40 protein-coding genes, 1 rRNA gene, 1 pseudogene and 1 riboswitch are annotated in these 46,215 nt (G+C 59.4%); of the genes and pseudogenes, 17 read left to right on the top strand and 25 right to left on the bottom strand.

The window, feature by feature from the left end:
• Positions 1 to 481 precede the first annotated feature (481 nt).
• From BN1129_RS21715 to arcB, 5 genes are all read right to left on the bottom strand, one after another.
• Positions 482 to 1,693, bottom strand: coding sequence for an EAL domain-containing response regulator (locus BN1129_RS21715; protein WP_042039393.1), 1,212 nt, complete (start codon positions 1,691 to 1,693; stop codon positions 482 to 484).
• The gene (locus tag BN1129_RS21710) at positions 1,674 to 5,954 is read right to left on the bottom strand and encodes an ATP-binding protein (protein WP_042039392.1); all 4,281 of its coding nucleotides are present in this window, start codon (positions 5,952 to 5,954) and stop codon (positions 1,674 to 1,676) included. The genes BN1129_RS21715 and BN1129_RS21710 overlap by 20 nt, the downstream gene beginning before the upstream one ends.
• Positions 5,955 to 6,315: 361 nt before the next feature.
• On the bottom strand, positions 6,316 to 6,519 hold the full coding sequence (locus BN1129_RS21705) for a hypothetical protein (protein WP_042039391.1): 204 nt from the start codon (positions 6,517 to 6,519) through the stop codon (positions 6,316 to 6,318).
• Between the two features lie 368 nt (positions 6,520 to 6,887).
• Positions 6,888 to 8,243: a dGTPase gene (dgt, locus tag BN1129_RS21700; RefSeq protein WP_042039390.1), complete on the bottom strand. Its 1,356-nt coding sequence runs from the start codon at positions 8,241 to 8,243 to the stop codon at positions 6,888 to 6,890.
• Positions 8,244 to 8,284: 41 nt separating this feature from the next.
• A complete protein-coding gene (arcB, locus tag BN1129_RS21695) occupies positions 8,285 to 10,597 on the bottom strand; it encodes an aerobic respiration two-component sensor histidine kinase ArcB (RefSeq protein WP_042039389.1) in 2,313 nt (770 codons plus the stop codon).
• A 162-nt stretch (positions 10,598 to 10,759) separates the two neighbouring features.
• Here arcB and BN1129_RS23705 point away from each other — a divergent pair, with 162 nt between their 5' ends.
• The gene (locus BN1129_RS23705; protein WP_157013521.1) at positions 10,760 to 10,999 is read left to right on the top strand and encodes a hypothetical protein; all 240 of its coding nucleotides are present in this window, start codon (positions 10,760 to 10,762) and stop codon (positions 10,997 to 10,999) included.
• 66 nt (positions 11,000 to 11,065) lie between these two features.
• Here BN1129_RS23705 and BN1129_RS21685 read toward each other — a convergent pair whose 3' ends face one another.
• The 4 genes from BN1129_RS21685 to BN1129_RS21670 form a co-directional block, all read right to left on the bottom strand.
• Complete coding sequence (locus BN1129_RS21685) at positions 11,066 to 11,764, bottom strand: DUF3334 family protein (protein ID WP_042039387.1); 699 nt, start codon at positions 11,762 to 11,764, stop codon at positions 11,066 to 11,068.
• A 98-nt stretch (positions 11,765 to 11,862) separates the two neighbouring features.
• The gene (locus BN1129_RS21680; protein WP_042039386.1) at positions 11,863 to 12,300 is read right to left on the bottom strand and encodes an HIT domain-containing protein; all 438 of its coding nucleotides are present in this window, start codon (positions 12,298 to 12,300) and stop codon (positions 11,863 to 11,865) included.
• A 71-nt stretch (positions 12,301 to 12,371) separates the two neighbouring features.
• Complete coding sequence (locus BN1129_RS21675) at positions 12,372 to 13,013, bottom strand: DUF2057 domain-containing protein (RefSeq protein ID WP_042039384.1); 642 nt, start codon at positions 13,011 to 13,013, stop codon at positions 12,372 to 12,374.
• 71 nt (positions 13,014 to 13,084) lie between these two features.
• Positions 13,085 to 13,984: a LysR family transcriptional regulator gene (locus BN1129_RS21670; protein ID WP_042039383.1), complete on the bottom strand. Its 900-nt coding sequence runs from the start codon at positions 13,982 to 13,984 to the stop codon at positions 13,085 to 13,087.
• Positions 13,985 to 14,081: 97 nt separating this feature from the next.
• On the opposite strand from BN1129_RS21670, the gene BN1129_RS21665 reads away from it, so the two are divergent.
• The gene (locus BN1129_RS21665) at positions 14,082 to 14,684 is read left to right on the top strand and encodes a short chain dehydrogenase (protein WP_042039382.1); all 603 of its coding nucleotides are present in this window, start codon (positions 14,082 to 14,084) and stop codon (positions 14,682 to 14,684) included.
• 127 nt (positions 14,685 to 14,811) lie between these two features.
• Here BN1129_RS21665 and BN1129_RS21660 read toward each other — a convergent pair whose 3' ends face one another.
• From BN1129_RS21660 to dapA, 3 genes are all read right to left on the bottom strand, one after another.
• Entirely contained in the window at positions 14,812 to 15,915 is a 1,104-nt protein-coding gene (locus tag BN1129_RS21660) for a phosphoribosylaminoimidazolesuccinocarboxamide synthase (protein WP_042039380.1), read from the bottom strand.
• A 142-nt stretch (positions 15,916 to 16,057) separates the two neighbouring features.
• Complete coding sequence (gene bamC, locus BN1129_RS21655) at positions 16,058 to 17,182, bottom strand: outer membrane protein assembly factor BamC (protein ID WP_157013520.1); 1,125 nt, start codon at positions 17,180 to 17,182, stop codon at positions 16,058 to 16,060.
• On the bottom strand, positions 17,175 to 18,062 hold the full coding sequence (gene dapA, locus BN1129_RS21650) for a 4-hydroxy-tetrahydrodipicolinate synthase (protein WP_042039378.1): 888 nt from the start codon (positions 18,060 to 18,062) through the stop codon (positions 17,175 to 17,177). The genes bamC and dapA overlap by 8 nt, the downstream gene beginning before the upstream one ends.
• Positions 18,063 to 18,349: 287 nt before the next feature.
• On the opposite strand from dapA, the gene BN1129_RS21645 reads away from it, so the two are divergent.
• The 3 genes from BN1129_RS21645 to BN1129_RS21635 all read left to right on the top strand — a co-directional run bounded on the left by BN1129_RS21645 (position 18,350) and on the right by BN1129_RS21635 (position 20,314).
• Entirely contained in the window at positions 18,350 to 18,883 is a 534-nt protein-coding gene (locus BN1129_RS21645) for a glycine cleavage system transcriptional repressor (protein ID WP_042039377.1), read from the top strand.
• Between the two features lie 23 nt (positions 18,884 to 18,906).
• Positions 18,907 to 19,371: a thioredoxin-dependent thiol peroxidase gene (bcp, locus tag BN1129_RS21640; RefSeq protein WP_042039376.1), complete on the top strand. Its 465-nt coding sequence runs from the start codon at positions 18,907 to 18,909 to the stop codon at positions 19,369 to 19,371.
• Between the two features lie 442 nt (positions 19,372 to 19,813).
• Positions 19,814 to 20,314: a YfbU family protein gene (locus BN1129_RS21635; protein ID WP_042039375.1), complete on the top strand. Its 501-nt coding sequence runs from the start codon at positions 19,814 to 19,816 to the stop codon at positions 20,312 to 20,314.
• Between the two features lie 60 nt (positions 20,315 to 20,374).
• Here the strand turns inward: BN1129_RS21635 and yfbV are convergent, their stop codons facing one another.
• Complete coding sequence (yfbV, locus tag BN1129_RS21630; RefSeq protein ID WP_042039373.1) at positions 20,375 to 20,815, bottom strand: terminus macrodomain insulation protein YfbV; 441 nt, start codon at positions 20,813 to 20,815, stop codon at positions 20,375 to 20,377.
• Between the two features lie 302 nt (positions 20,816 to 21,117).
• On the opposite strand from yfbV, the gene BN1129_RS21625 reads away from it, so the two are divergent.
• Positions 21,118 to 22,320, top strand: coding sequence for an acetate kinase (locus BN1129_RS21625; protein WP_042039372.1), 1,203 nt, complete (start codon positions 21,118 to 21,120; stop codon positions 22,318 to 22,320).
• Between the two features lie 70 nt (positions 22,321 to 22,390).
• Positions 22,391 to 24,544, top strand: a complete 2,154-nt coding sequence (pta, locus tag BN1129_RS21620; RefSeq protein ID WP_042039371.1) for a phosphate acetyltransferase — start codon at positions 22,391 to 22,393, stop codon at positions 24,542 to 24,544.
• A 521-nt stretch (positions 24,545 to 25,065) separates the two neighbouring features.
• Here pta and ilvN read toward each other — a convergent pair.
• The 6 genes from ilvN to BN1129_RS21595 all read right to left on the bottom strand — a co-directional run bounded on the left by ilvN (position 25,066) and on the right by BN1129_RS21595 (position 30,215).
• Complete coding sequence (gene ilvN, locus BN1129_RS21615; RefSeq protein ID WP_042039370.1) at positions 25,066 to 25,560, bottom strand: acetolactate synthase small subunit; 495 nt, start codon at positions 25,558 to 25,560, stop codon at positions 25,066 to 25,068.
• Positions 25,560 to 27,278, bottom strand: coding sequence for an acetolactate synthase 3 large subunit (locus tag BN1129_RS21610; RefSeq protein WP_042039369.1), 1,719 nt, complete (start codon positions 27,276 to 27,278; stop codon positions 25,560 to 25,562). Before BN1129_RS21610 ends, ilvN begins: the two co-directional genes overlap by 1 nt.
• A gap of 388 nt (positions 27,279 to 27,666) precedes the next feature.
• Positions 27,667 to 27,819: a hypothetical protein gene (locus tag BN1129_RS23700; protein ID WP_108537489.1), complete on the bottom strand. Its 153-nt coding sequence runs from the start codon at positions 27,817 to 27,819 to the stop codon at positions 27,667 to 27,669.
• A 36-nt stretch (positions 27,820 to 27,855) separates the two neighbouring features.
• Complete coding sequence (locus BN1129_RS21605; RefSeq protein WP_042039368.1) at positions 27,856 to 28,965, bottom strand: MJ1255/VC2487 family glycosyltransferase; 1,110 nt, start codon at positions 28,963 to 28,965, stop codon at positions 27,856 to 27,858.
• The gene (locus tag BN1129_RS21600) at positions 28,962 to 29,465 is read right to left on the bottom strand and encodes a phosphatase PAP2 family protein (RefSeq protein ID WP_042039366.1); all 504 of its coding nucleotides are present in this window, start codon (positions 29,463 to 29,465) and stop codon (positions 28,962 to 28,964) included. Before BN1129_RS21600 ends, BN1129_RS21605 begins: the two co-directional genes overlap by 4 nt.
• 126 nt (positions 29,466 to 29,591) lie before the next feature.
• Positions 29,592 to 30,215 (bottom strand): TetR/AcrR family transcriptional regulator, encoded by a 624-nt coding sequence (locus tag BN1129_RS21595; protein WP_042039364.1) that lies wholly within the window; start codon positions 30,213 to 30,215, stop codon positions 29,592 to 29,594.
• A gap of 407 nt (positions 30,216 to 30,622) precedes the next feature.
• On the opposite strand from BN1129_RS21595, the gene leuA reads away from it, so the two are divergent.
• The 5 genes from leuA (at position 30,623) to BN1129_RS21570 (ending at position 36,376) form a co-directional block, all read left to right on the top strand.
• Entirely contained in the window at positions 30,623 to 32,197 is a 1,575-nt protein-coding gene (leuA, locus tag BN1129_RS21590) for a 2-isopropylmalate synthase (protein WP_042039362.1), read from the top strand.
• Between the two features lie 2 nt (positions 32,198 to 32,199).
• Entirely contained in the window at positions 32,200 to 33,285 is a 1,086-nt protein-coding gene (leuB, locus tag BN1129_RS21585) for a 3-isopropylmalate dehydrogenase (protein ID WP_042039361.1), read from the top strand.
• Between the two features lie 33 nt (positions 33,286 to 33,318).
• Positions 33,319 to 34,716, top strand: a complete 1,398-nt coding sequence (gene leuC / locus BN1129_RS21580) for a 3-isopropylmalate dehydratase large subunit (protein WP_042039360.1) — start codon at positions 33,319 to 33,321, stop codon at positions 34,714 to 34,716.
• Positions 34,717 to 34,728: 12 nt separating this feature from the next.
• Positions 34,729 to 35,328 (top strand): 3-isopropylmalate dehydratase small subunit, encoded by a 600-nt coding sequence (gene leuD / locus BN1129_RS21575; protein ID WP_042039359.1) that lies wholly within the window; start codon positions 34,729 to 34,731, stop codon positions 35,326 to 35,328.
• A 118-nt stretch (positions 35,329 to 35,446) separates the two neighbouring features.
• On the top strand, positions 35,447 to 36,376 hold the full coding sequence (locus tag BN1129_RS21570; RefSeq protein ID WP_042039358.1) for a hypothetical protein: 930 nt from the start codon (positions 35,447 to 35,449) through the stop codon (positions 36,374 to 36,376).
• Positions 36,377 to 36,435: 59 nt separating this feature from the next.
• On the opposite strand, the gene BN1129_RS21565 is transcribed toward BN1129_RS21570, so the two are convergent.
• Positions 36,436 to 36,726, bottom strand: coding sequence for a PilZ domain-containing protein (locus BN1129_RS21565; RefSeq protein WP_042039357.1), 291 nt, complete (start codon positions 36,724 to 36,726; stop codon positions 36,436 to 36,438).
• Between the two features lie 92 nt (positions 36,727 to 36,818).
• A riboswitch (TPP riboswitch) is annotated at positions 36,819 to 36,909 on the top strand.
• A gap of 54 nt (positions 36,910 to 36,963) precedes the next feature.
• On the opposite strand from BN1129_RS21565, the gene thiB reads away from it, so the two are divergent.
• From thiB to BN1129_RS23690, 5 genes and pseudogenes are all read left to right on the top strand, one after another.
• Positions 36,964 to 37,944, top strand: a complete 981-nt coding sequence (thiB, locus tag BN1129_RS21560; protein ID WP_042039396.1) for a thiamine ABC transporter substrate binding subunit — start codon at positions 36,964 to 36,966, stop codon at positions 37,942 to 37,944.
• On the top strand, positions 37,941 to 39,560 hold the full coding sequence (gene thiP, locus BN1129_RS21555) for a thiamine/thiamine pyrophosphate ABC transporter permease (protein WP_042039356.1): 1,620 nt from the start codon (positions 37,941 to 37,943) through the stop codon (positions 39,558 to 39,560). Before thiB ends, thiP begins: the two co-directional genes overlap by 4 nt.
• On the top strand, positions 39,547 to 40,248 hold the full coding sequence (thiQ, locus tag BN1129_RS21550) for a thiamine ABC transporter ATP-binding protein (RefSeq protein WP_042039355.1): 702 nt from the start codon (positions 39,547 to 39,549) through the stop codon (positions 40,246 to 40,248). The genes thiP and thiQ overlap by 14 nt, the downstream gene beginning before the upstream one ends.
• Before the next feature lie 23 nt (positions 40,249 to 40,271).
• The gene (locus tag BN1129_RS23695) at positions 40,272 to 40,409 is read left to right on the top strand and encodes a hypothetical protein (protein ID WP_157013519.1); all 138 of its coding nucleotides are present in this window, start codon (positions 40,272 to 40,274) and stop codon (positions 40,407 to 40,409) included.
• Positions 40,410 to 40,435: 26 nt separating this feature from the next.
• Positions 40,436 to 40,564, top strand: a pseudogene (locus tag BN1129_RS23690) (thiamine ABC transporter ATP-binding protein); the annotation flags it as partial.
• A gap of 83 nt (positions 40,565 to 40,647) precedes the next feature.
• On the opposite strand, the gene BN1129_RS21545 reads toward BN1129_RS23690, so the two are convergent.
• The 5 genes from BN1129_RS21545 to rrf form a co-directional block, all read right to left on the bottom strand.
• Positions 40,648 to 42,018, bottom strand: a complete 1,371-nt coding sequence (locus BN1129_RS21545) for a PhoH family protein (RefSeq protein WP_042039354.1) — start codon at positions 42,016 to 42,018, stop codon at positions 40,648 to 40,650.
• 210 nt (positions 42,019 to 42,228) lie between these two features.
• Positions 42,229 to 42,912: a TSCPD domain-containing protein gene (locus BN1129_RS21540; RefSeq protein ID WP_042039353.1), complete on the bottom strand. Its 684-nt coding sequence runs from the start codon at positions 42,910 to 42,912 to the stop codon at positions 42,229 to 42,231.
• A 10-nt stretch (positions 42,913 to 42,922) separates the two neighbouring features.
• Positions 42,923 to 45,070 (bottom strand): adenosylcobalamin-dependent ribonucleoside-diphosphate reductase, encoded by a 2,148-nt coding sequence (locus BN1129_RS21535; RefSeq protein ID WP_042039351.1) that lies wholly within the window; start codon positions 45,068 to 45,070, stop codon positions 42,923 to 42,925.
• 211 nt (positions 45,071 to 45,281) lie between these two features.
• Entirely contained in the window at positions 45,282 to 45,734 is a 453-nt protein-coding gene (locus tag BN1129_RS21530; protein WP_042039350.1) for an early set domain-containing protein, read from the bottom strand.
• A gap of 298 nt (positions 45,735 to 46,032) precedes the next feature.
• Positions 46,033 to 46,147 (bottom strand): 5S ribosomal RNA (gene rrf, locus BN1129_RS21525).
• Between the last annotated feature and the right edge of the window lie 68 nt (positions 46,148 to 46,215).

Below are 46,215 nucleotides of genomic sequence, written 5' to 3'. Positions count from 1 at the left end.
CGCCGTCTGGACTAACCCTCATCTGGCGTCCATGGCGAGCAACGCCTCACTCCTGCTGGTCAGTCTGCTGAACCAGGAGACATCCAGCAGTTTCGACAATCAAGCATTCCGCCGTCTGGACTGATAAGCAAACGGGCCCATAGGCCCGTCTCAGTTTATCTGTTTCCTCCTCACTATCCGGCCATCAGGCATCCAGCTCGAAGCGGCTGATGACAGACGTCAGCCGTCCGGTATCCTGCGCCAGTCGGGCCACTATCTCCTCCCCCTGCCGACTGCGCTGGCTGGCTCGCTTCATCCCGCTGCAGGGCCGGTAGCGCCAGTTCCAGTAGATTCGTTTCGGCCTGCCCGATCCGGCCGAGCTGGTGATAGACCAAGGCCGAGGAGAGGAACACCAACAGGTTGATAAAACAGAAGCTAAGCAACAACTTGCTTGAAATTTTCATGAACGTCCTTGTTCAACTACCGGCATGCACCCCGACACTCAGTCTCCGATCAGACCCGGTAACCGTTCGCGCCAGGAGTCATGCCATCTCATCAATTCATCACGCGGCATGGGTCTGGCGGAGAAGAAACCCTGACACACATCGCACCCCAACTTGGCCAGCAGTCGCCAGGTCAGCTCATCCTCAACCCCCTCGGCGACAGACTTGAGCCCCAGTTTGCGGGCCAGCTCGATACTTGACTCTATTATGGCCAAACGTGAGGGATCCTCATAGCAGCGATCAACGAAGGAGCGATCCAGCTTGAGCTCGGTGAAAGGCAGCAGAGCCAGCTGCTGCATGGAGGAGTAGCCGGTCCCGAAGTCATCGATGGAAAGCCCAAAGCCATGCATGCGCAGACGAGTCAGCACCTCCAGCGACTTGCCCAGATCCTTCACGAACGAGCTCTCCGTCACCTCCAGGGTGATGAGCTCGGGGTTGATGCTCCAGCGCTGACACTGGTTGATCAGGGTGTTACAGAGATCCCCTTCGATGAGGGAGGTGGTGGAGAGGTTCATCGACAGGTTGAGGGAAAGACCGGTCCGCTCCCACAGGTGGCCATCGCGCAGGGACTTGCTGATGATCACCTCGGTCAGCTGGTCGATGAGACCATTGTGCTCCGCCAGCGGAATGAAGCGAGCCGGCGAGATGAGGCCGTAGTCCGGATGTTGCCAGCGGGCGAGCGCCTCCATGCCGACCCACTGCCCCGAGCCAAAGCTCACCTTGGGCTGATACCAAGGCAGCAACTGATCCTGCTCCAGCGCCCGACTCAGCACATCCAGGGTCAGGCTGTGGCCGTCCTCCTCCTGGGCCCGCTCCTGTTGTGGCCGCCAGGCGCCAATCAGCTGGCTGATCTGCTGCTGGCTGGAGGGCTTCTCGATGCGCCCCAGCACCTGCAGACCATAGGCAGCGCTCATCCGCAGCACGGCTTCGACCACGTCATCTTCCAGCGCGCTGGAGAGGATGATACCGCCACGAAAACCGCCGAGGGAGAGACGGCGCAGCAACGCCATGCCATCCATGCCGGGCATGCGCAGATCGCAAAACAGGATGTCGACCTGATGACGCTGACACATGGCCAGCGCCTCCAATCCGTCCTGGGCCTCCAGCAAGGAGGAATAACCGAGCCCACGGATCTGGTGCATCAGTGCCTTGCGCTGGAACGCGTGGTCTTCCACCACCATGATCACCAACTCATGCTGTGTTTTGTTCATCGAGCCATAGTCCAATTTCGCGTGTAATAGAATTCATCAGCGCCAGTACTCTCTGGCTCAACTCGGTGAGTTCTTCCAGTTGCTTCAGACGGGCCGCCGCTTCGAGTCGGGCAGCTTCCTCTGCCAATGCCAACTGTCCTACCATGCGGGCAGCGCCCTTGATGCGGTGCGCCGTCTCCACCAGGGCATGGGTATCTTGGCAAGCCACCGCCTGCATCATGTCATCGCCATCCTGTCGGTTGGAATCCAGGTACTCTTGCGCCATGCTGCGGGCCACCTCATCATCCCCGAACAACGAGATCCAGCGCTCTCCCTGCTGCCTGGCCGGTTCAGTAGACTGTGGCGCCGCCTCGTCCGCCGGCACGACCGCCGGCAACCAGCGGGCCAGCATCTGGCGCAGGGTATTCAGGGTGTAGGGCTTGAACAGCATGTCGTTCATGCCGGCCTGCTGCATCTGCAGGCCGGCCCCTTCCGACGTATCGGCAGTGACACCTATGATGGGAGCCTGTTCCCCCTGTGCCCGCAGGGTCCGGGTCAAGGTGTAGCCATCCATCACCGGCATGTGACAGTCGGTCAGCAGCAGGGAAAAGTCCTGCCCCTGCCAGGTACGCAGCGCTTTCTCGCCATCGTCCACCACCTCGGCGTCCACCCCGAGAATGCCAAGCTGGCGCGCCAACAGGGCGCGATTGATGGGATGATCGTCGGCCACCAGCACCCGCCCCTGCAATTGAGCGGCATGGGCCTGCACCGGATTGATCGCTTTTTCCCCCAGCAACTGGTGGCAGGTCTCCAGCAACAGATCGGGGTAAAGCGGGGATTGACCCAGGCGCCACCAGGCATCCGAGTCCATACGGCCGCGCAGCGCTTCCAGCGGGGAGAGCACTATCCCCTTGAGGGCGGATTGCTGCAAACGTGTCGACCACTCGCTGCCCAGCGCCTGCTCGAGCCAGCCCTCCTCCGCTAATAACAAACCACTCACCGGTTGCTGCCACTGTTGGGGGTCCAGACGATTCAATCTGGCCCCCAGCCGCTGCATGGCAGACTGCAGGGCCGCATCCTCGCCAAACAGCCACCACTGCTGACCTGCCAGCGGCGGCGCATCCCATTGGCACTCCGTCAACGGGAAACCGAAGGTCAGCCGGGTTCCCTGACCCGGTTTGCTCTCAAGAGCCAAGCTGCCCCCCATTTTCTGGGCCAGCTGATGACAGATGGCCAGTCCCAGCCCGGTGCCTCCGAAGCGTCTGGTTATGTCGGACTCCACCTGCTCGAACGGGGTAAACAAGCGATCCTGCTTCTCTTCCGCGATGCCGATACCGGTATCGCTGACGGCGATAAACAGTTGTTCAACGCGATAGCTGACCTGGATACGGATCTCTCCTCGCTCGGTGAACTTGACCGCATTGTTGAGCAGATTGGAGAGCACCTGCCCCACCCGCACGGCATCGATACGGGCCAGATCCGGCACCTCGATCGCCCACTCCAGCGCCACCTTCAACCCCTTGCCATGAGCCAGTGTGGCATGGCCACGGATCACGTCGCAGATCACGGAGGAGAGGCGACAATCCTGATAATGCAGTTGCAACTGGCCCGCCTCTATCTTGGAAAAGTCGAGCACGTCGTTGACAAGATAGAGCAGGTTGTTAGTGGAGGTAATGACGTTGCGCAGCATGTAGCGCTGATCCTCGTTCAGCTCGCTCATCTGCAACAATTCCAACATGCCGTGCATGCCGGAGATGGGAGTCCTGAGCTCGTGGCTCATGGTGGCGAGGAAACGGCTGCGCACCTGCATTGCCTGCTCCGCATAGGCACGTGCCTCTCGCAGATCGTTCTCCTGGCGCTTGAGTGCAGTGATGTCCTGGATCACCCCGTTGAGGATCAGATTTCCCTCATCCTGCGGCACGAAACTGCCGCGCACCTGCAAATAGCGATCCCCTTCGGGGCGCTCGACCCTGACCTCCAGATCGAGCCGCGCCAGCGTCTCGGCATGATTGGCCAACTTGCTGACAAAATCCTGCAGCGCCTCTTCGGTAAAGCCGAACACCTCGCCGCCTGACTCGGCCGACAGCATATCTTGCTGACTGGCGCCCAGGATCTCGCTCGCCCCTTGGGAAGCATAGAGGAAGCGGCCCTTGCCAGGCCCCTGCCACAGATATTGATAAACGATGCCCGGCATGCTGTCGGTGATCTGAGTGAGCCGGGTCTCCGCCTGGCGGGCCCGCGCCTCGGCCTCCTTGATGCGAGTCACGTCGGTCAGCACAGTCAGTACGCCCAGCATGTCACCATTCGGGGAGCGATAGGGGCGCTTGGTATAGATGACGTGGAACATGGCGCCATCCTGGCGGCGGCTGTACCCCGCCCCTTCCAGCTGCTCACCGCTCTGCCACACCTCCAACTCCTCCCTGAGCACCCGCTCCTGCTCCTGGGGCGGCATGTCGTCGAGATCGTCGTAATCATCACCGACCTTGGCCCCGATGAAGGCATCCCGGTAGGCCTGGTTGCTGAGGGTGATACACTGCTCACGATTTCGCAGCGCCACCATGTTGGGCAGGGAGTTGAGCAGGGTCTGCACAAAGGTCAGCTGCTCGTTCAACTTGTCCTCGGCCAGCTGGCGCTGGACGATTTGGCGGCGCAGCGTACGGTTCCAGCCGATGAACAGCAAGGCACTGAGCAGGAAGGCGCCGATCCCGAAAAAGGACCAGCGCATCACGGTCGTCGGATTGATGCCGGTCTGGATCGTGAGGGAGAACCACTTCTGCTCCAGCCTCGACAGCTCGTCAGGACGGATGGAGAGCAACACCTTGGTCAGGATCTGCTGCAGCATGGGATCTTGCTGATGCGTCGCCATAGCGATGGGCACTCGCAACTCGTTGCCGGAGAAGACCACCTGATAGCGGTTATTGAATCCTTTTTGTAGCGCCAGTTGCAGCCTCTGCATGCTCATCAGCACATAATCGACCTCGTGTCGATCGAGCAGGGGCAACAGCCTGGTGTCACTGCTGACCGTCACCGGATAAGCTCCCACCGCCTTAAGCAGCGACTTCTCGATCGTACCTGCGACGATTCCCACCTTGCGCCCTTTGAGCTGATTGAGATCCTCAAGCTCAACCTCCCCATGCCTGGCCACAAGCACCCTGTGGATAAAGGCGTATTCGGGGGTAAACAGAGAAAATTGGCGGCGTTCGGGGGTCGGCGTCATGGCCGGGATGAGATCCAGCTTGCCCGCCTTGAACAGCGCCTGAGTCTCAACCCAGCTGCTGGTCGGCACCAGGGTGAACTGTAGGCCGGAGCGCATGCTGAGCAGCTTGAGCAAATCAGCGAGGAATCCCTTGAGCTGGCCGCTGCCGTCTATCTCACTCACCGCTGGCCAGTCGGGGGCGACGCCGAATCTCAGGGTCGGGTGCTGCGCCAACCACTCCAGCTCGCTCTGGTTGAAAATAATCTGGCGAGGGCCATTGGCCAGTTCGAAGTCGACTATGCCGCCGGTCTCCAGAATGCGGCGCCGTTCATTGAGGGGAATATCGTTGAGTGCCAGCTCCAGCAGTCCCTGCAGGCCCTGATTGCTGGGGCCCACCGCGATGGCCACCGAGGTATCCGTCACCCAGTCCGGGGTGATCACCTTCAGATTCGCCTGCTGTTGCAGACGCTGCAAGCGAACAAGAGCAGGCAGATCCGCCAGATAGGCATCCGCCAGGCCCCTCTTCACCATGAAGACAGCCTCTTCGCTGCTGTCCGCTTCCGCCAGATGTGTCATGCCCAGCTCAGCCAGCGTCTCACAGGAGCTGAAACCATGTTCACACACCCAGCGCAGTTGACGGGCAGCTGTCAGGGTCAGCTGGTCATCCCCCTTCGCCAGCAGAATGCCACGGGGCATCCCTACGAGATCAGAGGTAAAGCGCATCTGTTGCTGCCGCGACTGGCTGGGGGTCACGCCGAGCAACATGTCGACTTCGCCATCGAGCAAGGCCTGCTGGGCTCCGGCATAGTAGGGGTAGGTCTTGTAGCGCAGGGTCAGCCCCAGTCGGCTCGCAATCAGAGAGGCGAAATCATCCAGCGGGCCGCTGTAACCACCCCGGCTATTGGCATAGACATAAGGGGGCCAGGCCACCGAGGGCATGCCGACCACCAGATCGCTGCGTGAGGCGAGCCACAGGCGCTCGGACAGCCCCATTCGATCCTTGTCCAGACCGGTTTCTGCCGCGGCGGCAAGGCTCCAACAGGCAAGCCAGCACAACAGGAAGGCGCGATAGCAAAGACGCAACATGGACAACTCCTGAATAGATCGGAGAGCGATGATAAAGATTTTGGCAGAATGTGCGAATGAAAATTCGGAACCAAACTCAAGCGGATACGAAGAATGGCAGACCTAAGCCGAAGGACAGTCAGTAAAGCATTTTTTTGACTAAATATTCAAATTTTTAATTAAAGAAACAGCGCCATGGTTTAAGCGTCAATTGGGCTGAAACCCTTGCCCTGACTAGCATCCAATAAAAAAGGGAGGCATCATGCCTCCCTCACTCTTTGGCCCTTATACCTCGCGGGCTGAGACTCAAATTATCTTAACTGACTGGCATTAAGGTCTAATCCTGCCATCTTCTTGCAAGAGGGGGCCTGGCCCCTTCCTGTCAGGTTATTCGATTCCCAAGCCGGAAGCCTGTTTGATACTCCTGCTCACGAACGTGGGCGATCTGCACATTCTGCCCTTCCAGACCTATGTCTTTCAGCAAGGCGGGCGAGAGGTGCAGGTAAGAGGTGCGGCGTTCCAGCCGGGTGATCCGTTTCTGAACCAGGGATTCGACGGTGCGCAGCAGGGTCAGTTCGATAGACATGATATTCTCCAGTTGAACGTGCGGTTCTCCCGGAGAGAGGCAATCACCCCGCGGGACAACCGCGGGTGATGAAAAAGCAGGTGTTACCTGTTTCCTCCACGCGGTAGAAAAAGAGCACGAGTCTTCGCGCTGCCAATGCAGCGATCGAACGCAACGTTGAACATGGAATGTTGCATGATCGTCTCCTTACCGTGTGAAAGTTGAACAAGTTGCCACAGTCTAAAAAAAGACCGAATTTTATACAAGAACCTCCCCCCCCATATGGGGAGTGAGTCATCTATCAATATCCAGACGAGACACAGAACTCTCGCCCATCAGCCGCACACATCAGGCGCCGGACTGCACGCACAGGATTTGCCTGGCGCGTGTCAGATCCCGGACAAGAGGCGGAACTCTTCCAGCGCATAGGTATCCGTCATGCCACTCACATAGTCGAGCAGCAGCCGCACCCGGTAATACCACTCCTGTTCGGCACCCTTGTCGAAACGGGGATCCCGGCTGGCCACCGCCAACCGGTATGCCTTGAGATGACGGGCCGACAGGCGGTGAAACAGGCGGCGGGCGAAGAACAGCTCGCTGCCCCCCTGCCCGGCCAGCAGGCGTTCGAACTGGCTGGCGGGCAGTGCCAGCAGGCAGGCATAGGTGGAGAGCACGCCACGCAGGGCGGCATAGCCTTCCAGCTCCAACGCCTCGACCTCGGGCCGCATGAATACCTGCTCGCGGGCCACCTGCTTGAGGGTGTCGAGCACCATAGCCGCCGGCACCTGACCGTGCAGCAATGCCTGGGGATAGGCACCGCTCAGGATGAGCTCATGCTTGCTCACATAGGTGTGGGCAGCCAGCGCGATCAGATCCCGGGTAAGATGCTGGCGAAAATGGGGGAAGAAGCCTCCGTCAGAGGCGGTGGCATCCGCCAGCAAGCCCGCCATGTAGGCCCCCTCATCGGCCCGACGCAGCGCCTGTTGCAATTCGCTCAGGCTGAGAATGCGCCTGTCCACCGCATCTTCGAGATCGGCGATGCAGTAGGAGATGTCGTCGGCCGCCTCCATGATATAGACCAGCGGGTGGCGGCAACCGGGCGCCAGTCCCAGGCTCTGACTCAGGGAACGGTAGAGGGGTTGTTCACTGAAGAAGATACCGCGCTTGCTGGCCCAACCATGATGTTGACCGTCGTGCAGGGGTTGCTGCGGATACTTGCACAGGGCGGCCAGCTGCCCCAGGGTCAGATTCAGCTCGTGCAGACTGTGCACCAGCCGCAGGCTCTGGGCATTGCCATCAAACACCAGCAGATCCTGGCGCAATGCGGCCCATTGCGGGCTGGGCGCGGCCCCAAGCGCGGCGGCAAACAGCTCATCCAGCGCCTGCGCCAGCCACTGACTCATCACCTGCTCGCCAAAGTGACCGAACGGCGGGTTACCGACGTCGTGCAGCAGGCAGGACATCTCCACCAGATTGATGAAGGCCCCCTCGCACACCGACCCCGCGGGCAGTGCCGCCAGAATGCGACGGCTGATTTGGCGGCCCGTCTCCTGCACCTCCAGCGAATGGGTGAGACGGCTGCGCACCGAAGCCTTCACATCCAGCGGGAAGACCTGGGTCTTCTGCTGCAACCGGCGCACCGGCGCGGCCTGCACTATGCGGGCGCGATCCAGCTCGGTCGCCTCCAGCAGATCTTCCTCACCCCAGGGGTGGCTGCGCAGTGACGGGATCAAACGCTGATACATGTTGTTTATCTCCTTGGGTGCGTAAAGAGGCGGCACGCGCCTCAGGAGAGCAGCCAGCGCTTCAATCTGGCGATATCGCCCGGACACTCGCGACGCAGCGACTCTATCCAGTCCTCCACGTTCTCCCACCAGGCGGGATGATCCGGGCTCTGGATCAGCTGGGCCAGTTGCTGTAGCCGGCGCAGACCGATGGAGCCGGCCGCCCCCTTGATCTTGTGCGCCTCCTCCACCACCCCGGTTTGATCCTTGGCGATCATATTGGAATCGAGCACCGCCATGTAGTCGGGCATCATCTTCTCGAACAGATCGACGCTGGAGAGCAGCACCGGCTTGCCCACCGTATCGGCGTAATCGGTGAGGAAGGGCAGATCCAGCAACTCATCCTGGCTACCCGCATCGGCCTGCTCGTCCGCCTCATCGTCGGCCAGGTCGGCAAACAGGTGGCCAATCACCTCCCGCACCGCTCTGGAGCCCAGGGGCTTGTTGATCACATCCTGCATGCCGTGATCCCGATAGTACTGGCGATCGCCGGTGGCGTTGGCGGTGAGCGCCACCATGGGCGGCAGACTGTCGCTGTAGCGCTCAAGCAGTTGGGCCGCCACGTCAAAGCCAGTCATGTCCGGCAACTGGATATCCAGCAGGATCAGGTCAAAGTCATCGGGATTGGCCATGGCCAGCGCCTGGGCACCGTCCCGCGCCACCTGTACCTGATGACCCAGCTTGTTGAGCAAGGCGCAGGCCACTGTCACGTTCAGCTCCACATCCTCCACCAGCAGGATATCGAGGGAGGGCATCTCGGGTTCGGCTCTGGCGGCCTGAGGCTCGACACAGTCCACTTCCAGCTCGGCGGTAAAGCAGGAGCCCTCACCCGGGTCGCTGTCCACGTAGAGCTGACCGCCCATGGCCTGCACCAGCTGACGGGAAACGGCCAGACCGATGCCGGTGCCGGTGGCGTGCTTCTTGCCCTGCACCTGATAGTACATGGCGAAGATCTTCTCCTGCTGGGCGCGAGGAATGCCGACGCCGGTGTCCTCCACTTCGAAGTGCAAGGCCAGCTTGCCCGGCTCATCGGCCGCGTGGGAGAGGCAACGTACCGTCACCCCGCCCTCATCGGTAAACTTGACCGCATTGCCCACCAGGTTCCACAACACCTGACGCAGCCGGGTGCCATCGGTCATCACGAATTGCGGCATGTCACCATCCCGGTCGAAATGCAGATAGAGCCCCTTCTGCTCCGCCTGAATACGCGACAGCGTCTCCAGCTCGTCGAGGAAGGCGGGCAGGTCGATGGGGGTTGGTGCTATCTCCAACCGGCGCCGGTCGAGTTTGTCCAGATCTATGATGTCATTGAAAATGTTGCCGAGCGTCACCGCGCTCAGGTGAATGGTCTTGAGCTGCTGATGCTGCTTGGGATCGAGGGGGGTATCCATCAACATGCGACTGAGCCCCACTATGCCGTTGAGCGGGGTACGCAGCTCGTGGCTGATAGTGGAAATAAAGGTGGTCTTGTCGCGACTCGCCTTCTCCAGCTTGTCCTGATACTGCTTGCGCTCGGTGATATCACGGCCAAAACCGAGCAGACCGAGCCGCTTGCCGAAGCGATCGAAGAAGGGCACCTTGCGCAGCTCGAAGTAGGCCTTGCGACCATCCGGATACTCCAGCCACTGCTCATAGGTGAGCGGCTCGTTGCTGGCAAAGACCTGCTTGTCGGTCTCCACCACCTTGCTGGCGATGTCCTGCTTGTAGACATCGAACGGTGTCAGCCCGATGAGCTCGGCCTCCACCTTGCCGGTGAGCTCCTCCATGGCACGGTTGCAGCCGGAGAACTGCTCGTCTTCGTTGCGGTAGTAGACCAGATCCGGGGAGCAGTCGATAAAGGAGCGCAGCAGGGCGGTGCGCTCACCCAGATGCAGTTGGGCCTTCTCGCGCTGGAACACCTCGTTTTCCAGATCCTCGATCGCCTGCTGACGCAGGGTCTCGGCCCGGTTGGTCTCGGCGATCTGGGCATTGAGGCGGCTGATGTTCTCCTGCAGCTGGCTGTTGAGCCCCAGATCCCGCTCGCGCATGTCTTGCAGCTTGCTCACCATGCGAGTCAGGCGCTGACGGGAATCCTCCAGCTGATCAACCACTATGGAGAGAAAATAGACGGCCCAGGGTGTCACCAGCAGACCGAAGAAGACAGAGCGCACCAGGTCGACTATGTCCACTGTGCCGCGCAGAAACAGGGTCACGCCCATCTGGATGGAAACAGCCAGCACTATGATGCCCGTCGCCAGGAACATGCTGAAGCGCACCAGTCCCAGCTTGGTCATCAGGTCGACGTAGTATTGCGCCCAGGATTTGATTTGTTTCATCTTATTGTTTTCTCCCCATATTCGCCGAACAGAATACCAGCACGGCGCGCCGAACTCTTGTGCCGTTGCACGATTAATTATCGATTAATCTATGCCCCCGCATGCAGGGGGAAACTCGGTCAGCCAGGGTCAAGTCTGCGGCGCCAGCATGCTGGCCACTTAATGCAACGAGATGATCTTGCAGGAGTCTTATCGATACGTACTCTCACCCGGCTGAGTCTTGGCCCGCTGGCAGTCAATGCCGCCCACGCCGCTCCGGGCGACATTCCGAAGCAGCCCGGCAGGTCCGGTTTCCTGCCCTGCGGCTACAAGTCCAACCTCCATGCAGGAGAGGGCAGCAAGAGCCACATTCATGATCTCGGCGCCGCCGACAGCGAGAGCCGTCCGCCCTACAACGGCTAAGCCCTCCCCCAGTAGCAACAAGGCCACCTCATGGGTGGCCTTGGCATACTCAGCGTTGGGATGACGTCAGATACCGAGCGAGTCGAGCAAGTCATCATGATCGTTGGCGACCGGTGCGGCCAACGGAGCCGGCTTGGCTGCCGCCAGCTTGGTCTGGGCGATCAGGGCATCCGGATCCAACTCCTCCTCATCCATGCCATCGTTGTGAATGCGGATGAACTCTGTCCGGTCCATCGCCAACTCCAGATAGAAGATGTTGTTGCGGGAGGTGAAGAAGGTAACCCGGCGCGCTTCCGGATTGTCGAGGTTGGTGTCGACACTCAGCATCACCTGCTTGTTCAGCGCCAGCATTTTCGGCTGGTTCTGGGTAATGTGAGTCTGCAGATCCCGACCCACCTTGACGGTAAAGCTGCCAACTATCTGGTTCATCAGCTCACCCATGACGTTACTCACCTCGTCCGAGGTGTGGGAGATGGCGAGATCTTCCTTGGAGAGCCCCATGCTGAGCATGTAGCTCTCATAGAGCTCCATGGCCGCAGAGGCGGAGAAGTTGATCACTACCAGACCGGAGAAGCCGCCATCAAACAGCACGAAACAGCCGATATCCGGCTTGAGGCAGGTCTTGCTGATCCGCTGCACCATGCCGGAGAAACGCACCTGACTCATGGTCGCCGCACTCAATACATCCGTAACCGAATGACACAGACTCAGCAGCACATCCTCTGTGGTCAATACGGCATCGTTGTCGGCTCTTGTCACTATCATGGGACCTTCCTGAACATCGAAAATGGGCTTATCTATACCATAACTCTAACAGATAGCGCGGCTTGGGCTTCGAAATAGCGAGCCGCCTCTCACTTGACTCAATTGTCAGCAACGAGCGGGGTGAAGCCAGCCAGATGAGCGAGTTTGAGGCGCCAACTGGCGGCCTCTTGCTGCAAACTGGCCTCGTCATAAGGCAAGGAGGAATGCGCCCCCCAGATGGGACCTGGCCATGCCCGATCCGTGGTAAAGCGGGCGACATGATGCAGATGCAGCTGCGGCACCAGATTGCCGAGCGCCGCCACATTGATTTTGTCCGGCCGCAACGCCTGCTCCATCAGGGAGGCAACAGCGCAAGACTCCTGCATCAGCTGTTGCTGCTGCGCGGGCGCCAGATGGTGAATTTCGCGCAAGTTGGCGACCCGTGGCACCAGGATGAGCCAGGGATACTGGCTGTCTTTGGCAAGCAGGACACGACAAAGCGGCAGATCCCCGAGCACCTGGGTATCCGCCTGCAGGCGAGTATGCAATTCAAACATGAAGACCTCGTTGGATAAGGTGGGCGCAATGCACGAAAAGAGCACCCACGTTACTGCAACGGGCCACAAACTTAAAGTCGCGGCACGGCCCAGCCGATGAAGCGCTTGCGAAGCTCGGGGTCGGCCTTGAGGAACAGCTGCTGCAACTGCCCTTCCAGCTCGCTGGCAGCCACAACGGGTTGCGCCCCGCTAGCGAACGTGGCAGTTGGCTGTGCGGATATTGCTCCCGCCGTCAGCGCCGCCTTGCCGCCGCTGCGGTTGTATTCAGCCAGTTTGCCGCTCCAGTCCACCCCAAGCAGCATGCCGCTGGTCACCAGCGCATCCTGCTGAGTATCGAGCGCCTGACCATTGGCCTGCAGCGTCACAACTGGCCCCTTGGCATAGGCCACCATCGCCTGCTCATCGGCAGGCTGTTGGGCCACCAGCGTCAAGCGCTGATTGCTGGCCTGATAGCGCACCACCTGTGGCTCGGACCGCACCTGACGATCGTTTTCGCTGCTATTGCGGCTCGGGATCACCCCCTCATAGCGCACCAGCAGTTGCTGCTCTCCGTCCGCCAGGGTAGCGTGCTGCTCGTCCTGCAAGGTGCCACTGCTCACCGCCAGGATCTGGAAATCCGTTGGCACCACCACCTCGACCTCGGCCTGCGCCGTACTCATGCCCGTCGCCGCGCACAGCAGCGTCAACCCAATCCACCCCTGAGAACCTTTCATGTTTGCTCATCTTCCTGATCGCTGTGATGGGCGCAGGGTAACAACCGAAGATGACAGAAAAATAACGCCACTCAGAGCAGATAGTGGGGCCGCTCGGCAAACCACTGGGCCAGCACCTGCTTGAACAGCCGGATCTTGCGCGGTACCCGCCGCTGCTGGGCATGCAGCACATGGAGCTGATGCAGGCCGCTCTGCCACTCGTCGAGCACGGCCACCAGCTCGCCACTCGCCAGCCAAGGCTCCACCAGCATCAGCGGGCACTTGGCATAGCCCATACCGGCGCGCGCCAGTTGCAACACGGTACTGTAGTGGTTGGCCCGCACCTTGCCCAGCACCAGAATGTGGGCCTCTTCCCCCTCACGGATGAAGTGCCACTGCTCCCAGGCCGGATTGTGCCCCTGCAACAGGCAGCTGCGCCCGCTCAGCTCATAGGGAGTGGCCGGACGCCCCTCTCGCGCCACCAGTGCGGGGCTGGCCACCACCACATCCCTGAGCCGCCCCAGCGGCAGGGCCACCAGATTGTCCGGTACCTCGTTCATGGCCCGCAGGGCGATGTCGTTCTCCCCCTGACTCATGTCGACCATCTGGTTGGTGAAGTTGAGTTCCACCTCAACCCCCGGGCAGAGCACGGCAAAGCTGGTGAGCAGCTCACTCACCATACGATCACCGGTGCTGACCGGGCAGGTAAAGCGCAGGCGGCCGCCATCCTCTTCGGTCAGCGCCTGAATATCCTGCTCCGCCTGCCGTGCCAGCGCGAAGATCTCCCCCGCCTGCTGATAGAGGGTCTTGCCCGCCTCGGTCAGGCTGAGGCGGCGGGTGGTGCGCTGCAGCAATTGCGCATTGAGGGAGGACTCCAGCGCACTGACATGGCGGCTCAGCATCCCCTTGCTGACCCCCAACGTATCGGCAGCGGCCGAGAAACTGCCTCGCAGCACCACTTCGTAAAAGCTGGCCAGATGGGCGATGTCCATCATTAGCTCCAATATGGAAACAATGTGTTTATTTTACGCGCTTTTTCACATTATTTGTTGCGCTAGAATCAACACATCCCAACCAGGAGTGATGCAGATGAACATTGTGATTGTGGGTGCCTCCGGCACCGTCGGCTCCGCGGTCAGTGAACTGCTTGCCAAAGATCATCAGGTGATCCGGGTCGGCCACAGCCGTGGCGATGCCAGGGTCGACATGCGCGATCCCGCCTCCATCAAGGCGCTGTTTGCCCAAGTGGGCCCGTTCGATGCGCTGGTGGTGGCCAGCGGCAGCGTCGCTTTCAACGGCCTGACCGAAATGACCGACGAGCAGTGGCAGGTGGGGCTCCAGAGCAAGCTGATGGGGCAGATCAACCTGACCCGCGCCGCCATTCCCTATCTGAATGACAAAGGTTCCATCACCCTGATCAGCGGCATCCTGAGCGAGGAGCCAATCAACTGGGGAGTGAGCGCCAGCACCGTCAACGGTGCCATCGATCACTTTGTAAAAGCGGCCGCCTGCGAGCTGCCCCGCGGCCTTCGCATCAACGCGGTGAGCCCGACCGTGCTGGAGGAGTCGATGGACAAATACGCCGACTTCTTCCCGGGCTTCGTGCCGGTGCCCGCCGCCAAGGTGGCGCAGGCTTACAAGAGGTCGGTGATGGGCATCCAGACCGGTCAGGTGTTCAGGGTCAACGGCTGATAGCCGCCCCCTTGCCGCCAGACCAGCAATAAAAACGGGCCCCGCAGCGGGGCCCGTCTGTTTCTCCACCTCTCTCTTTCGCCACCGGCAAACGTTTGTTTTTCAGTGGCGAAAAAGAGGGCAACTCTTAATCGATCAGACCGTACTGATCGCGCAACACCTCGATGATCTCCTGCTTGGGATTGGCAGAGCGCACCAGCTTGTGGCCGATGATCTTCTCGGCGATCCCGACGTAGGTGTTGGAGATATCCATCATCACTTCGGTGGGCAGCTTGTTGTCGCGGGCCAGGGCGAAACGTTCCGGCATGCGGTTCTTGTTGAGCAGGATGTCCGGATCCGGGAAGTGGTTGAGCAGCCACTGACGGAAACCCTCTTTGGACTTCTCGACAATCTGACCATCGCGCAGGGCCGCGCCGTCCCAGATACGGGAGCTGTCGGGGGTACCCACTTCGTCCATGTAGATCAGCTTCTCGTTGCCGGCGGCATCGTGGACGTAGCCAAACTCGAACTTGGTATCGACGAAGATCTGATCCAGCCCGGCCAGCGCGTCGCTGATGACGTTGAAGCCCTCTTTGAGCAGCACTTCGTAGCGGTCGATGTCGGCCGGTTTGCTGAAGTTGAAGCCTTGGCAGTGGCGCTCGATATCGGCACGGGAGACGTTGACGTCATCGGCTTCCGGCACGCCATCCAGCCCTGTCAGCACGCCCTTGGTGGAGGGGGTGATGAGGATTTCCGGCAGCTTCTGATCTTTTTTGAGCCCTTCTGGCAGGGTGATGCCGCAGAACTCCCGCTCGCCATCCTTGTAGGCACGCCACATGGAGCCGGTGATGTACTGGCGGGCAATCGCCTCGATCATCACCGGACGGGCTTTTTGCACGATCCAGACGAAGGGGTGCGGAATATCCAGAATGTGGCTGTCGGCCAGTCCCTTCTCCTTGAACAGCTTGAACCAGTGGCTGGAGATGGCGTTGAGCGCCGCCCCTTTGCCCGGCACGCCGTTCAGCCCATCCACACCTTGCCAGATGCAATCGAAGGCCGAGATGCGATCGCTGATCACCATGAGAGCGAGGGGCGCATCGGCCGGCACATCGTAGCCTTTCTCTTTTATGAGCCGGGCACTGTCTTCGGGGGTCAACCAGTAGACGCTGCGCACTTTGCCGGAATGGACAGGTTTATCGGTACGGATCGGCAAATCGTCATTCACCGCCAATACTTGATCTGCAAGACTCATGGCTAATAACACTTCCTGTTTGTGGGAGGAATAAAACAAGAGCACCAGGCCCTTGTTTCTGGGGGTTAACATATCAAGCGCATCAGACCCTGTATTTACAGGGGGAGCAACCTAACAAAACAGGGGCACTAGGCCCCTGTTTCTATTTTGTTTTTGCTGCTTGGTCAGCCAAGCCCTTGGCGAATGCCTCGGACAGACTGATGTACATCTGGGAGATGACACCGGACGACACAGGCTTCTTGTCCTTGTCGAACAGGGTGATGGAGGTCTTGCCCCCAGCCATCTCGCCAAGCTGGAAGCGATACTTGTTTTCTTCCAGTTTGAACGGCTCGCTGCCCTTGGCCTTCCAGAAGTCGCTGCCCGGCTCGTCGTACTCAACGTCGATCCAGCCCAGAGACTGCTGGGTATCCTTGATGGTGAAGCCATAGCCAGGCAACACCTGGTTGAGGCGGCGCCATACCTGATCAAAGGAACCCTCGACAATCCAGGCACTCAGCTCGTTGTTGTCCAGCCCCAGCTCCAGCCCCATGCCATCATTGGACTTGTGCTGTTCGCGGGACCTGAGCTGCTTGTCGTAAAAGAGGGAGAACTGGTTCAGGGCGCGAGTGGCGTAGCGCTGGGCATCAGCCGGCGTCAGCACTGTGCTGGTCTCGCCGCCGATGGTCTCTTCGTGATCCAACACCCGCACCGACATGTTGACGGCGTGACGCTGGGCATCGTTGCGCAGGGTGAACTGGTAACGCTGACGGATGTTGAAGTCGTCGTCCTCTTCACTCCAGCCATCGAGTGCCTTGGTGTTGTCAAACCAGCCGGTCTGCAATACGCCGGCCTGCTTATCCAGCTTCTCGGTGGTCACCTTGTACTGGGCCAGGAAGTTCATCAGGAAGGCCCAGGTATCGTGCTCCACGCTCTGGGAGGTGCTCAGGGCATAGAAGGCCACGGTGGGCTCGCTGGCATTGGGCACCACCTGGCTGCCCGGCACCACAGTCAGCAGCTGGGCGGGTGGGCGCACGTCAATCTTGGCGCCGACGGCACCTTCACGACTGCTCTCGGGCAGCGCCGGGATGTCGAAGCTGCTGTTAAAGGCGGGGGTACTCAACCCGGCAGGCACCAGGAACGCGCGCCCTTCAAGGCGGGCATCCTCGTACTCGAAACCACGGTTGGCCATCTTGCGCTCTTGGGGTGAGCTACAGGCTGCCAGCACGGCAACGGTCGCCACACTCAGCACCAGGCGCACTGCATTTCCCTTTCCATTTGCTTTAAACACTCGCCATCAACTCCGCAGTGGTCAGTGCTCGCGTCATCGCTTGTTCGCCCTCGGGGGTGAGGTCGGTGAGCGGCAGACGCAAGGTCGCCGTCGCCATCAATCCCAGTCGGGCACAGGCCCACTTCACCGGGATGGGACTCGGTTCGCAGAACAGAGTCTGATGCAACGGCATCAATCGATTGTTGATGTCATGGGCCAGACCGGCATCACCGGCCAGCGCTGCACGACACATGTCGGCCATCTGGGCCGCTGCAATATTGGTGGTGACCGAAATGACTCCATCGCCACCTTGCAGCATAAAATCACATCCACTGGCATCATCGCCACTATAAAGCGCGAATTCCGCTCCGCACAGCTCACGCAGCAGCGGAGTACGACTCAAATCCCCGGTGGCCTCTTTCAGACCTATGATACCGGGCACCCTGGCCAGTCGGGCTACCGTCTCCGGTTTGAGGTCGCAACAGGTGCGACCGGGCACATTATAAAGAATTTGGGGCAGACCACTAGCCTCGGCGATCGCACAATAGTGACGATAGAGACCTTCTTGCGTGGGTTTGTTGTAATAAGGGGTAACCGAGAGACCCGCCACCACGCCCGTTTCGGCGAATCGTTTGGCCAAGTCGATGGCATGAGCGGTATTGTTGGAACCGCAACCGGCGATGACGGGAATGCGTCCGGCGGCCAGTTCCACGGTTTTTTCCACGACGGCGATGTGCTCCTGCTCGCTCAGGGTGACCGATTCCCCCGTAGTGCCAACCGCAACGATGGCGGTGGTGCCTGCGCTGACATGATAATCGACCAAGGCGGCCAGACTGGTCCAATCGACTTCGCCTGAAGCCAGCATGGGGGTAACGAGGGCAACGATACTACCGCGTAACATGGATATTTCTCCCGATTTTCAGGGGCGTTATGGTAAAGCTGCCCCCTTGGAAAAACAAGGGAGGCAGGGGGCAAGCCGTGATACCATTCTGCACAAAAAGCGGTGCACGAGCGCGACGGTCGGCGCCAGTCTCAAGTCCTCTCGACTAAAGACAAGGCTCGCGGCCACGGCATTCTCAACAAAGTTGCCATGTACAAGCGCAGGGAATGGCCCAAGGCCAGTCGCCCAGTCAGGGTGGCGCCCACTGCGTTCACATTCGCAACCAGCTAATGGACGAGAGAAGATTTATGACTCACTACCTGGTCGTAACGGCCATAGGCACGGACAGGCCTGGCATCGTCAATGAGGTCACGCGCCACGTCAGTGGCTGCGGTTGCAACATTGTCGACAGCCGTCTTGGCATCTTCGGTAATGAATTCACCTTCATCATGCTGCTGTCCGGGGACTGGAACAGCCTGATGCAACTCGAGATAAGCCTGCCCCTGCGCAGTCAGGAGTGGGATCTCATCACCATGATGAAACGCACCGAGCGCCACCACTCACTGCAATACGACATCAGCGCCAACGCCGAGATCCTGATCCGCGACCAGCCCGGCATCGTAAGCCAGTGCACCCAGTTCTTCAGCGACCACGGCTGGGACATTCAGGCTATGCAGACCATTACCCTTGAACAGGAGCCCTTCAATCTGCTCAAGGCGAGCTTCCAGCTCAATCTGGCCAAGCAGGGAGAGACTGCCGGTTCGGAAACGGCCTTCGCCGGATTCTGTCGCGAACTGGGCGCAGAATCGTTCGAATTCATCGTCAACAACAAACACGCCTGACGGCGTTTACCCGAGGAGACCGCATGCAACCACTACAAGCTGGTACCCAGGCCCCCGATTTTTCCCTGTCCGATCAGGACGGCAACCCGGTTCGTCTTGCCGACCTGCGCGGCAAGAAGGTACTCATCTATTTCTATCCCAAGGCGATGACTCCGGGCTGCACCACTCAGGCCTGTGGTCTGCGCGACGTCAATAGCGAGCTGGCCGCCCTCAACGTGGTGGTGCTCGGCATCAGCCCGGATCCGGCCAAGCGCCTGAAGAAATTCGAGGAGCGCGACAGCCTTAATTTCCGCCTGCTGGCCGACGAAGATCACGCGGTGGCCGATGCCTTTGGCGTCTGGGGTCCGAAGAAGTTCATGGGCAAGGAGTATGACGGTATTCACCGTCTGAGCTTCCTCATCGATGAAGAGGGTAAGGTCGCCCACCGCTTCGACAAGTTCAAGACCAGCGACCACCATCAGGTGGTGCTCGACCTCATCAAGGGCTGACCCCGCCCGGCATGAAAAACGCCCCCATACAAAAAGGGCCTGCAACTGCAGGCCCTTCGCTTGTCTAGCTCGCCAGTCTCACTGTGTGATGATGGCATCAGCCAACCCCCCCCCTGTGGTGGCGCCATCTCGGCCCCCCTTTCGTTGCCCCGTCGGCCAGAGCCTGTGGTCACAGCGATGAAGTCATCGTTGTGTTGGTCGTGCATGCACCTGTTTCGGGCGCTTGGGTGGCAGGTCATTTGGTACAAGCCAAATGACACCTCTCTTGTTGCCAGCTCAGGCTGAAATACAAGTGCGTAGCCGTTACATTTAATTAACCAGTCACAGACCCGTTTTGATTTCCCAACCCCGCTTTCTCGCCAACCTCCCCTGCCAGATCAAAAAATTCATCTGAGATATGGGTTAACGTGACCCCAGTTTCATTTTCCAGTGAGAAAAGCCCATGAACATGAGCCACACCGAACGCCTGCTCCTGAGCAACCAGTACGAAATCCTGGCCAAACTCCATCCGGAAAAGGCAGCGTCTTACCAGCGGGCCAGCACCATCATAACGCGCGGCTACTGCCTGCAGCTCCTCGAACTGGAGAAGAGCTTCGGTCATCTGGATCTGGCCACCTGTCAGGAGGTGATCGACACCCTGGAGCTGCACCATGCACTGGCCATCTCCTGGGGCAACCTGGATGGCGCAGATCAAGGTGAAATCAATGCCAGCCGGCTGGAGTTCAATGGCTACAGCCGCAGCCAGGAGCGGGAGCTGGCCGACTACGTCTGCTTCCTGCTGGAAGTGGACAAGCGCTTCCCCGAACTCAAGTGCCCGTGTGACGAGCTTTCCAGCGACATCGCCATGCGTGACAAGTACCAGCGGATGCTGACCGTATGGCGCCAGTGCCCCCGTCAATACAAGCTCTCCATCCAGGAGATCCGCAAGGTATTGGCAGCCTGATCGCCATAGCTGGAAAAGGCGCCTCTGGGCGCCTTTGTCTGACTGGAAAACTGTGCTCGTCTATTCGTAGAGAAAAGATTTGTCCAGCTGCTTGAAGGCGGCATTGAGAGTATCAGCCAGCTCTTCGTAACGGGGCTGGGCCACCAGTTGGCGATGCCCGCCCTGCTCGTTCATCTTGCCGTTGATCTCGCGATACCAGCTGGCAAGGGAAGGAGGCAAACGGGTATCAGCTCGCTGACCGAGCCAGTAGTAGCCTTGCAGCGGCAGGCTGAGCAGAAACAGCACAGAGGCCATGACCGAAGGCCAGTAGTGCAGCTCACCAAGCTGGAACTGCAGCATGACGCTGAACACCGCCAGCGCCGGGATGACCTTGAGGGCGAATTCGGTGGCCTTGATCACCCGGTTCTCGGGAAACATGGAATTAAGCTCGGGACGGCGGGGCCAAAGGGTCATATAATGACGGCCTTGCTGTAACTTAGTTCCAAAAATGTTCATGCTCATGCTACCTCCGAGCTCTTTTCGAACGTATTAACGGCAAAACCTCGACTATATTTGATGTGCAATAACAAAGGTTGAGGATGACTTTGTTATTTTTCAACAATCGGGTTATCCTTTGTACGCCCATTTTTTGCGCCAACTGCCTGCCGTTGAGCGGTCAGTGACGTCTGGATTTCGGGTCTTGTATCACTATACAAGGGGCAAGCAATAGATTGCCAACCCTCATAAGGATAAGTTGAAAGTTTTTGGACGCAGCGCGTCCAGCGCATCCTCCTACACAACCCAATCTGCGATAGGATTTATTCATGAGTAAGCTGGTTCTTGTACTTAACTGTGGCAGCTCGTCCCTGAAGTTTGCTGTCATTGACGCAACCACCGGTGATGATCTGTTGTCCGGCCTGGCCGAGTGTTTCAACCTCGACGACGCCCGCATCAAGTGGAAACTGAATGGCGAGAAAGGCAGTGCCGATCTGGGCGCAGGTGCCGCTCACCAGGAAGCGCTGGACTACATCGTCAACAAGATCCTGCCGCTCAATCCGGAACTGTCCCAGAATCTGATCGCCATCGGTCACCGTGTTGTTCACGGTGGTGAGCGCTTCACCTCCTCCGTCGTGATTTCTGATGACGTGATCGCCGGCATTGAAGCCGCCGTGCCGTACGCACCGCTGCACAACCCGGCTCACCTGATCGGTATCCGTGAATCCCGCCGTATCTTCCCGGCCCTGGCCGACAAGAACGTAGCCGTGTTCGACACCGCATTCCACCAGACCATGCCGGAAGAAGCCTTCCTGTACGCCCTGCCGTACAAGCTCTACAAAGAGAACGGCATCCGTCGCTACGGCGCTCACGGCACCAGCCACTACTACATCAGCCTGGAAGCGGCCAAGCAGCTGAACAAACCGGTTTCCGATCTGAACATCATCAACTGCCACCTGGGCAACGGCGGTTCCGTCTGTGCCATCAAGAACGGCAAATCTGTTGATACCTCCATGGGTCTGACCCCGCTGGAAGGTCTGGTGATGGGGACCCGCTCCGGCGATCTGGACCCGGCCATCATCTTCTTCCTGCATGACAAACTGGGTATGAGCGTGGCGGATATCAACACCATGCTGACCAAAGAGTCCGGCCTGCAGGGTCTGACCGAAGTCACTTCTGACTGCCGTTTCGTTGAAGACAACTACGACAGCAAAGAAGAAGCCAAGCGTGCCATGGACGTTTACTGCTATCGCCTGGCCAAGTATATCGGCGCCTACGCCGCCGCCATGGACGGTCGTCTGGATGCCGTGGTCTTCACCGGTGGTATCGGTGAAAACTCCGCCCCGATCCGTGAAATCACTCTGAACAAGCTGGGTCTGCTGGGCTTTGACGTCGATCACGACGCCAACCTGGCTGCCCGCTTCGGCAAGGGTGGCGAGATCACCAAGGCTGGTTCCACCAAGGCCCTGGTAATCCCGACCAACGAGGAGTGGGTCATTGCCCACGATGCGCTGGAACTGGTCGGCGCATAATTTCGCTGTAGAGCAAGGCCGCCCCAGGGCGGCCTTTTCCTGATCCCAAAAAATGAACAAGGGGTATTAAGTGGCACGCACTATTATGCTTATCCCGGTCGGCACTGGTGTCGGCGTAACTTCCGTGAGTCTTGGCGTTGTCCGCGCCATGGAACGTCACGGTGTCAATGTCAGCTTCTTCAAACCGGTCGCTCAGCCACGTCCGGGTGAAACCGGTACCGAGCGCTCCACCGCCGTGATCCGCGCCGCTGCCAACATCAACCCGCCCGAGCCGTTCGCCCTCTCCTACGCCGAGAACATGATCACCTCCAGCAATACCGATATCCTGCTGGAAGAGATAGTGGCCCGCTTTGAAGAGCACGTGAAAGCGAGCGGTGCCGAGGTGCTGGTCATCGAAGGCATGGTCCCGGCCGACAAGCAGCCGTTTGCCAACAAGCTGAACTACGACGTCGCCAAGGCGCTGGATGCCGACATGGTGTTCGTGACCCATCCGGGCAATGACTCCAGCCAGAAGCTGAAAGAGCGCATCGAGCTGGCCTGCTCCAACTTCGGTGGTGTCAGCAATCCCCGCATCGTGGGCTGCGTCATCAACAAGGTTGGTGCACCGGTTGACGAGCACGGCGTGACCCGCCCTGACCTGACCGAGATGTTCGAGGCGCACCACCACGCGTCTGAAGCGGCTCATAATCTGGAAGTACTGCAGGTATTCGGCAAGAGCCCGCTGCGCATCCTGGGCTGCATCCCCTGGAATACCCAGCTGATCGCCCCCCGTGCCAAGGATCTCGCCAAACACCTGGCTGCCAAGATCCTGCACAAGGGTGAGCTGGACAGCCGTCGCCTGCAAACCGTGACCTTCTGTGCCCGTTCCATCCACAACATGGTTGAGCACTTCCGTCCGGGCAGCCTGCTGGTGACCTCCGGCGACCGTTCCGACGTCATCGTCTCCGCCTGCCTCTCCGCCATGAACGGCGTCAAGCTGGGCGCGCTGCTGCTGACCGGCAACTATCATCCGGAACCGCAAGTGCTGGCCCTGTGCCAACAGGCCATGGCCACCGGCCTGCCGATCATGATCACCGGCACCAACACCTGGCAGACCGCCGTCAGCCTGCAAAACTTCAACGTCGACATTCCGGAAGATGACCGCGAGCGTATCGAACTGGTGCAAGACTATGTGGCTGGCCACATCGACAAGCACTGGATCGAGTCGCTGACTGTCAGCTCTACCCGCTCCCGTCGTCTGAGCCCGCCGGCATTCCGTTATCAGCTGACCGAGCTGGCCCGTCAGGCCAACAAGCGCGTCGTGCTGCCGGAAGGTGAAGAGCCGCGTACTATCAAGGCTGCCGCCATCTGTGCCGAGCGTGGCATCGCCCGTCCGGTGCTGCTGGGCAACCCGGAAGAGATCCGTCGCGTCGCCGAACAGCAGGGCGTGGTGCTGACCGACCGTGTCGAGATCATAGATCCGCTGGAAGTGCGTGAGCGCTACGTGCCGCGTCTGGTCGAGCTGCGCAAGAACAAGGGCATGACCGAAGTGGTTGCCCGCGAACAGCTGGAAGACAACGTGGTGCTGGGAACCATGATGCTGGAGCGTGGCGAAGTAGACGGCCTGGTATCGGGCGCGGTACACACCACCGCCAACACCATCCGTCCGCCGATGCAGATCATCAAGACAGCCCCGGGCTCTTCCCTGATCTCCTCCATCTTCTTCATGCTGCTGCCTGATCAAGTGCTGGTGTACGGCGACTGTGCGATCAACCCGGATCCCACTGCCGAGCAGCTGGCCGAGATCGCCATCCAGTCCGCCGACTCCGCCGCTGCCTTCGGCATCGAGCCGCGTGTCGCCATGATCTCCTATTCTACCGGTACCTCTGGCGCCGGTGCCGATGTAGAGAAAGTGCGTGAAGCGACCGAGCTGGCCAAGGCCAAGCGCCCCGACCTCATCATCGACGGCCCGCTGCAGTACGACGCGGCCATCATGGAGAACGTGGCCAAGTCCAAGGCACCGAACTCACCGGTTGCAGGTAAAGCCACCGTGTTCGTGTTCCCGGACCTGAACACCGGTAATACCACCTACAAGGCGGTACAACGCTCCGCTGATCTGGTCTCCATCGGCCCCATGCTGCAAGGCATGCGCAAGCCGGTCAACGACCTGTCCCGTGGCGCCCTGGTTGACGACATCGTCTACACCATCGCCCTGACCGGTATCCAGGCAGCTCAGGCCGAGTAATCGACTTTCAGCCTGCCCAGTGAAAAACCCGCCGAGAGGCGGGTTTTTTTATGGTCGGCTGGCAATATGTTGATCTGCAAGATCACATCAGGATCCTGACCGGATCCCCATCCTCATCACCAGCGCCTGCCAGGCAAGGGGGAGAAGATAAGCAAACACTCACACCCGCCAGAGCCGATTGCACAATTGCCCCCCAGCAGAGATCAGATCAAAATACCCCTTTAAGATCAGCTAACTAACACTAGACACACCGCTAATCTACAGAGTTTTCCACAGCTTTTGTGGATAGTTTACTGATCATTTGAAAGAAAATGACAGACTCGCACTTCCCCCTGGCTCACCTTGCGCCGGTGAAAAGGGCTCCGCAGAGCCCCTCTGGACAATAGTCCCATCGGCGTCACAAGCAGGGGCGCAGTGCCTTGTCCACTTGGGAGATATCACGCACCGTATACATTGACCTTGAGGAATAACAAAGGGGCTCCGAAGAGCCCCTTTCGACAACCGTCTCATCCGCGAAACAATCAGGCGCGCAGTGCCTTGTCCGCCCGGGAAATGCCGCAGACCCCGGAGCGCACCACCTCGATGATCTCGTTGGTCTGCGCCGCGGTCTTGATAAAGGCGTCCAGCTTCTCGCTAGTGCCCACCAGCTGTACCGTGTACTGTTCCGGGGTCACATCGACGATCTGGCCACGGAAGATGTCCGCCAGCCGTTTCAGCTCGTCGCGAGCCCCACCGCTGGCGCGCGCCTTGATCAGCGCAATCTCCCGCTCGATATGCTCCCCTTCGCTCAAATCGCACACCTTGAGCACGTCCACCAGCTTGTGCAGCTGCTTCTGGATCTGCTCCAGCACCCGCTCGTCCCCCATGGTGACGATGGTCATGCGCGACAGGGTGGGATCCTCGGTGGGCGCCACCGTCAGGGTCTCGATGTTGTAGCCGCGCTGGGAAAAGAGACCTACCACGCGACTCAGGGCGCCGGATTCGTTCTCCAGCAGTACTGAAATGATATGCCTCATCAGGTTCTCTCCGTCTTGCTCAGCCACATCTCGTCCATGGCACCAAACTTGATCTGCATCGGGTAGACATGCTCATCCGGATCGACCGAAATATCCATGAACACCAGCCGATCCTTCATGGCGAAGGCCCTCTCCATGGCACTCTCCAGCTCGGCCGGATCGCTCACTGCGATGCCGACGTGGCCATAGGCCTCCGCCAGCTTGACGAAGTCAGGCAGAGATTCCATGTAGGAGTGACTGTGACGGCCGCCATAGAACATCTTCTGCCACTGCTTGACCATGCCAAGGGCACGGTTGTTGATGGAGATGATCTTGATGGGCACACCGTACTGCAAACAGGTGGAGAGCTCCTGAATGTTCATCTGCACCGAGCCGTCACCGGTGACGCAGCAGACCACGGCATCCGGGTTAGCAAACTGGGCGCCCATGGCGGCCGGAATGCCAAAGCCCATGGTGCCGAGGCCACCCGAATTAATCCATTGGCGCGGCTTGGCAAAGGGGTAGTAAAGCGCGGCAAACATCTGATGCTGGCCCACGTCTGAGGCGACGAATGCCTCCCCCTTGGTCACCTTGTAAAGCGCCTCTATGACCTGCTGCGGCTTGATCAGGGTGGGGTGGGTCTCATAGGCCAGGCAGTTGCGAGAACGCCACTGGGCGATCTGGCTCCACCAGTCCGCCAGCGCCTGCTTGTCGTTGTCAAAGCCACACTCGCGGATCACGTCCAACAGCTGCTCCAGCACGGTTTCCACCGAGCCGACGATGGGCACATGGGCCTGCACCGTCTTGGAGATGGAGGTGGGATCTATGTCGATGTGCACTATGGTGGCGTTGGGACAGAACTTGGCCACGTTGTTGGTCACCCGATCATCGAAGCGTGCACCCACGGCGAAGATGAGATCCGCGTTGTGCATGGTCTTGTTCGCTTCGAAAGTGCCATGCATCCCCAGCATGCCGATGCACTGCGGATGGGTGCCGGAGAAAACCCCCAGCCCCATCAGAGTGGTCGTCACCGGCAGGTTTAACAACTCGGCCAGCTTGGTTACCAGATGTTCCGCATTGGCATTGATGGCACCACCGCCCACGTACATGACGGGGCGCTGCGCCTCCACCAGCAACTTGGCGGCCCGCTTGATCTGGCCCTTGTGTCCGGCCTTGGTCGGATTGTAGGAGCGCAGGGATACCGACTCGGGATACTGGTAGGGGAACTTCTCTTTCGGATTCTGCACATCTTTGGGCAGATCCACCACCACCGGCCCCGGGCGGCCGCTGGCAGCTATGTAGTAAGCCTTCTTGATGGCCTCGGGAATATCGCTGGCTTTCTTGCACAGGAAGCTGTGCTTCACCACAGGACGGGAGATGCCGATCATGTCGGTCTCCTGGAATGCATCCTCCCCGATCATGCTGGTCGGCACCTGGCCGGACAGGATCACCAGAGGGATGGAGTCCATGTAGGCGGTCGCGATCCCCGTGATACAGTTGGTGGCGCCGGGACCCGAGGTCACCAGCACTGTGCCCACCTTGCCGGTGGAGCGGGCGTAGCCGTCCGCCATGTGCACCGCGGCTTGCTCGTGCCGCACCAGGACATGTTCCATCTTGCCGTTTTCAAAGAGAGCGTCATAGATGTCGAGCACTGAGCCACCAGGGTAGCCGAAAACATGCTCAACTCCCTGATCTTCCAGCGCTCTAACCACCATCTGGGCGCCTGATAACATCTCCATGATAAAGCCCTCCAGGCTTTGCTCCGTTAAGCGAAAGCTATCGACAGTCCGCTGCTTCCCGGCAGCGCCAGCCCGTGTCTTGTTGTTGTCTGAATACGGGCCAAGCGAGTTCGGTGCCGTCGATAGTAGAAAAATAGGTTTTTTCCATCATTCACCCCAAAAGCGGGTGAAAAACCAACTTAACCCGCTTATGAACGCTTGTCCACGGCTTTGTCTGACCATAACAGTCATAAATTTCAAACAGCTATTAACATTCAGTGACTTAATAAGACGGGTGGGAACAATGCGGGGAAGATCCGAGACTGGCTAGCGGATCATGCTGTCACCATGAGGGGAACGAGAAAAAATAGCCCGCCTCTGGGGGCGGGCCATCAAGCAGAACATAGACTTACTGCTCGTCTTCCGGCTCTGCCAGCCAGATCTGCTGATCAGGATCCGTCTCTTCGCAGACCGAGATGCTGACCCCCATGTCCAGCAATTCGTGCAGGGTCAGATTGTCTGCCAGGTTCATGGTGTCGCCGTTTTCATTGGTAAAGCGCATTGTGTCCATCCTCTCCTTGGTGGGATCACTTTCAGTCTAGTCAAAGGCGCTCACTTGCGATAACCAACCGCGATTGAACGGACATCCGCCTTCCAGCTCACTCAACCGATCACACACCTCTTCCGGAAACAGGGTGCGAGCCCACAGTCGGCGTGACAGCTGGACCACGCTCTCCTTTGCCCCAGCCGCAAGCCAGCACGCCAGTTCGCCGGCCACATCGGGATAAAAAATCGGGCCCGGGGCCGAGGCATCCAGCCAGGCCCGCACCGCATTGGCATCGAGCGTATCCATCAACCGGGCCAGCCCCATCAGCTCCAGTGTCTTGGCGTTGGTCAGCTGTTCGAATTGCCCCCCCAGCGGCTTGACCAACAGCTTTTTGCCAAGCGTCAGCGCCTCCGAGGAGAGCTCGAAGCCGCCGTTGGTGATGACACCACGACAACCCGCCAGTAGCTGCTTGAAACTTTCCCGCGCCTGCGGCTCGAAACGTATGTTGCGCCACTGACTGGCGCTGCGAATGGCCGGGTGAAAGCAGACGAAGCGCTGCTGGTTAAAACGCGACAACAGGGCCGCTATCGCCTCAGTCTGCTCAAACGGCAGATAGACCAGGATCTGCTGATTGTCGGGGGCCTGGGCGATGGGATCTATGATGGGCGGCAGCAGCGGCTGGCCGAAGTGAAACCAGTGCAGTCCGAGGGACTGGCGGACCGGTGCGAAGTGACGCATCAGCTGGCGGTTGAAGCCGCTCTCGCCCCAACGCGGGATAGGCCAGTCGAAACTGGCCTGATGGCTGATGGTGAGGCTGGGTTTGTCCCAGCGACGGGCAGCATGGGCACTGAGCGGCTCGAAGTCGCTGATCACCAGATCGTAATTGCGGCAATCCAGAGCCCGCATGTCCCGCCAGAAGCGCAGGGGCAAGAGCCCCTTGAGGGTCCGCCAGCCCGAGATGGCACCTTCGTGACTGACAAAAGTGATGCCAGCGAAGGTACGATAATCGCCAAACTCGGCCATCTCGAAATAGCCGTCGGCGGGGCGACCGCTGAACAGGTAGTCGACCTCAAGCCCACGGGCGCGCAGCGCCCGCGCCAGGGTGCGACTGCGGCTGATATGGCCGTTGCCGGTGCCTTGCACGCCAAACAGTATCCTCATGGATGGCTCCAGCCGAGCGCCAGCACGGCGCAACCGCCACCCAGCAGGGCCCCCGCCACCAGATCACTCAAGTAGTGCACCCCGAGCAACAGCCGTGACGCCCCCACCAACGCAGCCCAGCCAAACAGCAGGGGCGCCCAGAGCGGAAAGCCGGTGGCCAGTATGGTGGCCATCAGGAAAGCAGCTGCGGTATGACCAGAGGGCAAACTGTAACGATCCGAGGGGGTGATGAAAACCGGCAGGCCTCGCGGGCGCTGGCGTTTCAGCACGTTCTTGAGCAGCAGATAGAGCGGCAGTTCGATGGCGAAGGCAAGCAGGGCCACCCCCACCAGCTCACGCTCTGTCTCCCCCTGCCACCAGAGCAGCGCAGCCAACACGGCGTAGAGCGGGCCATCACCGGTGCGGGAGATGAGTCGGCTGATCCTGGCCTGCGGCCGGTTGTAGGCGTGGAGCAGGCAGATGCGGCACACCTGCAGGTCCCATTGCTGGATCTTGTTCATCACCCCTCCTTCCCTGACGTCTCTGTGCAGGCTAGGGCGGCGAGGTGACACTTGGTTGACGGTCAGATAACAGATTGATGAAAAAAGGGCCGAATGGCCCTTTTTTACGGCAAGCATGGAAAAAGATCAGTTCAGGGCGCCACGCATGCCATTCTCCATCAGCCGGCAGTTGTGATCCGCCAGACGGGCCATGAAGTGTTCATCCACGGTCAGGCCAAACACCTGTTCGTAAAGATCTTTCATCACGAACGGCTGCCACATCATGCTGAGGAAGGAGATCTTCAGCATCTCGGGATCCAGGTTGTCACCCAGTTCACCGTTGCTCTTCATGGACTCCAGCAAGGCATCAAACTGGGGCAGTTGGCGCTCCAGCAGACGATTCAGCACAAAATCCCGCCCTGGGCTCTTCTCGGTCGATAATGCGCTGGAGATAGCGGAGGTCAGTTCGCTGTTGGGGGTCATCACCTGGTAGTAGGTGTTGAGCAGATCATTGAGGCTACGATTGCTGGTCTCATCATGCCAGGCCTGGTCCAACGGCTCGGCGACATCGCCCAGCACCGCTTTGTAAAGCCCCTCTTTACTGCCGAAGTAGTAGTGGATCATTGCCAGATTGGAGCCAGCCAGCTCGGCGATCTCGCGGGTAGTGACCTTGCTGTAGGGTGTATTGAGAAAACGCTCACGAGCAGCGGAAAGCAACTTGTCACGAATGTCAGAACGCCCGACCGGACGACCAGGTCTACGTTTTTCCATTGAATACCTCAGATAATTCAGCAAAAACTGATAAGTCGATCTGATTGCGCAGATGATCTAGTACAGCAGGAATGACCAGATAATCGGGCAAGGGCCGAATATGGGACAAGTAAATTTGCACTCCTTTACAATCCGATTAAATAAACCAGCGGATTGAACCTGTGAGTCCGGGTTGACACAGCATAAAAATCTCGATATTGGTAGGAGCGTTATCGACTGGAAGGATTGAGTCATCATGCCTATTGCCGCTTCGCTACTACTACTCTCCCTAATCGCGACCAGTCGCGCGGGATCCTTGTAGCCGGGCTCAGGCACAGCCGGAATTTACAAAAACCCGTGCACCCTGCACGGGTTTTTTTATGCCGCCGCAGGGTGCACATTACCGAACTGAGGAAGAGGGAAGTCACATGTCAGATAGGGTCATCATATTCGACACCACTTTGCGTGATGGTGAGCAGGCCCTGGCGGCCAGTTTGACAGTCAAGGAGAAGCTGCAGATAGCCCAGGCGCTGGAGCGGCTCGGTGTCGACATCATGGAGGTGGGATTCCCGGTCTCCTCTCCCGGCGATTTTCAATCGGTGCAGACCATAGCCCGCCACATCAAGCACAGCCGGGTCTGCGCCCTGGCCCGCGCCCTGGCCAAGGATATCGACGCCGCCGGCGAAGCCCTGCGGGTCGCGGAGGCCTTTCGCATCCACACCTTCATCTCCACCTCCTCCATCCATGTGGAGAGCAAGCTCAAAAAGAGCTTCGAGGATGTGTTGGAGATGGGCATCAGCGCCATCAAGCATGCCCGCCGCTACACCGACGATGTGGAGTTCTCCTGCGAAGATGCAGGGCGCACCCCGATTGATAATCTCTGCCGCATGGTCGAGGCCGCCATCAAGGCGGGCGCCCGCACCATCAATATCCCGGATACAGTGGGCTACACGGTACCGACCGAGTTCTCCGGCATCATCCAAACCCTGTTCAACAGGGTGCCTAACATTGATCAGGCCATTATCTCGGTGCACTGCCACGACGACTTGGGCCTCTCGGTAGCCAACTCCATCGGCGCCGTGCAGATGGGGGCCCGCCAGATCGAGTGCACCATCAACGGCATAGGTGAGCGGGCCGGCAACTGCTCGCTGGAAGAGGTGGCGATGATCCTGAAAACCCGCGCCGACCTGCTCGGGGTGCACACCAACATCCGCCACAGTGAAATTCATCGCACCAGCGCCCTGGTAAGCCAGCTGTGCAACATGCCGGTGCAGCCCAACAAGGCCATCGTCGGCGCCAACGCCTTCTCCCACAGCTCCGGCATCCACCAGGATGGAGTGCTCAAGGCGAAAAACACCTATGAAATCATTACCCCCGAGAGCATTGGCCTGACCCAAAACAACCTCAACATGACCTCCCGCTCCGGTCGCCACGTCATCAAGCACCGGATGGAGTCCATGGGCTACGCCGAGAGCAGTTACGATCTCGACGACCTCTACGGCAAGTTCCTGACCCTGGCCGACAAGAAGGGGCAGGTGTTCGACTACGACCTGGAAGCGCTGGCCTTCTTCAGCCAGATCCACGAAGAGCCCGAGCATTTCAAGCTGCAGTATCTGGGCGTGCAGAGCGGCAGCTCGGTGCTGGCCACCGCCTCGGTGAAATTGGAAGTGGGTCAGGAGACCATCAGCGAAGCGGCCACCGGCAATGGCCCTGTGGATGCTGTCTACCAGTGCATCAATCGCATCACCGGCTATGAGATCCGCATCGACAAGTACGAACTCAAGGGCAAGGGCGAAGGCAAAAATGCCCTCGGCCAGGTCGACATAGTGGCCGAATACAAGGGCCGAAAATTCCACGGTATGGGCCTGGCCACCGACATCATAGAATCCTCGGCCCAGGCGTTGATCCACGTGATCAACAGCATCTGGCGCGCCGATCAGGTGGCCGAACAGATGGAACGCAACGTCACAAAAACAGACAAGATCAATACGGAGAGTGTGTGAGTATGAGCAGTTATCGGATCGCAGTATTGCCGGGTGACGGCATTGGCCCGGAAGTGATGGCCGAAGCCGTCAAGGTGCTGGAAAAGGTGCAGGCCAAGTTCGGCTTCGCCTTCGAATATGATCGCCACGATGTAGGCGGCATCGCCATCGACAACCACGGCACCCCGCTGCCACAAAGCACCATCAAGGGCTGTGAAGCGGCTGATGCGGTGCTGTTCGGCTCGGTAGGCGGCCCCAAGTGGGAGCACCTGCCGCCGAACGATCAGCCTGAGCGCGGTGCCCTGCTGCCCCTGCGTGCCCACTTCAAGCTGTTCTGCAACCTGCGTCCGGCCCGCATCTATACCGGTCTGGAGCAGTTCTCCCCCCTGCGGGCCGACATCTCCAATCGCGGCTTTGACATCGCCTGCGTGCGCGAGCTGACCGGCGGCATCTACTTCGGCCAGCCCAAGGGGCGAGAGGGCGAAGGGGCAAACGAGAAGGCGTTCGACACCGAGGTGTACCACCGCTTCGAAATTGAGCGCATCGCCAAGATTGCCTTTGAGTCGGCTCGTGTGCGCCGTGGCAAGGTCACCTCCATCGACAAGGCCAACGTGCTCGCCTCCTCCATTCTGTGGCGCGAGGTGGTGACTGACGTCGCCAAGTCCTACCCGGATGTGGCGCTGAACCATATGTATATCGACAACGCCACCATGCAGCTCATCAAGGATCCGTCCCAGTTCGATGTGCTGCTCTGCTCCAACCTGTTTGGCGACATCCTCTCTGACGAGTGCGCCATGATCACCGGCTCCATGGGGCTGCTCCCCTCCGCCAGCCTCAACGAATCGGGTTTCGGCCTGTTCGAACCGGCCGGTGGTTCGGCCCCCGATATCGCAGGCAAAGGGATCGCCAACCCCATCGCCCAGATCCTCTCTGCCGCCCTGATGCTGCGTTACAGCCTGGGCCAGGAGGCTGCCGCACAAGCCATCGAACAAGCCGTGGCCCAGACCCTGGCAGAGGGTTACTTCACCGCAGACCTGCACCAGGCCAGCGCCCGCTATCCGGTACAGAGCACCTCCGAGATGGGCAGTCAGATCGCCGCCCGGATCTGAGCCGCATAACAGATAACAAGGAAGAGAGAAGCAATGGCCAAGACCCTCTATCAGAAAGTATTCGACGCCCATGTGGTGCGTGAAGTGGCAGGCGAAACGCCGCTCATCTATATCGACCGCCACCTGGTGCATGAAGTGACCAGCCCGCAGGCATTCGATGGCCTGCGCGCCATGAACCGCCAGCTGCGTCGCCCGGATCTGACCTGGGCCACCATGGATCACAACGTCTCCACCACCACCAAGGACATCGCCGCCTCCGGCGAGATGGCCCGCATCCAGATGGAGACGCTCGCCGACAACTGCAAAGAGTTCGGGGTTCGCCTCTACGATCTCAACCACAAATACCAAGGCATAGTCCATGTGATGGGCCCCGAGCTCGGCATCACCCTGCCCGGCACCACCATCGTCTGCGGTGACTCCCACACCGCCACCCACGGCGCCTTCGGCTCGCTGGCGTTCGGCATCGGCACCTCCGAGGTGGAACACGTGATGGCGACCCAGACCCTGAAACAGGGCCGCGCCAAGACAATGCGCATTTCGGTCAACGGCAAGCTGGCGGAGGGCATCAGCGCCAAGGACGTGGTGCTGGCCATCATAGGCCGGGTCGGCCATGCCGGTGGTACCGGCTACGTGGTGGAATTCGCTGGCGAGGCCATTGCGGGCCTCTCCATGGAAGGGCGGATGACGGTGTGCAACATGGCCATCGAGCTGGGTGCCAAGGCGGGCATGATAGCCCCCGACCAGACCACCATCGACTACATCCGTGGCAAGGAGTTCGCCCCCAGGGGTGAGGCGCTGGAGCAGGCCATCGCCTACTGGCAGACCCTCCAGAGCGACGACGGCGCCAAGTTTGATGCCGAAGTGGTGCTCGACGCCGCCTACATAGCGCCGCAGGTGACCTGGGGCACCAACCCGGGACAGGTGATCGCCGTCAATGAACCCATACCTGCACCGGAATCCTTCGCCGATCCGATGGAGCAGCAGTCCGCCCGCAAGGCGCTGGCCTACATGGACTTGCAGCCGGGCCAGAAGCTCACCGACGTTGCCATCGACAAGGTGTTCATCGGGTCCTGCACCAACAGTCGCATCGAGGATCTGCGCGCCGCCGCCGCCATCGCCCGTGGCCGTAAAGTGGCCGCAGGGGTACAGGCACTGGTGGTGCCAGGCTCCGAGCAGGTCAAGGCCCAGGCCGAGGCCGAGGGACTGGACAAGATCTTCATAGACGCAGGCTTTGAGTGGCGCCTGCCCGGCTGCTCCATGTGCCTGGCCATGAACAACGACCGGCTGCAACCCGGGGAGCGCTGCGCCTCCACCAGCAACCGCAACTTCGAAGGGCGCCAGGGCCGCGCCGGCCGCACCCATCTGGTAAGCCCGGCCATGGCTGCCGCCGCCGCCATCACAGGTCATTTCGCCGACATACGCGCACTGTAAGAGGGAGTTAACATGACAGGTTTCAAGCAACACAAGGGGATCGTCGTCCCCCTCGACAGCGCCAACGTCGACACCGATGCCATCATTCCCAAGCAGTTTTTGCAGAAGGTGAACCGCATCGGCTTTGGCAAGCACCTGTTTAACGACTGGCGCTTCCTCGACGATGCCGGCGAGCAACCTAACCCCGAGTTCGTACTCAACCAGCCACGCTATACCGGTGCCAGTATCCTGCTGGCGCGGGAGAACTTCGGCTGTGGTTCCAGCCGCGAGCACGCCCCCTGGGCACTGGCGGATTACGGCTTCAAGACCCTGATAGCCCCGAGCTTTGCCGACATCTTCTACGGTAACGCCATCAACAACGGTCTGGTGCCGGTGCGCCTGAAAGAGGAAGAGGTAGAGGCGCTGTTCCAGCTCGTCGCCGCCAACCCCGGCCTGCAGATCGAGGTGGATCTGGAGGCCAATCTGGTGCGTGCCGGTGAGCTCAGCTTCGGCTTCGAGATCGACGAGTTTCGCCGCTACTGCCTGCTCAACGGGCTGGACGCCATCGGTCTCACCCTGCAGCACGAGGCTGCCATCAGCGCCTTTGAGGCCAAACAGCCCAGCTGGATTTGACCCGCCAGCGGCAATAAACCAAGTAGAATCAACAGGGAGCTTCGGCTCCCTGTTTTACTGTCTGCCACGCTTCCCACTCAGGGTCACCGAAACCGAGCCCACACCACAGGAAAGGATGATGAAGAGACCGACGGCAATCCCTCTGCTTTGTGCCCTGCTGCTGGCCCTGCCTGCGGGCGCCAGTCAAACCGGCTTCAACAACCGTCTCGGTCAGATCAACGTCGGCTGGCAGGATAGCGAAGGCAAGCCCCAACAGCTTACTTACCGGCTCGAACAGGGCAAGCTGCCGCCGCTTATCGCCTATCGCCCCGCCAGGATGCAGGAGGAAGTGTTGCAGGTGTTGTTGCGGGAGGTGCGCAAAAACTATCCCGAGGTACAGTTCACCCTCACCCGCCCCACGCTTGAGCTGCATCTGAAAAGTCGCAATCAGGACAAGGCTCGCGAGGCCATGGCCTGGCTGGAGTCACAACGGAGCAAGGAAGAACAGGCGTGGCTGACCAAGTACTATTTCCAGTACTTCACTCCCCCTGACGGGCAACTGGCGGTCAAGCAAGATCATGTGCGCATTGCGCTGGAGAGCCGCAGCGGACTGGCACCGTTGGCAGAGCAGTTGAAACAACAAGGAGCAACCGAAGTCGAAACACGCCAGAAAACCGTGGCCCATATGCTCACCTTTATTCAGAGCATTCCCTACCAGCAGTTGGATAACCAGAGCGGACGGCAAGGCAAAGGATTTCTGTCCCCCCGCCAGGTGTTGGAGCAAAATAGAGGGGACTGTGACAGCAAGGTAACCCTGATGGCGGCCATGCTGGCCCAGCTTTTTCCGGAACTGAAACAGGCCATGGTGTTCGTACCCGGCCATGCCCTGCTGGCCGTTGATCTGCCCGCCAAGCCGGGGGATGTGACCCTCAACTGGCAGGGTCAGAACTACCTGCTGCTCGAGCCCACAGGCCCCGCCACCTTGCCTGCTGGCCAAATCGCATCGACCAGCAAAACGCTGGTCGATAGCAAACAGTTAAGTGTGCAACCGGTTCAGGCCAACAAGTGAACCTGTAGCACTCAGGCTCGCACTGTTAACAATGGCGACCGATTGATTGGATCGCCGGTTTAAGTCACGGGTAGAAACTCTATCGCCAACAGCAAACCTGCCTCTTCCTCCAGTACCCGAATGATACGGGCCTGCGCTTCGAAAGGGGGCAGCAGGTTGTTGTGCGTGGCCAGGCTGACCCGGATCGGCAGATTGATGTCGAGCTGGTGTTCAGATACCGCGATCCCCATGCCGTTGGCACTAAGATCCCGACAGATCCCCTCCAGCACCTGCTGTTGCTGAACGACGGTGACGGGGGCGTTGATTATCATGCGCTGGAAGGCGCGTCTTTCCTTGGTACTGGTGATCACACGAACATCCTCTGTTGTGCTGACGCTATCTCGATGGCCCGCAGGAACAATTGTGCTGGCCTCCCCCCAAGAACGTTAATACAATGCGGTTCGTTTCTCAAACGGGGTGCGGTTTACCGCTGAGATTATACCCGTGTACCTGATCCAGATAATGCTGGCGGAGGAATTTGAGGCATGGCGCTCATTTTTTGCGCCCTCATCCGCTGGCACCTCATCATTAACAGGGAGTGCCACTTGATGAAAACCCTGCTGCTGGTTGCCACCAGCCTGCTCAGTACCCAGGCCTTCGCGGCCGACACCCTCACCGTTTATACCTACAGCTCCTTCACCGCCGATTGGGGACCCGGTCCCAAGATCAAGCAGGCGTTCGAGAAAGAGTGCGGTTGCAACCTCAACCTTGTGGCGCTGGAAGACGGCGTCGCCATCCTCAACCGGCTGCGGCTGGAAGGCAAACACAGCAAGGCCGATCTGGTGCTGGGGCTGGATGATGCTCTCATCAGCGAAGCCAAGCAGAGTGGTCTGTTCGCCCCGCATACCACCAGACTGGATGGCATCAAGGTGCCGGGCGGCTGGCAGGATGACACCTTCGTTCCCTATGACTACGGCTACTTCGCCTTCGTCTACAACCAAGACAAACTCAAAACGCCTCCCAAGAGCCTGAAAGAGCTGGTAGAACGCCCGGATCTCAAGGTGATCTACCAGGATCCACGCACCTCAACCCCGGGGCAGGGGCTGATGCTGTGGATGAAGTCGGTCTACGGGGATGAGACGCCGGCAGCCTGGGCGGAGCTTGCCAAGAAGACGGTCACCGTCACCAAGGGCTGGTCAGAAGCCTATGGCATGTTTCTCGATGGGGAAGCGGACATGGTGCTCTCCTACACCACCTCCCCCGCTTACCACCTGATTGCCGAGAACAAGCCCCAGTATCAGGCTGCCGCCTTCGAGGAGGGTCACTATCGTCAGGTGGAAGTGGCCGCCAAGCTGAACAGCGCGACTCAGGGCAAGCTCGCCGACCAGTTCCTGCAATTCATGATAAGCCCCGCCTTCCAGAATGAGATCGCCACTGGCAACTGGATGTATCCGGTAACAGATACACCGCTGCCCAAGGGCTTTGAACAGATGATCACAGTGACCAAGCCGCTGGCCTTCAGCGCAGATGAGGTGGCCGCCAATCGCAAACACTGGATCCGCGAGTGGCTGCAAGCCGTCACCCAGTGAGCCGTCATCTGAAACCACAGGCTCGTCCCCTCTGGTGGCTGCCGGGTAGCGCAGCCACCCTGTTGATCCTGCTGTTATCCCTGGGGCCACTCGTCGCCCTGCTGTGGCAGGCCGGTTCGCTGGCCCCCCGCACCCTGCTGGCAGACCCTTACCTGCGCCATGTGCTGGGCTTCAGCCTGGGGCAGGCGCTGCTCTCCACCCTGCTGAGCTTAGGTGTAGCCATTCCGGTGGCAAGAGCGCTGGCGCGGCGCCGTTTCATCGGTCGCTCACTGCTGCTCAAGCTGTTTGGCCTCTCGCTGGTGCTGCCGGTCATCATCGCCATCTTCGGCATAGTGGCGGTTCACGGCAAACAGGGCTGGCTGTCGCAGCTGCTGCGCGGCCTGGGGCTGGATCCCGGCAACTACCTGTACGGCCTGTTTGGCATACTGTTGGCCCACGTCTTCTTCAACATGCCACTGGCGGCGCGCCTCATGCTGCAGAGCATAGAGAGCATACCTGAATCGAGCTGGCGTCTCGCCAGTCAGCTGGGCATGCGCTCCGCCCACATCTTCCGGCTGCTGGAGTGGCCTATCATTCGTGGCATCCTGCCGGGGCTTGCCAGCCTCATCTTCATGCTCTGCTTCACCAGCTTCACCACTGTGCTGGCGCTGGGGGGCGGGCCCAGATCCACCACATTGGAGGTGGCCGTCTATCAGGCGCTGCGCTTTGATTTCGACCTCGCCACCGCGGGCGGACTGGCGCTGGTGCAGCTGTTCCTGACCGCCACCCTGCTCCTGCTACAACACAAGCTGCAGACCACGCCGGCCAGCCGGATCAGCAACCATCGCCCCTGCCTGCGACCGGATCGTCACCAGCCGGGTACCAGGCTGATAGACAGTGCTGCCCTCATCCTGGGACTCTCCGTCTTCCTGCCACCGCTATTGGCAATCCTGGTGGCCGGTTTCAATCCCGGCCTGCTGACGGCGCTGGCCTCGACACAGCTGTGGCAGGCCAGCGGTCAGTCGCTGTTGATCGCACTGGCGGCGGGCACCCTTGCCACCCTGCTCGGCAGCGGCCTGCTGCTCACCAGCCGTCACCTCAAGGTTCGCACCCACCAGCGGCGGGCCGCCGCCCTGTGGGAAGCCAGCGGCTCCATGATCCTGATGATACCGGCAGTCGTGCTGAGCACCGGCCTCTTCATCATGTTCATGCCTTTTACCGATGTCTTTGCCCTCGGCCCCTGGCTGGTGGTGCTGGTCAACGCCCTGATGGCACTGCCCTATGTGCTGCGCACCCTCTCAGCCCCCATGCAACTGGTGGTGCACCAGTACGATAGACTGGCCGACAGCCTGGGAGTGCGCGGTCTGCATCGCCTGCGACTGGTGGAGTGGCCCCTGCTGCGCCGCCCGCTAGCACTGGCCATGGCGCTGTCGATGATCCTCTCGCTCGGAGATCTCGGTGCCATCGCCATGTTTGGTAGCCAGAAGCTCACCACCCTGCCCTGGCTGCTCTATCAGCAACTCGGCAGTTACCGGCTGACCGAGGCGGCCGCCACCGCCCTGCTGCTGCTTACGCTCTGTTTTTCCCTGTTCTGGCTGGTAGAACGCGGGCTTGGAGGAAAAAATGCTGAACATTGATACGCTTGCCACCAGCTACCCCGATTGGCGAGTCAGCTTCAGTGCGACCCTGCCCAAGGGAGAGATCACCGCGCTGATAGGGCCAAGCGGGGCGGGCAAGTCGACCCTGCTCGGCATGATCGCCGGATTCGTGCCGGTGGAGTCCGGCACCCTCAGCTTCGATGGCGAAGATCTGCTGCCGCTGGGGCCTGCCGAGCGGCCGGTCACCACCCTGTTTCAGGATCACAACCTGTTCCTGCACCTCTCGGTGTTCGACAACATTGCTATCGGTCTGCACCCTGGCCTGCGTTTGAGCCCTGCTCAGCGGGCGCAGGTGAAACAGGCTGCAGAGCGGGTCAGCCTTGGCGGTATGCTGGCACGCCTGCCGGAGCAGCTCTCCGGCGGCCAGCAACAACGGGTCGGGCTGGCGCGTGCCCTGGTGCGTGGCAAGCCCTTGCTACTGCTGGATGAACCTTTCTCGGCGCTCGATCCCGCCCTGCGCCGGGAGATGCTGGCGGAGGTAGCCAGACTCGCCTGCGAGCAGAGCATTACCGTGTTGATGGTCTCCCACAATCCAGAGGATGCCCAGCTCATCGCCGATCAGGTGCTGTTCGTCGATGAGGGGCGCATCGCCCTGCAAGGCAAACCCGACATCCTGCAAAACAGCGATCATCCCGGGTTGTTGCGCTACCTTGGTCGCGCTGGCTAACAAGCTGATGGTCTCCCCCTATCATGCCGGAGAATACCCAGCTCATCGCCGATCTGGTGCTGTTCGTCGATGAGGGGCGCATCGCCCTGCAAGGCAAACCCGACATCCTGCAAAACAGCGAGCATCCCGGGTTGTTGCGCTACCTTGGTCGTGCTGGCTAACAAGCTGATGGTCTCCCCCTATCATGCCGGAGAATACCCAGCTCATCGCCGATCAGGTGCTGTTTGTGGACAAGGGGCGCATCGCCCTGCAAGGCAAACCCGACATCCTGCAAAACAGCAATCACCCCGGCCTGCTGCGCACCCTTGGGCAATGACCCTGGGGCGCTGAGCCGGCAACGGGATCAAAAAGGGGAAGCCAAGCGGCTTCCCCTTTTTCATAGGAAGATAGTCAGGTAAATCAGAGGTTTTCCTCGGCGAAGGAGGCGAGCTTGCTGCGCACCACCCCGTTCAGGAAAATGTTGGTACTGCCATCGAAATCCTTGAAACGCTCGACTATGTAGGTCAGACCCGAGGTCACCGGACTCAGGTAGTTGGAGTCGATCTGTGCCAAGTTGCCGGAGCAGACAATCTTGGTCCCCTCACCGCAACGGGTGATGATGGTCTTGATCTGGGATGCGGTCAGGTTCTGGCACTCATCCAGCAACACGAAGGTGTTCTGGATGCTGCGCCCACGCATGAAGTTGACCGATTTAAACTGGATATTGGCCTTTTCCATGATGTAGCTCAGCGAGCCGCTCATGTTCTCGTCCTGCTTGTGCAGCACCTCCAGGGTATCTGTCACCGCCGCCAGCCAGGGCATCATCTTCTCTTCTTCGGTGCCAGGCAGGAAGCCGATGCTCTCTGCAATTTCCGGGGTATTCCGGGTGACGATCACCTTCTCGTAAATCCCCTTCTCAATGACCAGCTCCAGCGCGGCCGCCATGGCCAGCAGGGTCTTGCCGCAACCGGCCGGACCGGTCAGGATCACCAGATCGATGTGTGGATCGAGCAGGGCATCCAGCGCCATCCCCTGATAGACGTTCTTGGGATGCACACCCCAGGCCTTGCGGGACATCAGCCGCTCACGGCCCAGATCCTTGATACGGATCTTGTGGCCATCATTGCTCAAGACTCTGGCGGCGAAGAAGTTCTCCTCGTCGAGCAGGTACTGGTTGACGTGTACCCCCTCCAGCAGGTTGGCATCGATCACATGGACGGTATCACGGCCATGGGTCTCGCTGTCACACTCTCCGATCCGCTCCCAGAAGCTGCCGGGTACCACCTGAAAGCCTTTGGCCAGCAGACGGATATCGTCGATCAGCTGGTCGCTGCGATAATCCTCGACATGCGCCAACCCGGCCCCCTTGGCCTTGAGGCGCATGTTGATGTCCTTGGTGACCAGCACCACCTGACGCTTCAACTCGTGCTTTTGCAGATAGAGGGCCGCGTTGATGATGCGGTTATCGGCCTCTTTATCGGTGAACACCTCGGCATCCTGAGGCAGATGGTGGTCACTGAAGATACAGACATTGCCACTCGCCTCACCCGCCAGCGGTACACCTTGGGTGATCTGCTCGGGCGTTGCATCGCGGAACACATCTTCCAGCGCTCGAATAGCCACCCGGGCGTCGCGGCTGACATCCTTGTAACGATCCTTAATGTTGTCGAGCTCTTCCAGCACCGTCATGGGGATGAGCACATCGTGCTCTTTGAAAGAGTAGATGGCGAGGGGTTCGTGAAGCAGAACGTTGGTATCCAGGATAAACAGCTTTCGGTCCGTGTTGTCCATAAGCATCCTCCTTGGCACTGAAGGTGCCACGTGTGTGAATCTCAGATGTCATTGAAACCACACGAGCGTGACAGATTTATTACCCCCAACGCTACGCCCGATTTTACTATCACGCAACAAATCGCTTGAGTGGCAAGATCGTTCGAACAAAAAAGCAGCAATAAAAAAACCGGCACTGTGGCCGGTCTTGTCAAAGTTAACAATAGCTTGTCAGCCGCACTTGGAATCACCGCAGTTGAGACAGGTCATACAGCCATCCTTTTGCACCAGCGCCTTGGTGCGGCACTTGTAGCAGAGCGCTGCACTGGCCGGGAAACCACCGCCGGCCTGCTGTTCTTCTGCCTGTTGCTGGACCTGCAGTTCAGCCTGTTTCTCGGCCAGAAATGCCTGCTGATGCTCATCCAGTCCCGGCAATTTGATCATGCCGATCTCGGTGAGATGAGTCTCGATCACGTTGCCAATTTCGGCGATAAGGGAGGGAACATACTTGCCCTTGTTCCAATAGCCACCCTTGGGATCGAACACGGATCTCAGCTCCTCCACCAGGAAGGTGACATCCCCCCCTTTGCGGAATACGGCAGAGATGATGCGGGTCAGCGCAACTATCCACTGGTAGTGTTCCAGACTCTTGGAGTTAATGAAGATCTCGAACGGGCGGCGGGTCTCATGCACCGTGCCCTCATTGAGAATGATGTCGTTGATAGTGATGAACAGCGAGTGCTCGGAGACATGCTCCGGCGTCTTCAGCTTGTAGGTGGTGCCCATCAGCCGCTCCGGGCGCAGCACGGTTTCATGCATGTGCACTACGTCATCCTGCGGGGACAGGTCTTCTTGCGGCTCATCCCGGGTTTTCACCTTGTAGGCGACGATTTTCTTGTCGATCTTCTTGGCCATAATGTCGTTCTCAGAATTTACCGTAATAGCCTTCTTTCAAGGCGTCGTAGAGGTTGGCGGCAGTGTGCAGCTCACCATCGTATTCGATCTCTTCATTCCCCTTGACGGAGACGACGGAGCCATCTTCCAGGGTGAACTCGTACTGAGTGTTTTCCAGATCCTTCTCCTTCACCAGCACGCCCTGGAAGGCCTCAGGATTGAAGCGGAAAGTGGTGCAGCCCTTGAGCCCCGAATCCGAGGCATACATGTAGATGTCCTTGAACTGCTCGAACGGGAAATCGGTCGGCACGTTGGCGGTCTTGGAGATGGAGGAGTCAATCCAGCGCTGAGCCGCCGCCTGAATGTCCACGTGCTGGGCCGGCGTGATGTCGTCAGCCGTGATGAAGTACTCCGGCAGACGACTGGCGTCATCATCCGTGTAAGGCATGGCCGCCGGGTTCACCAGCTCGCGGTAGGCAAGCAGCTCGAAGGAGTAGACGTCCACGCTCTCCTTGCTCTTCTTGCCCGACTTGATGACGTTGCGGCTGTAGTGATGGGCAAAGCTCGGTTCGATACCGTTGCTGGCGTTGTTGGCCAGCGACAGCGAGATAGTGCCGGTCGGCGCGATGCTGCTGTGATGGGTAAAGCGGCCACCGGCTTCGGCCAGCTCGGCGACCAGCGCAGGATCCACTTCTGCGACCTGCTGCATATAGCGGCTGTAGCGCGCGTGCAGCACCTTGCCCTTCACCTTGTCGCCAACCTTGAGGCCATCGGTCACCATTTCCGGGCGCAGCCGCAGCATCTTGCCGGTCACCTCGAACTCCTGCTCCATGATGGGGGCCGGGCCCTTCTCCTTGGCCAGACGCAGCGACTCCTGCCAGCCGGTCATGGCCAGCTCCTGAGATACTTGCTCGGTAAACGCCACGGATGCCGCAGAACCGTACTTGATCTGCAGCATGGTGAGGGTCGAACCAAGACCAAGGAAGCCCATGCCATGACGGCGCTTGGCTGTGATCTCCTCGCGCTGCTTGGGCAATGGCAGCTGGTTGATCTCCACCACGTTGTCAAGCATGCGGGTGAAGATAGCCACCACCTTGCGAAACGCCTGCCAATCGAAAGCCGCTCTTTCAGTAAAGGGGTCGCGCACAAACTTGGTCAGATTGACCGAGCCGAGCAGGCAGGCGCCGTAGGGTGGCAACGGCTGCTCGCCACAGGGATTGGTGGCGCGGATCTCTTCACAGAACCAGTTGTTGTTCATCTGGTTGACCTTGTCGATCAAGATGAAACCGGGCTCTGCATAGTCATAAGTGGAGGTCATGATGACATTCCACAGCTTGCGGGCAGGCAGGGTCTTGTAGACCTTGCAGGCGACCTGCCCCAGCTCGTTGAAAACAACCCCTTCCTTGTTGGGCCAATCAGCCCAGAGCGCCTGAGCGGGATCGTCCAGCGCAATGCCATCCTGCTCCACCTCTTTGGCGGTGTAGGGGAAGATCAGCTGCCAGGGGGCATCCTCCTTCACCGCCTTGACGAAATCTTCGGTGATCAGCAGGGAGAGGTTGAACTGGCGCAGACGACCATCTTCGCGCTTGGCCTGGATGAACTCGATCACATCGGGATGACGGATATCCATGGTGCCCATCTGTGCGCCACGGCGACCACCGGCTGACGAGACGGTGAAACACATTTTGTCGTAGATATCCATGAAGGAGAGCGGGCCGGACGTGTAAGCACCGGCACCGGAGACAAAAGCGCCGCGCGGGCGCAGGGTCGAGAAGTCATAGCCGATACCGCAACCGGCTTTCAGGGTCAGGCCAGCCTCGTGCACCTTGCCGAGGATATCGTCCATCGAATCTTCAATGGTACCGGAGACAGTGCAGTTGATGGTTGAAGTGGCAGGCTTGTGCTCAAAAGCCCCCGCATTGGAGGTGATGCGGCCAGCCGGAATGGCCCCATTGCGCAGCGCCCACAGAAACGGCTCAAACCAGGCCTCCGGCTCCAGCTCCTGCTCTGCCAACGCACGGGCTACCCGCTGGTATGTCTCATCGATAGATCTGTCGATGGGAGTGCCATCCTTGCTCTTGAGGCGATACTTGCTATCCCAGATTTCGCGGGACGTTTCCTGCAGGGGGATAAGGCGGGAGCCAAGCTCACTCTCCAGCACCGGGTTCGATTTAGCCATTTTCAATCAACCTTATGTGAATGCATCAACATCATGACAACAGCACAAAACACAACAAATAGTGCCATGTAAAATAAATGACACAACATATAGTACACCTGATGCCATGAGGGCGCCGATTCTAACCTAAAAAAATGCCCCGGCCAGCAGATTTCTGGGCCAGGGCACTTAACCGATTAATTTTCTAAGAGATTTAACACTCAGAGATAGATCAGGGCTTCTTGACGTAAACGGTCGGCGTTTCACCCGCCATATTCAGATAGAACTCATAGACACCATCCACATCCGGTGAGAACTTCAACTCCTCATACTTGGAGCAGGGGTTGACCGGCACTGCCTCACCGCCCAATACGGCAACACCGTCACTCGGACTCTTGTAGCCAAAGTTGGTACCACAGCTCCAGCCAGAGTCAGCAAACTTGAACTTGTAGGGAGCCCACTCTTTGTTGAGGGTGCCTTTGGCCATGTAAAGCTTGTCGGCCACCTTGACCACCTTGCTCTCATCCACCGCCATCCAGTCGTTCATCTCCCCACGCAGGTAGATGGACTTGCCACCGAAGTCGCTGTTGTCTGCCGCAGTCTGCTCTGCACCACCATGGGACGCGCAACCGCCTAATACCAGGGTTCCCGCCGCCAGTATCATCGTTACTGTTCTTTTGAACATGTATCCATTCCTCAAATTATTGTGATTCCTTGGCCCATCAAACTTGAGCAGACGAATTAAAGCAGAGCAGGCATAACAAGAAAGGTAGGGGTATCACATTCTGTGTTTTTTATATTCAGACAAGCGAAATGGACGGGGGGATATAACGCTGGATGGCGCAGTAATCCGAATCAGAGCGGGGAAAAAATGAACGAATGAAAGGGCCAGAAGGAAAGCATCGCCCCGCCATTGCAGCCAAGCACTTGAATTTCAGCCAATAAAAAAGCCCGCTCATCTGAGCGGGCTTTCGATGTTGGGTGCCTGGCAGTGTCCTACTCTCGCATGGCGAATGCCACACTACCATCGGCGCTACCGCGTTTCACTTCTGAGTTCGGCATGGGATCAGGTGGTTCCACGGCGCTATGGCCGCCAGGCAAATTCTTAATCCAGAAAGCTGACGTGAGTAATGATGTTGCCCTTGGCTTATCACTATCACTGAATT

This window comes from Aeromonas popoffii (genome assembly GCF_000820025.1).
In the GTDB taxonomy this organism is placed as follows: Bacteria; Pseudomonadota; Gammaproteobacteria; order Enterobacterales; family Aeromonadaceae; genus Aeromonas; species Aeromonas popoffii.
This window is presented reverse-complemented; position numbering and strand designations above follow the sequence as displayed.

What these genes read in the sequence shown, in the direction of transcription:
- BN1129_RS21715 (WP_042039393.1), bottom strand. Translation starts at nt 1,693, where the DNA reads ATGAACAAAACACAGCATGAGTTGGTGATCATGGTGGTGGAAGACCAC.
- BN1129_RS21710 (WP_042039392.1), bottom strand. Translation starts at nt 5,954, where the DNA reads ATGTTGCGTCTTTGCTATCGCGCCTTCCTGTTGTGCTGGCTTGCCTGT.
- BN1129_RS21705 (WP_042039391.1), bottom strand. Translation starts at nt 6,519, where the DNA reads ATGTCTATCGAACTGACCCTGCTGCGCACCGTCGAATCCCTGGTTCAG.
- dgt (WP_042039390.1), bottom strand. Translation starts at nt 8,243, where the DNA reads ATGTATCAGCGTTTGATCCCGTCACTGCGCAGCCACCCCTGGGGTGAG.
- arcB (WP_042039389.1), bottom strand. Translation starts at nt 10,597, where the DNA reads ATGAAACAAATCAAATCCTGGGCGCAATACTACGTCGACCTGATGACC.
- BN1129_RS23705 (WP_157013521.1), top strand. Translation starts at nt 10,760, where the DNA reads ATGCAACGAGATGATCTTGCAGGAGTCTTATCGATACGTACTCTCACC.
- BN1129_RS21685 (WP_042039387.1), bottom strand. Translation starts at nt 11,764, where the DNA reads ATGATAGTGACAAGAGCCGACAACGATGCCGTATTGACCACAGAGGAT.
- BN1129_RS21680 (WP_042039386.1), bottom strand. Translation starts at nt 12,300, where the DNA reads ATGTTTGAATTGCATACTCGCCTGCAGGCGGATACCCAGGTGCTCGGG.
- BN1129_RS21675 (WP_042039384.1), bottom strand. Translation starts at nt 13,013, where the DNA reads ATGAAAGGTTCTCAGGGGTGGATTGGGTTGACGCTGCTGTGCGCGGCG.
- BN1129_RS21670 (WP_042039383.1), bottom strand. Translation starts at nt 13,984, where the DNA reads ATGGACATCGCCCATCTGGCCAGCTTTTACGAAGTGGTGCTGCGAGGC.
- BN1129_RS21665 (WP_042039382.1), top strand. Translation starts at nt 14,082, where the DNA reads ATGAACATTGTGATTGTGGGTGCCTCCGGCACCGTCGGCTCCGCGGTC.
- BN1129_RS21660 (WP_042039380.1), bottom strand. Translation starts at nt 15,915, where the DNA reads ATGAGTCTTGCAGATCAAGTATTGGCGGTGAATGACGATTTGCCGATC.
- dapA (WP_042039378.1), bottom strand. Translation starts at nt 18,062, where the DNA reads ATGTTACGCGGTAGTATCGTTGCCCTCGTTACCCCCATGCTGGCTTCA.
- BN1129_RS21645 (WP_042039377.1), top strand. Translation starts at nt 18,350, where the DNA reads ATGACTCACTACCTGGTCGTAACGGCCATAGGCACGGACAGGCCTGGC.
- bcp (WP_042039376.1), top strand. Translation starts at nt 18,907, where the DNA reads ATGCAACCACTACAAGCTGGTACCCAGGCCCCCGATTTTTCCCTGTCC.
- BN1129_RS21635 (WP_042039375.1), top strand. Translation starts at nt 19,814, where the DNA reads ATGAACATGAGCCACACCGAACGCCTGCTCCTGAGCAACCAGTACGAA.
- yfbV (WP_042039373.1), bottom strand. Translation starts at nt 20,815, where the DNA reads ATGAGCATGAACATTTTTGGAACTAAGTTACAGCAAGGCCGTCATTAT.
- BN1129_RS21625 (WP_042039372.1), top strand. Translation starts at nt 21,118, where the DNA reads ATGAGTAAGCTGGTTCTTGTACTTAACTGTGGCAGCTCGTCCCTGAAG.
- ilvN (WP_042039370.1), bottom strand. Translation starts at nt 25,560, where the DNA reads ATGAGGCATATCATTTCAGTACTGCTGGAGAACGAATCCGGCGCCCTG.
- BN1129_RS21610 (WP_042039369.1), bottom strand. Translation starts at nt 27,278, where the DNA reads ATGGAGATGTTATCAGGCGCCCAGATGGTGGTTAGAGCGCTGGAAGAT.
- BN1129_RS23700 (WP_108537489.1), bottom strand. Translation starts at nt 27,819, where the DNA reads ATGCGCTTTACCAATGAAAACGGCGACACCATGAACCTGGCAGACAAT.
- BN1129_RS21605 (WP_042039368.1), bottom strand. Translation starts at nt 28,965, where the DNA reads ATGAGGATACTGTTTGGCGTGCAAGGCACCGGCAACGGCCATATCAGC.
- BN1129_RS21600 (WP_042039366.1), bottom strand. Translation starts at nt 29,465, where the DNA reads ATGAACAAGATCCAGCAATGGGACCTGCAGGTGTGCCGCATCTGCCTG.
- BN1129_RS21595 (WP_042039364.1), bottom strand. Translation starts at nt 30,215, where the DNA reads ATGGAAAAACGTAGACCTGGTCGTCCGGTCGGGCGTTCTGACATTCGT.
- leuA (WP_042039362.1), top strand. Translation starts at nt 30,623, where the DNA reads ATGTCAGATAGGGTCATCATATTCGACACCACTTTGCGTGATGGTGAG.
- leuB (WP_042039361.1), top strand. Translation starts at nt 32,200, where the DNA reads ATGAGCAGTTATCGGATCGCAGTATTGCCGGGTGACGGCATTGGCCCG.
- leuC (WP_042039360.1), top strand. Translation starts at nt 33,319, where the DNA reads ATGGCCAAGACCCTCTATCAGAAAGTATTCGACGCCCATGTGGTGCGT.
- leuD (WP_042039359.1), top strand. Translation starts at nt 34,729, where the DNA reads ATGACAGGTTTCAAGCAACACAAGGGGATCGTCGTCCCCCTCGACAGC.
- BN1129_RS21570 (WP_042039358.1), top strand. Translation starts at nt 35,447, where the DNA reads ATGAAGAGACCGACGGCAATCCCTCTGCTTTGTGCCCTGCTGCTGGCC.
- thiB (WP_042039396.1), top strand. Translation starts at nt 36,964, where the DNA reads ATGAAAACCCTGCTGCTGGTTGCCACCAGCCTGCTCAGTACCCAGGCC.
- thiQ (WP_042039355.1), top strand. Translation starts at nt 39,547, where the DNA reads ATGCTGAACATTGATACGCTTGCCACCAGCTACCCCGATTGGCGAGTC.
- BN1129_RS23695 (WP_157013519.1), top strand. Translation starts at nt 40,272, where the DNA reads ATGCCGGAGAATACCCAGCTCATCGCCGATCTGGTGCTGTTCGTCGAT.
- BN1129_RS21545 (WP_042039354.1), bottom strand. Translation starts at nt 42,018, where the DNA reads ATGGACAACACGGACCGAAAGCTGTTTATCCTGGATACCAACGTTCTG.
- BN1129_RS21540 (WP_042039353.1), bottom strand. Translation starts at nt 42,912, where the DNA reads ATGGCCAAGAAGATCGACAAGAAAATCGTCGCCTACAAGGTGAAAACC.
- BN1129_RS21535 (WP_042039351.1), bottom strand. Translation starts at nt 45,070, where the DNA reads ATGGCTAAATCGAACCCGGTGCTGGAGAGTGAGCTTGGCTCCCGCCTT.
- BN1129_RS21530 (WP_042039350.1), bottom strand. Translation starts at nt 45,734, where the DNA reads ATGTTCAAAAGAACAGTAACGATGATACTGGCGGCGGGAACCCTGGTA.